Consider the following 56,571-nt stretch of genomic DNA (forward strand, 5'->3'; position numbering starts at 1 on the left):
GGCCATCGAGGCCGAGCTGAAGCCGAAGGTGGTCGAAACCTTCGACAAGATCGCTTCCGAATACAAGAAGCTGCGGCGTCTTCAAGAACAGGACATCGCCAACCAGCTTCAGAGCGAGTCGCTCTCGCCCTCGCAGGAGCGCAAGTACAAGAAGCTCAAGGACGAGATCATCGTCGAGGTGAAGTCGCTGCGCCTGAACCAGGCCCGCATCGACTCGCTCGTCGAGCAGCTCTACGACATCAACAAGAAGCTGGTCTCGTTCGAGGGCCGCCTGCTGCGTCTGGGCGACAGCCACGGCGTCGCGCGCGAGGACTTTTTGCGCAACTACCAGGGCTCGGAGCTCGATCCGCGCTGGCTCAACCGTGTCTCGAAGCTCTCGGCCAAAGGCTGGAAGAATTTCGTCCATCACGAAAAGGACCGCATCAAGGAGCTGCGCCACGAGATCCAGTCGCTGGCGGCGCTCACCGGTCTTGAGATCGGCGAATTCCGCAAGATCGTGCACGGCGTGCAGAAGGGCGAACGCGAGGCGCGCCAGGCCAAGAAGGAAATGGTCGAGGCCAACCTGCGTCTCGTGATTTCGATCGCCAAGAAGTACACCAACCGCGGCCTGCAGTTCCTCGACCTGATCCAGGAAGGCAACATCGGCCTGATGAAGGCGGTCGATAAGTTCGAATACCGCCGCGGCTACAAGTTCTCGACCTACGCCACGTGGTGGATCCGGCAGGCGATCACGCGCAGCATTGCAGATCAGGCGCGCACCATCCGCATCCCCGTGCACATGATCGAGACCATCAACAAGATCGTGCGCACCTCTCGCCAGATGCTCAACGAGATCGGCCGCGAGCCGACCCCGGAAGAGCTCGCCGAAAAGCTCGGCATGCCCCTGGAGAAGGTGCGCAAGGTCCTCAAGATCGCGAAAGAGCCGCTCTCGCTGGAGACGCCCGTCGGTGATGAAGAAGATTCACACCTCGGCGATTTCATCGAGGACAAGAACGCGATCCTCCCCATCGATGCGGCGATCCAGTCCAACCTGCGCGAAACCACCACGCGCGTTTTGGCCTCGCTCACCCCGCGCGAGGAACGCGTGCTCCGCATGCGCTTCGGCATCGGCATGAACACCGACCACACGCTGGAAGAAGTCGGCCAGCAGTTCAGTGTTACACGCGAACGCATCCGCCAGATCGAAGCCAAGGCGCTGCGCAAGCTGAAGCATCCCTCAAGGTCGCGGAAGCTGCGGAGCTTCCTGGATAACTGAGATCGGCATGCCCGGGCTTGACCTGGGCTTCAATCAACGGCGGGCGAAAGCCCGCCGTTTTCATGTTTGCTCCATCTTTGCGATTTGAGAACCGAATTCGATGCCAACTTCTAACCTCGAAGCCAACAAGGCCCTCGTCCTTGCCCACTACGACGCTGTCACCAACAACCACGATCCCGACGCCATCCGCACCCAGGTCACCTCCGACTTCTTCGACCATGCCGCCAATGCGGTCATGTCGGCCGACCAGATAATCGCACACTCGGCCGCGCTGCACGCCACTTTCGGAGAGCTGAAGGCGACGGCCGAGACCATCGTGGCCGAAGGCGACATGGTGGCGGCACGCGTCGTCTGGCGCGGCGTGCACAGGGGTCCCTGGCGCGGCATTGCGCCCACCGGCAAGCGCTTCGAATTCCGCGGCATGACCTTCTGGCGCATCCGCGACGGCAGGATCGCCGAGCGCTGGGCCGAGGTCGACTTTGCCTCGCTGGAGAAGCAGCTCCGCGGCTGAGCCGATCCGCATCGACGCGACGGTGATTGGCGTCTACCATCGCCGGTCATGACCAGTGCAAGTGCACGTCTGACCGTCTGGTACAACACGCGCTGCCCCGTCTGCGACGCCGGCATTGGCTGGCAGCGCAACAAGCTGCTTTCTGCCGTCCGCGCCGGCACCCTTTCATTCAAGGACATCAACGAAGAGCCAGAGGCGCTCGCAGCTTACGGCGCGTCGGTCGACGATGTACGCCGCCGTTTGCATGCAACCGACGAAGCCGGTCGGCTGATCGTGGGCGCGGATGTGGCGGTCGCGATCTGGCAGATGACGCCCGGGCAGAGCTGGTTGGCATCGCTGTTCGGCAATCCGGTGCTGCTGCCGGCCACGCGATTTGCCTATGACCGGTTCGCGGATGTGCTGTTCGCGTGGAATAAGCGACGAGGGCATTGGTAGGCTGACCCGCCCGGATGCGTGGCGTCCTATTTCTTCTTCGCCCCAACCCGGCTGATGCTCTTGATCTTGAGTTGCGGCCGGCCGGATTTCTCGGCGATTTCGCGATCCTGCTCGCTTAAATACGCGCGCGCCGGCTCATCGCCGTCGAGCCCGCCGAGCAGTTCAGCGGGCACGCGGCGGTTGGAGCGCTGGGAATCGTCTTCATAAACGACGTTGAAAAAGGCGAATTCGCCTTTGGGATTGGTTCCGGGTTTTTTCGGCATGCGCGGCTTGTCCCCGATCGGGGCGCCGCTGTCAAAGAAAATAACCCGCGTCGCGCGCCGATCTGCCCTGCGCGATCGGCGGAGAAAGCCCGTGCGAAGCGAGAGCGGTAAATCAAGAGCTGAGCGGTCTCGACACTGTCGGCTGGCGACACTGCCAGGCTAACGCCGCCGGTGACGCGATTTGTTTATGACGGCTTTGGCGGCATACTGTTCGCCTGAAACAAACGGTAGGGGCGGTGGTGATGCCGGCAGCCTCCAACACGAAGAGCGATCTCTCATCGGTGCTCATCGCCTGCTGCCTTGCCATGCTGGCGGTGGGCGACAACAGCACGGCGATCATGGCGGCGCTCCCCGACATGAAAGCCAGCCTGCAGCTTGGTCCGGCGGAAGTCGAATGGGTGGTCAATGCGTATCTCCTGACCGCCGCGATCTTCATCATCGTCGGTGGCGGCGCGGCGGATCAGCTCGGAGCGCGCAGGTCCTCGGTTGCCGGCATCGCCTTGTTCGCCCTCGCTTCGCTGATCATTGCGCTTGCGCCGACAGGCCCCGTCGTGGTCGGCGCACGCGCGCTGCAAGGGCTGGGGGCGGCGTTTGCGGTGGCCGGCACGCTCGCGGCAGTGTCCGAAGCCGCGCCTGATTCAAAACGGGCGGAGGCGATCGGCGCCTGGACCGGCTTTCTGATGCTCGGCTTCAGCATCGGGCCACTTATCGGCGGGGCCGTGACGCATTACGTGGGCTGGCGCTTTATCTTCTGGCTGAACGTCGCCGCCATGGTGCCCGCCGCGCTGATGCTGCAGCGGCATCCCGGCGCGGGCGGCCGACGCGCGATTTCGATGGACTGGGTGGGCCTCGGCATTCTCGCCGTCTTCATGGTGACGCTGATATCGGGATTGCAGGCGCTGGCGCATGTCCGCACCAATCCGCTGGCCGCCATTGTCCCGCTCGCGCTGGCCGTGATGGCGTTCATTGCATTGATCCGGACGGAGACACGGCGTCCGCAGCCGCTGGTCGATTTCGCCCTGTTCGCGAACCGGAATTTCGCGATCGCCGCCGGCCTGTTGTTTCTCGTGATGTTCGACATCATGACGCTGCTGCTCTACTACAATCTTTTTGCGCAATCTGCCGACGGCCTCGATATGTCAGCCATTGCGGCCGGCCTTTCCCTTCTGCCGCTCACGATTGCGCTGTTCGCCTTCGCGCGCGTGGCTCCAATGATTGCAATGCGGATCGGTGTGCGGCGCATGCTGATAGGCGGCTCGCTTCTGCTCGCCGTCGGCTGCGCCATCGTCTGGTTGTCGTTTCAGACGAACGCGAAGTTCGCTGCTCTGATGCCCGGCCTGTTTGTCGCCGGCGCAGGGATAGCGCTCATCTACGCCTCGGCGCCGCGGCTCGGACTTGCGACACTGCCGCAACTGCAGGCGGGGAAGGGCTCCGGCATGCTCAATTCGTGCAGCTTTCTCGGCGGAACGGTCGGGGTGACGTTCGGGGGCATCGTATTCGCGCTCGCCGGATTCGCCGGCGTGCTTGTGCTGCTGGGAATTTCGGCACTGGCGAGCGCTGCGCTCTGCCTTCGGCTAAGGGCGGAATGAAACTGCGCTTTATCTGAGGGAAATCTGCAAATCTCCGCCCAGCTTTGATCGCGGTCATCAGCCACGCTCCGCGGCGTGCATCACGTCCCCAACCCGAGCGCCGCCGCCATCTGGCCACCGCTTCGCCGTTTCATCGCGGGCGAATGTCGCCTCGGCCGCTTCATGGCGCGCCGCCGCGCGACATCAGCGGTTTACGAATTCTTCCGCTTTGGCGTGAAGCAGGCATGGGCCTGCCTGTTCGGCGGCATCGCCGTGTTCCTGATGATCGCCACCTGGCGGTTCTATCCGGCGAGCGCGCCGCTCGCGCGCTACGACTTTCTGTTTCTCTGCATGATCGCCGTTCAGATCGCGCTGCTCGCCGGCCGGCTGGAGACGCTGGAAGAAGCCAAGGTGATCCTGATCTATCACCTCGTCGGCACGGTGATGGAGCTCTTCAAGACCGAGGTCGGCTCCTGGATCTATCCGGAGCCGAATTTTGTCCGGATCGGCGGCGTGCCGCTGTTTTCCGGCTTCATGTATTCCTGCATCGGCAGCTATATCTGCCGCGCCTGGCGTCTGTTCGATTTCGAATTCACCGCGCACCCGCGCCGACTCGCGCTGGCTGTGCTCAGCGTCGCGATCTATGTCAACTTCTTCAGCCATCACTACATGCTCGATCTGCGCTGGCTGCTGTTCACTCTTGCCGGCTGGCTCTTCTTCCACACCCGCGTCTATTTCAGGGTCTGGCACGCGCAACGTTCGATGCCGCTGTTGCTCGGGCTCGTGCTGGTGACGTTGTTCATCTGGTTTTCGGAAAACATCGGCACGTTCACAAAAACCTGGGTCTATCCATCGCAGCGGCACGGCTGGTCGATGGTATCCGTCGACAAGATCGGCTCGTGGTTTCTGCTGCTGATCATCAGCTACACGCTGGTGAGCCTGATCAACAAGCCGAGGCAGAGGCGGGGCGATGATCGTGCGACCAGTGTCCGCGAACAGCTCAATCGCACGCCGGATTTTTCGCACCCCCGATCGTGAGGAAGGTGATCGTGGCAGGCAGCAGCTCAACCGTATCAGGTGACGCTGTCACCGCGGCAAGCTGCGGAAGTTCATCATTCGGGCCAAGCTCCAGGACCGTTCCATTCAGCTTCACGGCTTCGCTTTGCAGATCATCCGCCGACAGCGTGTAGCGTTCGCCGGCCTCGGGCAATCGCAGCGCTGCGGCATCCGTCCTGCTGGTATTGATGGCAAGCAGCATGACGGCCCCACGAATGCCGCGCCGGCAATGCGCGTAGAGATGCATACCCTTGTGCCTGCCGGCGTCGAGAACAATTGTGCCCATCAGGGCGCGCCACAGCAGCGCCGCCCAATAGTTAGGCCGCGGGCGGAACGTCCTCTCGTCAAGCAGGCCGTAATCGCTCGCAGCCAGCGTGTTGTGCGCAACCATTTGGACGCCGGCTCGGGCAAGCCGGCCGAGTTGATCGAGATATCGGAACGTATCGAGGAAAGTGGAAGCCCAGGGATTGCCGCCGCAGGCTGCCTCGGCGGTTTCGGTCAGCCACATCGGTTTTCCCGGTGCAAATTCGTCCCTGAGCGATTGGTAAAACGCGAGCGTCTGGCCCGTGCTCGCCAGCCACGCTTCCGAAAGCGCGGCCTCAGGCGTAGTTTGACCCGGAGCGCATCGTTGCGAGAGGGCGCCGTAGTGATGATAGGAAAAAGCGTTGATGCCGGGTCCGGATGCCGTAAGCAGGTCCCGCGTGATGATGAATTCGGCGCTGGACTGCCTGGATGATTGCGACGTTGTCTCGCCGATCGAGCCGGGGCCCAGAACGATCACATCCGGTTCGCTTGCCTTGATGAACGCAACAAAGGCTTTGAAGTCCCGCCCGTAAGCCGCCGCGTCGTATCCCCTGGGTGCGCCGCCCATCGCGGCCAGTGTCGGCTCGTTCATGAACTCGGCGGCGGCAATTCTGCCACCGGCGGATTTTGTGTAGGCGAAGATGCGACGCGCCTGATCGCTCTGCCATTGACCTGCTGCGTCCCGGACACCGGGCCCTGTTGCCATCGAGGTCACGATATCTGCTCTGACAGCGCCGGCAAAGTCGATGACAGCTTTCCAGCGCTCGCGGCTCAGCACCGCGCGGAAACCGTCGGGCGGCGTCGAGGGCGCCTCGTCGTTCTCGGCGAAGTATGTGGTGTTGGCCCAGGTGCCGCTGACGCGCACGTAAGCTGGCGCCAGCGCCGCAGCCAATGTGCGCAGTCGCCGATTCGATAGGTCGATGGGCTGGCGATATTCGTAGAGGTCGGGATTCCCGCCCCTTGGCATGTTTCCTGCGTTGACGGCGCCGCGATCCGATGGCGCTCGGCTACTTGCCCTGTAAGGCTTCCAGAAGCGTCCCCCGGTTACCTCGACCATTTCCAAATTGTACGATTGAAAGCGCTCGTCGATGGTACCGAGGCGGGGCAATCGTGAAGGGTCTACGAAAAGCGTTGGCGCCTGCGCGGCTGCCTTCTGGCTTCCGGCCAGCGCGGCGACCACAATTCCCATTCCGACTTTGAAACCACTGGACCTGGGCATAGCCATTGTCCTTGGCAGCCAAAGCGGGCCTAGGCCCACGCGTTGATGCTACGGCGCCACCAGCTCCACCCGCCGGTTCAGCGCGCGGCCGGCCTCGGTGGCATTGGAGCCGGCCGGCGCCAGCAGTCCGACGCCCGCGGTGCGCAGCCGCGGCGCGCCGATGCCGTAGTTCTTCACCAGCTCGGCGGCGATCGCCTCGGCGCGGCGTCGCGACAGATCGAGATTGTAGGCGAATGGCCCCTGGTTGTCGGTGTGGCCGACGATGAAGACGCTTAATCCGACCTGAGCGGTCAGCAGCTTCGCGATCTGCTCGAGGGTGGGGCGGCTTTCGGGCTTCACCTCGGCCCTGTCGGTATCGAAATAGATCCCGTCGAGCGCGATGCGGCCGGTCTCGCGGAGGCCCTTGGCCATGACAGCAGCATCCACCATCTTGTTCTCGATCGCTGCTGGCACGGCGATGACGAGCTGCGCATAGATGTCGCGGTTGTTCTCGCTGACGATGAGGCTGACAAAAGTCTCGCGGCCGCCGTCCATCTTGCGTCCCGCAAAATAGCGGTAGTTGAAACCGTCCACCCACATCTGCGGGATCGGCAGCGCGTCGATCTCCTCGGAAAAGGGAATGCCGCCGCAGGCATCGACGTCGCAGGTAAGCAGCGTTTCGAATCCGGCATTCGCCAGCTGGGTTTCAAAATTGCGCGACACCTCCAGGATCGAGGGGCCGGGATTGGTCCGATAGGCGATCCGGGTGATGCGGCCTTCCAGCCGCCGCGCGTCGGTGGGCTGGCCGTCCTTGAACGCGGCCCCTTGCATCCGCGCTGCATCAAAATCCTTCACCTCGTATCCCGTGATGACGCTGCCGCCGAAACGACCGATGCCGGGATAATCCTTTGCGCCGATCACGTCGCGCGTCTGCGCGGCCGCGTTCGTCATCGCGCCGAGCGACATAGCGAGCAGCAGGAGGATCAGCCTCAACAGTCTGTGCGGTCGGGTCATCGGAAATCCATTTGTTCGAAAAAAGATCGATGGAAAGGGAACGCGGCCGGCAGATCAGCCGGTTCAAATGAGCCGCAATCATGGCGGTTTTCGGGGAGATTCTGCCCCCCATGCATCGGCTGCAACCCTCGAAGCGCGGCCAAGGACGTGCTAGAAGCCAATGCTTACTTGCAGTCTCTCTCAGGAATGGCTTTTCCATGCTCCGCATCGCATTTGCTTTCAGCGCCACCCTGGCAATGTTCGCATGCTTCAACTCCCAAGCCCACGCCGCCCAATGCGGCAACTCGTCCGCCGGTTACGAATCCTGGAAACAGCAATTCGCCGGCGAGGCTCGCGCCAAGGGCGTCAGCGCTTCGACTATCCAGGCCCTGATGGCGACCAACTATGCGCAGGCGACCATCAATGCCGATCGCGGCCAGCGCAGTTTCAGTCTCTCGCTCGATCAGTTTCTCGCCAAGCGCGGGGCCACGACCATCGTCGCCAAGGGACGGCAGCTCAAGCGCTCGCAGGGCGCACTGTTCGCCTCGATTCAGGAGCGCTATGGCGTGCCGCCGGGGCCGCTGCTGGCGATCTGGGGCATGGAGACCGGGTTCGGCAGCCAGCGCGGCAACCAGAACATGCTCGCCTCGATCGCGACGCTTGCCTATGACTGCCGGCGCTCGGCCTATTTCACCGAGCATCTTTACGCCGCGCTGCAGTTGATCGACCGCGGCGCGCTGTCGCCCAGCCAGCGCGGCTCGATGCATGGCGAGGTAGGCCAGACCCAGTTCATGCCAAAAGCCATCCTGGCCTACGGCACCGGCAATCTCGAAAACTCGGCCAATGCGCTGATGTCGACCGCGAACTTTTTGAAGGCGCATGGCTGGCGCGCGGGCGCAGGCTACCAGCCGGGCGAGCCGAACTTTGCCGCCATCCAGGCCTGGAATGCCGCAGGCGTCTATCAGAAGGCAATCGCGCTGATGGGCCGGCAGATCGACGGAGGGGAATAGGGGGCTGCGACCGCGCTTTGCGTTCGACAGTTATCATCAAGCCAACAGGTCGTCGTCCCTGCGAAAGCAGGGACCCATAACCCCGGGCGCCAATTGGTCAAGCGAAGGCCGTCAACCACCTCGCCTTTAACAATATCGGCCGCAGCGTATGGGGCCCTGCTTTCGCAGGGCCGACGAGGTTTCGCGGGCGTTTTTCCCATGGCATGATCGGCCCGACAACTAATAAGGGATTCGCATGCGCATCATTCGTTGGGCCGTTTTTGTCGGCGTTGTCATCTGCTCCACCCCCACCTACGCCGCTCGCTGCGGCGGCGATTTCAACGCCTTCGTGGCGGCGATGTCGCAGGAGGCTCAGGCTGCCGGGATTTCGCAAGCAGTGATCAGCCAGGCGCTCGGTGGCGTCACGCAGGATCCGGCGGTGCTCGCCTTCGACCGCCGCCAGCGCGGCACCTTCAACAAGTCGTTCGAGCAATATGTCTCGACCCGCGTCGGTCCCGGGCGGATCAATATCGGCCGGCAGATGCTGCAGCGGCACGGCTCGCTGCTTTCGCGCATCGAGCAGAAGTTCGGCGTGCCGCCGGAGATCGTGGTCGCGATCTGGGGGCTGGAGAGCGATTTCGGCAAGGGCGATGTCGGCAAGATGCCGGTGATCCGCACGCTCGCCACCATGGCCCATGATTGCCGCCGCACCGAGCTGTTCCAGGGCGAACTGATCGCCGCGCTCAAGATCGTGCAGCGCGGCGATCTCCCCTTGCGCGATTTGATCGGCGCCTTCGCCGGCGAGATCGGCCAGACGCAATTCCTGCCGTCGTCCTACATCAAATACGGCGTCGATTTCGACGGCAACGGCCACGTCGATCTGCGCCACAGCGTGCCCGATGTTCTCGCCTCCACGGCAAATTTGCTGCACGTGTCAGGCTTCAAGGGCGGCGCGCCCTACGGCGAGGGCACCGCGAATTTCGAGGCGATGCGCGAGTGGAACAGGGCGACGATCTATCGCAAGACGATCGGCTATTTTGCGGACAGGCTGATGGGGCGATAGCGACAGTCTCTCCGTCATTCCGGCGTCATTGCGAGCGAAGCGAAGCAATCCACGTCTCAGCAAGCCGCGCTATGGATTGCTTCGCTGCGCTCGCAATGACGGCAAGAGAATTTTTGATTTCGAACCACGCCATCGCCCCACGCACGCTGCGCTCCTTCTCGCCTTGTGGGAAAAGGTAGCGCGGACGCAGTCCGCGTCGGATGAGGGGTCTCTATCCGCGGAGACAGACCCCTCATCCGGCTCCCTGCCGCTTCGCGTCAGCGATCCACCTTCTCCCACAAAGGGAGAAGGGGAATGCTGGTCGAAGCTGGTGGCTAACGCCTCACTTCCCCTTCTTGCCCGACATCCGCTCAATCCGTTTCGCCAGCACCTTCCAATACGTCGCCGGCCGAAACCGCTGCAGCAGGTCCATGAACCTCGCGTCGTTGCCGATCAGAATCCGCGGCTGGTTTTTCTCGATGCCGGCGATGATGCGTTGCGCGGCAATCGGCGGCGTGGTTTTGGCGATCGCATCGAAACGGTCGATCGATTCCGCCCGGCGCGCATTGTCGGTGATGCCGCTTCCGGTGCGGGAGTTGCGAACGATGTTGGTCAGCACGCCGCCGGGATGCACCACCGACAATTTCACCGGGCTGTTGGCCATCGAAAGCTCATGCCGCAGGCTTTCCGAAAAACCGCGCACCGCGAATTTCGCGGCCGCATAGGCGGTCTGGCCGGGTGGGGCGATGATGCCGAAGATCGAGGACAGGTTGACGATATGCGCCTCGCGCTGTTTCGACAGATGCGGCAGGAACGCGCGGGTGCCGTGCACGACGCCCCAGAAATTGATGTTGATCAGCCATTCCATCTGCGCCTGGTCGACCTCGTCGAAGCTGCCCATCAGCGCGACGCCGGCATTGTTGATGACGATGTTGAGCGCGGGGTGCGCTGATATCGCCGCGTTGGCAAATTCCTGAATCTGGGCCGGCTCGCCGACATCGACACGATGGGTCGTGATGTTGCGCTTGCCGGCCTGGCCGATCTCGGCGGCGACCTCAAGCAAGCCGGCCTCGTCGCGGTCGGCGAGCGCCAGATCGCAGCCGCGTGCGGCGAGTTCGAATGCGAGTGCGCGGCCGATGCCGCTGGCGGCGCCGGTTATCGCGGCCGCGCTTCCGGATATCGCAGTCATCGGTATCTCACTCCATCAAATGAAAAAAATCGCGGGTTCCCATAATTTTTGCAAATTGGAACCGAACCATAAAGAGGTTTCCGCTCTTAGTGTCGAGTACCTGACAGAGTGATGCTTTCGACCGATGCGACCCCCTTTGCAGGAGGCTGATATGGGACAATCAAAGCCCTTGGGACAGTCAAAACCCTCTCGCGCGACCGCCCTCATCGTCGAAGACGATCCGATGCAGCGGGACATGATTTGCCTGTTGCTGGAGGAAAGCGAGGTCGACGTCATCGAATGCGAAAGTGCGGAGGCTGCGGAACTGGTGCTGGAGCGCGCCGCCGGCAGCCTGGTCTTGATGATGACCGACGTGCAACTCGCCGGCAACATGGACGGTGTCGAGCTCGCGCACATCGCCAGGAAGTACAATCCCGAGATGGGCGTCATCGTCACCTCGGGCAAGCCGCTGCATCAGGAATTGCCCGACGGTGTGGAGTTTTGGGCCAAGCCATGGGCCCCGCTCGATGTGATCCGCACTGCGGAACGCATGATGCATGAACGACGTCACGACCATGAGGCGCGCGCGCGTTAGTGAACAGGCGTCCCGCTTCCACCGCGGACGCCGCCGTGGTAATGGCAGGGCATGACGCTGTCGTTCCTGCTGACCTCCCTGATCGTGGTCGCGTCCCCCGGCACCGGCGTGCTCTACACGCTGGCGGTGGCGCTGACATCGGGCGCGCGGCCGAGCATCGCGGCGGCGTTCGGCTGCACGCTCGGCATCGTGCCGCATATGGTGGCTGCCATGCTCGGGCTCGCCGCGGTGCTGCATACCAGTGCCCTGGCGTTCGCCGTGCTGAAATGGTGCGGCGTTCTCTATCTGCTCTACATGGCCTGGCAGGCGCTGCGCGAGCGAGGGGCGCTTGCGGTCGATACGGGTGCGGCGGCGAAGGCGCGCTCCAGCCGGCGCGTCATCTTCACCGCCGTGCTGGTCAACATCCTCAATCCGAAACTGTCGATCTTCTTCCTCGCCTTCCTGCCGCAGTTCGTCGCCGTCGACGAGCCGCAGCCGCTGGCGCGGATGCTGGAATTGAGCGCGGCCTTCATGGCGATGACGTTTGCGGTGTTCGCAATCTACGGCCTGTTCGCCGCCGCGTTGCGCGACCGCGTCATCACAAGGCCGAAGGTGATGGCCTGGCTGCGCCGCAGCTTTGCCGCCGGCTTCGCTGCGCTCGGCGCCAAGCTCGCGTTCGCGGAGCGGTAGATTTTTCGCGCGGCCGTCGTTGCTCACCGCCGGAATCAAAAAGGCGGACCCTTGGCCCGCCATTCTCCAAAATTCACCCGGAGTTGGGAGCCCGGGCGGAGCTGAGCACTCCACCCGGGCCGAAATTCACTTCTTCTTGGCTTTCTTGGCCTTCTTGGCCTTCTTCGCTTTCGCCTTCTTCGCTTTCTTAGCCATAGTATCCTCTCAAGGTTTTCATGGATTGAAACGCGACACCGAGGCATGCTTGGCGGAGGGCCAGCCTCGCAACATCCTCAATCATGATCCCAGCAGATTCGCAGGCCGCTGCCGCGTGCCGTCATGGCGTTGTCATCACGTTATCCACAGTTGTTATGCATTTTGACGCGATTTTTGGTCGAAATGCGCGCCGTCACCGCCATCCGCATGCGCGCGCATCATGCTTAACGATGTCCCAACGCGCGCGATCTTCATCAATTCAAAACCACGGTTTGGATTGGCCGATGGCGGTCAGGGTCCGTTAAGCGGCGCGGATGCACCTTGTTCCGCAAGACGACGGGGATCGTCGGCGAGGGAAGTCTCGGGCGGATGTCTTGAGCGGTCGTTAGACAAGAGGGGAGACGGGACGCGCGCGTCCTGAGTTCGCGATGCTGAGCGTTCCGACGCTGTGGACGGTATTCGTCATCAATTTTCTGGCGCTGGGCCTGATCTGGGCCTACGTCATGCGCTGCTATCCGTCGTTCGAGGCCGCGCGGTTCTGGACCGGCTCGGCATTCACAGCGGCGGCCGGGGCGGCGATGGCGACGTTGCGCGTGATCTTTCCCGATACGCTGCTGCCGCTGCTGTTCGCCGGCACCGCGCTGATCCTGGCGATCTGCCTTGCCTCGATGGGGGTGCAGAAGTTCTTCGACCGCCCCCTGTCATGGCGCAACACCCTGCTCATCACCGGTCTCGGCACGATCGGTCTGTGGTTCTTCACCTTCGCGCACGACAGCGTGCCCGCGCGCATGACGGTCTTCACCATCGCCCAGACCTTGCCGATGGCGCTGAGCCTGAAGCTGTTGCTGAGCCGGCATGAGAGCCGGGTCAATCCGGGTGCCCGGCTCGCGGGCATCGTCACGATCCTGATCATGGCCGTGCTCGCGGTCAGGCTGGCCGGCGCGGTCACCGGCTTCGGCTTCTCCTACATGCATTTCAGCCCGGTCCAGTCGGTGGTGGTGCTGGTGCTGGTGTTCCTGTCGATGGCGCTGAATTTCGGCTTCCTGCTGATGGCGATGGACCGCCTGCGCAACGAAGTCGCGGACCTGGCGCTGCTCGACGACCTCACCGGCGTCGGCAACCGCCGCTATCTGCTGCAGCGGCTGACGGAAGAATGCGTGCGCTCGGAGCGCAGCGGCCCGCCTTTCGCGCTGCTGGTGATCGATCTCGACGGCTTCAAGGGCATCAACGACACCCATGGCCACGCGGCCGGCGACGCCTGCCTGCAGCACTTCACCCTGATGGCGCAAACCCGGCTGCGGCCCGGCGACATGCTGGCACGGACCGGCGGCGACGAGTTCTGCATCGTGCTGCCGTCCTCGACGCTGCGCGAGGGCGCCATGATCGCGCGCCGCGTCCTGGAGGTCTGCCGCGCGGACGCCGAAAAATGCACCGGCAACGACATTCCGATCGCGGTGTCGATCGGCGTCGCGCAATGGAGCCGCGAGATGGGCGGCTATCCGGACCGCGTGATTGCGGCCGCCGACCATGCGCTCTACGACGCCAAGAAGGCCGGCCGCAACGGCTTTGCCACCTACGACCCGGCGCCGCCGCTGGTGCCCGAACCTGCGAGCCCGCCAATGCCTGATGTGGCCCTGCGCAAGCGGGCATAAAGCGTTTCGAGCGAAGCATGCCCTCGGACTTGATCCGTGGGTGGCTACCGGTTCGCGTGAAGAAAACGCGTCCAACAAGAACCGGGCATGCTATTTGAGGTCCGTCACCGGACCCTCGCGCATGAATCTTCGCCTCGTCGCGGCCGCACTATTCGTTCTCGTATTTCCCGCGTGTGCGGTTGCGCAAACGCCCGACCTCGCCGCAATCGCGCGCGCATCCGGCACGCCGGATATTCCCGGCCTGAAGATGGTGTGGCTGGCGCCGTGGGGCGACCTCGCAAAGGCCCACCCATGGCGCAACATCATCGTGCACCAGACCGAAGGCCCGGCCGGCTCCGCGCGCGGCGGCGCGCAAGCGCAGTCGAAAAACCCGACGCGGCGCGGCGTCATGGTCTGGGTGGAGACCGATGGCACCGTGTACTGGGCGGTCGGCGAACATCTCGTCCCGACCCATGGCGACGGCGCCAACCGCAACGACAACAAATACATCGACAACGGCCCGACCTATCGGCAGGTGGTCGGCAACAATTCGGTCGGCGTCGAATTCGCCGGCAATTATCCCGACGTGACCCGTGGTCCCACCGAGGCGCAGATCGCGGCGTGGAAAATTTTGGTGAAGGTGCTGCGCGCGCGGTACGGCATCCCGCTCGATCGCGTCTATGCGCACAACTGGATCGACTACAAGGACGCCCGCTATTGCGAAGGCTGCGAGCTTGCAAGGATGGCGCGGGAGTGGGGCGAGTAGGGCGGGCGTGCTCGATCCGCCGAGCAGCATCGCGGATTATCTGCGGACGTGTGATTGAGGGGCTCTCTCAACTCGTCGTGCCCGCTTTCGCGGAGGACGACAGCGGAGTTGGTGGCGCGCGCCGTGCCCCAAAAACGAAGGCCGGCGTTGCCGCCAGCTTTCGCGCCTTCAACGATTGGTCAATTGCGCCTTGCAACAGAGGTCCGAAACCGCCGGTGCCGGACGCAATCGAGACCGACCGCTATCGAGCCTTCTCATGCTCAGGAAAATGCCCTGGGCAGGTCGGCCGACGGCTTGGTGACGATCTGGTGCGCATCTCGCCAAATGACCTCGCGCTGGCCCGACACGGTAATTGCCCGTACCGGCAGGCCACCTTCCTCGAGCAGCCAAGCGCAATAGCGCGCGCGGCTGACTGCCTCGCGGGCTTGAGGATCGAACCAGCAGATGCCCCAAATCGTATCGCGCCGCTTGAAGTGCCGCGCGATACGTCCCGGAATCGGCAGATGCTGTCCGAACCAGCTGAACTGGTCGGAGAGTTCCTGCCGGATCCAGTCGGGACAGTTGTTCTGGTAGATATACCAGGACGCACGAAAGAAGCCGCTCTCCACGCGGCTGTGCGGGTGGATGAGCGGTGTGACGAACCGCAAATACATGACGACAGGGCGCGACGCCGCGTTGCGTCACGCACGCTCCTCGCAGATGGATTGAATGGAAGAACTGCCGGGAAGGGCGGCGTTCAGCTCACGACCAATTGCCGATCACCGATGGGCGGCGGCGGTCAGAACGTATCGATCTCAACTTCATGTCGCCTCCCTTGAAAAGCGCTGAACAAAAAGTGCGCGAACTCGCGCCCGGGGCGCAGCACATACACCAGCAAACGTCCTGCGGCAAGGCGGTTGCAGAATCTATTACTGACAACAAAAAGCCGGCGTTGCCGCCGGCTTTCGTCATCACTCACTTCGACCGCAATCAGTGCGCGGCTTCGAGCTCGGCTTCCTGCCGGGCAATCGTGCCCTTGACGGCCGACTGCACCTTCTCGAAAGCACGGACCTCGATCTGCCGCACGCGTTCGCGCGACACGCCGAATTCGGCGGCGAGGTCTTCCAGCGTCATCGGCTCTTCCGCCAGGCGCCGCGCCTCGAAGATGCGGCGTTCGCGCGGGTTGAGCACGCCGATGGCGCCGGTCAACGCCTTGCGGCGGTGATCGAACTCCTCGTGCTCGGCCATCACGGCTTCCTGGTTGGGCGAGTTGTCGACCAGCCAGTCCTGCCATTCGCCGGCTTCACCGTCGTCGCGGATCGGCGCGTTGAGCGACGCGTCGCCGCCGAGGCGGCGGTTCATGTCGACCACGTCCTGATCCGTCACGCCGAGGCGCTTGGCAATCAGCTTCACCTGGTCGGGGTGGAGATCACCCTCGTCCAGCGCGGAGATCTTGCTCTTCGCCTTGCGCAGGTTGAAGAACAGCTTCTTCTGGTTCGCCGTGGTTCCCATTTTCACGAGCGACCAGGAACGCAGGATGTACTCTTGAATAGAGGCCTTGATCCACCACATGGCGTAGGTGGCAAGACGGAAACCCTTCTCGGGCTCGAACCGCTTGACCGCCTGCATCAGGCCGACATTGCCTTCCGAAACGACTTCGGAGATCGGCAAGCCGTAGCCGCGATAGCCCATGGCGATCTTGGCCACGAGCCGGAGATGGCTGGTGACAAGGTGATGTGCCGCGTCGCGATCGTCATGCTCGCGCCAACGCTTGGCGAGCATGTATTCCTGCTGGGGCTCCAGCATTGGGAATTTGCGGATCTCGGCGAGGTATCTAGAAAGACCGGATTCTCCATTGAGAACCGGCAACGTAGCTGTACGGGCCATTGAGCGCCCTCCAGTGGTTCAGGCCCCCGATAGCGGCGGGCCCGGCAGGTGATCGCTGTGTTAAAGCCAATCACGCTGCGATGTTCCGCGCTGGATATTCAGCGCAGGTGCAACATAGCGGAAAACGAACAAATAGGGAAGGAATGCTGACGTCACGTCCCCGTGTGTCAGCTATAACCTATTGTCATAACTAAGGTTTTCTGAAGAGGCTGCGTCATTGGGCCGCTTCCAGCGCCCGCTGCAGAACAAGCAGATCCTCCGGCAAGGCGGCCTCCCAATGCAGGAGTTCCCCGGTCCGGGGGTGCTCCAGGGCCAGCAGATAGGCGTGCAGGGCCTGCCGGCCCAGTGCATCGAGCGCCGTCCGGGCTTCGGTCGGGAGGTGGCCGGCCTTGGTCTTGAAGTGCGGGCCATAGACGGCATCGCCCATCAGGGGGTGGCCGATATGGGCGAGGTGCACTCGGATCTGATGGGTTCGTCCGGTCTCGAGCTGGCAGGCGAGCAGCGAGGCGACCGGCTTGCCGTCGCGCCCCTGATACGCCGCCTGCAATTCCCAATGCGTGACCGCCTCGCGTCCGCCCGGGCGCACCGCCATCTTCTCGCGAGCGTAAGGATGCCGGTCGATCGGCGCGTCGACCGTGCCGCGTTGGCGATTGGGGACGCCCCAGATGAAGGCCATGTAGCCCCGCTGCATCGGACCGGTGCGGCCGTGATCGGCGAATTGCGCGGTCAGAGATTGATGTGCCTGATCGTTCTTGGCGACCACCATCAGGCCGGTGGTGTCCTTGTCCAGCCGGTGCACGATGCCCGGCCGCCGCACGCCGCCGATGCCGGAAAGGCTGGCGCCGCAATGGGCGATCAGGGCGTTCACCAGCGTGCCGGTCTCGTGTCCCGCAGCGGGATGTACGACGAGGCCCTTCGGCTTGTCGATGACGATGATGTCGTCGTCCTCATAGACGATATCGAGCGCGATATCCTCGCCCAAAGGCTCCGGCGGCGCGGCTTCGGGAACGTCGATTGTGATCGTATCCCCGGCCGCGACATGATAAGCGGGGTCGCGGATGGGGGCGCCTTTGGCGGAAACGGAACCGGCCAGGATCAGCGCTTTCAGCCGCGAACGCGACAGTTCCGGGCGGAGCACCGCGAGCACGCGGTCGAGACGGGGCGATCCCTCGTCGCCGCCGACAGTGACCTCCAGCCTTTGACCGCCGTTAGAGCCTTGTTCCAAAGCAGAGTCTTGCATGACCGATACCGTTGCGCCCGAACCGACCCCCGAGCAGGCCGCGCTGATCGCGCGGGTGCGGCGGATGATGCTGATCGCGGGCCTGACCTCGGCGCTCGCGGTGGCCGTGGTCCTGATCGCCGTCGGGTACCGCCTTTACCGCGGCGAGGGAAGCCCCACCCCAGGCGCGACTGATATCATCGAGACCCTGCCGAAGGGGGCCCGCATCGTTTCGACGGCGGTGGCCGGCGAGCGGCTGATGCTGACCCTGGATATCGGCGGGGTGACCGAAATCCGCACGTTTGACGCCAAGACGCTGAAACCGACCGGAAAGCTCAAATTCGTCAACGAGCCCTGAGGCCTGCGGGATCGGCCAAGAATGCCCGGGCCCGGCGCGCGGACACACGGCAACAGATTTACCCAACCGTGCAAAGGTCCGCAGAGTTGCCTTGCCCACCGCACATTTCGCGGTTATTCCCTCTGACACACGCTCCCTTCGTCTAGCGGTTAGGACGCGGCCCTCTCAAGGCTGAAACAGGGGTTCGATTCCCCTAGGGAGCGCCAGCAAACTCAGGCACTTAGGTAGCCATCAGCCGCGTTCGTTGATTAATGGTTGAATAAGGCGCTGGTGAACAGCGGCGAGCGCTTGCGGAATTTACTGCCGACATCAGCAGATTAGCCTCGGCGCGATGCCTCACTGTCGCTGGCGTATTCGCGAAAAATTTCTTCGTCGCCCTTGGTATCCGGAAATATTCAAACCGCCGCTGACGTGCGCTGCTGTACGCGAGCGCCCTCGGATGTTCGCATTGACGATGCTCGTCGCTCAATCAACTCTTGTTCCTGTCGAGCTTTGTACGAATGGGAGGGCCACGTGAGATAAAATCGACGAGAGAAAACTGGCGGCCAACTGTCACAAAGTCAGTCTAGCCACTCCGAATGCCGCAGAACCGAGCACGATGCCATTCGCCCAGCGGCTTACCTGCACGATTGACGATGCGTGCGAAGTGACCGGCTTGGGACGCACGAAGCTGTACGAGTTGATGGGAGCTGGGCATATCGTCACGACAACGATCGGACGTCGGCGAGACGCCAGTGAAAGGGGTTATCCAAGCGAGCGCAATTTCAACGATGGCTCGAGAGGGTGCGTCGGCGGGTCGGAGGCGGCGCCGATCGGCTCATCAAGCAGTTCGAGAAGATTTCGCATGGCGTTTCACCAGATCATTCGAGACCGTGTCGATGATCTCATCGGATAGTGCGGGATCTGGCACCACGCGGGAGAGGACAACCGATCCGATCATCTCGGCGAGCGCCGTTATCGCCGCGCTCCGCTTCGCTTTTGCACTGCTTCCTGGCACGAGATTGGTTAAAAGCCCGATATAGTTGCTGACGATGCTGCCGAAGCACTCCCGCAGCGCCGGATCGTCGTGACGTGCCGCGTCGGCAGCCATTGCTGCAAGGCCGCATCCCTGCCCCGGATCATCGCGGTGGTCGCGCGACACGTAATGACGCATGAGGGTCTCCAGCGGATCATCGCTCGCTGCAGTACGGCCCGCGATATCCTCGCTCATATCCTTGTTGGCCCGCTTGACCGCTTGAACGATGAGGTCGTCCTTTGACTTGAACTGCCGGTAGAAGCCTCCGGGAGTGAGCCCGGCAGCCCTCATCAAGTCGACAAGCCCGATACCGTCGATCCCACGTTCCCGGAACAGCCTTGCGGCGGTCGCGATCACCCGCTCGCGATTCTGCTCGACCGTTTCCTTGCTGACCTTCACGAGCCCTTTCCTTCCGATGGCGGCGGCCGACACACAACGCCGGCGTGACCTCTTTCGACGGGCTCGGACCCGGCGTCCAGAAGGCCCTTGACAATGATTACGTACATAATCATAAATGGACGATGATTACGATCATAATCATTAGCGGCACTGACAAGGGAATTCGAGATGGCACAGGCACAATCACGCACAGCGGAAGAAAAGGTCGCCCTGATCACGGGCGCTTCCGGAGGCATCGGGCTTGCGGCCGGACTTGCCCTGATCCGCGCGGGATATCGGGTGTTCGGCACCAGTCGTCAGGCCGCGCCCGACGAGGTGCGGCAGGGCATTCATATGCTCCGCTGCGATGTCACCGATGATCAGTCGGTCAAGCAACTGATCAAGGATGTCGTCGGGCTTGCAGGCCGGATCGACGTGCTCGTGAACAATGCCGGCCGCAGCTTGATCGGCGCCGCCGAGGAATCATCTCTCGATCAAGCCCGGAGCCTGTTCGACATCAATGTCTTCGGCATCCTTCGCACCACCACTGAAGTGCTGCCCATCATGCGCAAGCAGGGCCGGGGCGGATCATCAACATCAGTTCGGTGGCAGGCTTCCTGCCCGGACCATATACAGCGCTCTAAAACGCCACCAAGCACGCCGTCGAAGGCTATTCCGAATCGCTCGATCACGAACTGCGAACATTCGGCATTCGTGTCTCACTGGTCGAGCCAGTCTTCACCCGCACCGCGCTGGAAGAGAATGGCGCCAAGCCCGACCGGATCCTGAGCGTCTACGACAAGGGACGCGCGGCCATGAACGCGACTTGGCGCAACGGCATCGCGGCCGGCGATCCCGTGGAAGCCGTGGCGGACAAGGTGGTGCAGGCTGCCACCGAAAAACAGCCGAGCATTCGGTACACGCCCGGAAAGGTGGCGGGCCGTCTCCGCCTGATGCGACGCTTTGTTCCTGAAAAGACTTTCGAGAAGAGCTTTCGCAAGCAGATGGGCGTGGCCGATTGATCGCGCTACTCGAGCGATCGCCAAGCAAGCAGACATGTCTCTTTCACCGAGGAGCGACCCATGAGGTACTATTTGTGCAAGTACATTCCGCCGCGCGCTGATTTTCTCGCGACCATGACCGCCGATGAGAAAGCATGGATGAAGCAGCACGGCGCGTTCCTGGATGACCTGCTCGAAAAGGGGCAGGTCGTCGCGCATGGCCCTGTCATGGACCCGAGTGGCGGTTATGGCGTGTCGCTCTATCAGATCGCCGATGACCAGGAGATAAAGGCGATCACCTCGGAAGACCCCATCGTGAAGAACGGCGCCGGTCACTATGAGCATCACCCGATGCTTCATCTGAAGGCGCGTGGCTAACCGTGCCGCTCCGACGACTTGACATCATCGATCCCCGGGCATCCCGATACTCGAAACTCAATTAGGACAGCATCCATGACGACCGCACTCGTTACCGGCGCCTCGAGCGGCATCGGCGCAGTTTACGCACGCCGCTTGGCCGCACGCGGCCACGATCTCGTGCTCGTCGCTCGCGCGACCGACAGGCTCAATACCCTCGCCACCGAACTGCGCAATGCGCATGGCATCGCGGTCGAAGTCATCACGGCCGATCTGATCGACGTCTCTCAACTCGAACCGGTTCTCCGACGCCTCCGCTCCGATCCGTCTATCGACATCCTCGTCAACAATGCAGGCGCGGCGTTGATCGGTGATTTCGCGACCGCCGATCCAGTCAAGATGGACGAGCTGCTACGGCTGAACGTGGTCGCGCCGACGTTGCTCGCGTCCGCCGTCGTCGGCCGCATGGTTGAACGCGGCAACGGCGCGATCATCAATATCGCGTCGGTGCTGGCTCTGCTCCCCGAACATTCCCGGGGCATCTACTCAGCCACCAAGTCCTACCTGATGACGCTGTCGCAAGGCCTTGCCGCCGAAGTCGCGTCGAAGGGCGTCTATGTGCAGGCCGTGCTGCCTGCGGCCACGCGCACCGAGATTTACGAACGAGCTGGTGGCGACGCCAGCAAGGTGCCCAATGTCATGGAGGTTGAAGATCTCGTGGATGCGGCCTTGGTCGGCTTCGATCGCAAGGAATTGGTGACAATTCCGCCGGTGCCCGATGTGGCGGCGTGGGACGCCTTTGAGAAGGCGCGCGGCGTTTTGGCGGCAGGCTTCGGCAACTCCAAGCCCGCCGCGCGTTATCGCGCCTGACGGCGAAGTTGGTCGTCGTCGCTCGCTGATTGGCGCGAGCAAATCGGACATCTGAGCGATCAGAGTGGTCACCATTTCGGAGCGCGCCGCCGGTACTCGAGTGCTTCCCCCGCCACCACGGGCCGATTTTGTACGACAACCAACGATTTTGTACGACTTCTTGTGCTTGATGGTAGCTCCCCTATGTCCGCGTGATCGATCGGCCATCGCTTTCATCAGCCTGGACATGTTATTCGGCGTCGGAGCTATCGATTTTTTTTCATTGCCAACGTCGAAAGATGATGCTGGCGTTGACGCCTCCGAAGCCGAATCCATTCGAAATTGCATGCTCCATCGCCATCCGCCTGGGCTCGCGAGAGACGAGGTCGACGCCTTCGGCTGCCGCGTCGCCGTTTTCGAGATTGAGGGTGGGCGGTGCGACCTGGTCGCGTAATGCGAGGATCGTAAAGATCGCTTCCGCTCCCCCGGCTGCGCCAAGCAGATGACCGGTCGCCGATTTGGTGGCGCTGACGGCAATTTTACCGTCGCGGCCGAATACGGCTTTGATCGCTTCAAGTTCGGAAACGTCGCCAACCTGCGTCGAAGTGGAATGGGCGTTGAGATGCTGGATGTCACCGGGCTTGAGGTCGGCCTGCCTCAAGGCGCCTTCCATCGCGCGCCGCGCGCCGTCTCCGTCCTCCGGTCCTGAGGTGATGCGGTAGGCGTCAGCCGTCGTGCCATAGCCGGCGATTTCCGCGATCGGTTGGGCGCCGCGGCGGAGCGCATGTTCCAACTCTTCGATGACGAGGATACCGGCACCTTCACCCATGACGAAGCCGTCGCGGTCGCGGTCGAAGGGGCGGGACGCGCGCGCTGGCGTTTCGTTGAAGCCCGTTGAAAGGGCCCGGGCAGCGGCGAAGCCGCCGAGGCTAACGAGATCGATGCAGGCTTCCGAGCCACCGCAAATCGCAACATCCGCTTCGCCGCCTCGAATGAGGCGTGCGGCATCGCCGATCGCCTGCACGCTCGCGGCGCAAGCTGTAACGGGCGTACCGATGGGACCCTTGAAGCCGTAGCGGATGGAAATATGACCGGCCGCGAGATTTGCGAGAAAGGACGGCACGGTGAAGGGTGAGAGGCGCCTGACCCCGCGCTGATCGGTGGTGCGAACCGCCTCGACAATTGCCGGAAAGCCTCCGATGCCCGATGCGATCACGGTCGCCGTGCGCTCGAGCGAGTGTGCGTCGGAAGGAGTCCATGCGGCTTGTGCAATGGCCTCGGCCGCGGCGACCAGTGCGAACAGGATGAAGCGATCCATCCTCCGCTGGTCCTTGGGAGCAACGACCAGATCGGGATCGAAGCCGCCATCCGGATCGTCGGCCTTTGTCGGCACGATTCCAGCGACCCGCGCGGGAAGGGCAGCCGCCCATTCGGGAAGGGCAGCCAGCCCTGAACGGGCCTCGAGCAGGCGGGACCATGCCAACTCACTGCCGCAACCCAGCGGTGATACCAGTCCCAACCCTGTAACGACGACACGACGCATAATGAGATTACCTTCCAATCTTGATCCATCGTCGCTGATGGCGGCTAAGCTGCCATTCGCAGCAGATCGATGATCTCGGCTTCGTCTTTGAAGGGCCTCGGATTGGCCTGTACGAAGCGATGATTGATTGCGATCTTGCTAATCGGATCGAATTTGTCTTCGCCTATGCCGACATCAGCGAGGCGGACAGGTAGTCCAAGCGATTTTGTGAATGCTGCAAAGGCATCTGAAGCTTCGGCACCCGGGGCGCCAAGAGCCGTCGCCAAACGCTTCTGCGCATCCTCGGTGAATGGCTTGTTGTAGCGAAGAAGGCTCGGCATGATGACGGGTGTGCAGTAGTAGTGGGGAACCCCGAAGGTGCCTCCAAGCACATGGCCAATGCCGTGGCTTGCTCCCATCGGGACGCGTGCCTGGAGGCCATAAGACGCGAGCCATGAGCCGTATTGAGATAGTCGACGCGCCTCCAGATCGTCAGCTTGCTGCAAGGTCCGGAGCATTCCCTCGCGCAGAATGCGGATGCCCGCCAAGACGACTTCATCAGCTAACGGGGTGCCGGCGGGCGAACACAATGCTTCGATACCGTGATCCATCGAGCGCGTTCCCGATCCCATCCAAAGGTTCGATGGCGTTTGAAGGGTGAGGGCAGGATCGAGAATGATCGCCAGAGGCATCATTTGGGGGTGGAAGAAGATCTGCTTCAACTTATGGCGCTCATCCGTGACGAGCGCTGCTGCATTGTATTCGCCACCATTCAGGGTCGATGGTACCGCGATCTGTCGGACTGTGGGCGAAAGGAACGGAGAGAAGTTTACCCCCGGGCCCATGGGAAATGGATCGAAACCGGCTTCATCGCGGATATCATGTTCCATCGCCATGATGACGATCTTAGCGAGATCGATCGCGGAGCCTCCCCCAATAGCCACGATTAGATCAGCTTCTGCGTCATTAGCTTGGCGGGCCACCTCGGCAGCCTGCTTACGCGTCGTATGCTGCGCAATTCCATCGAAGGTCGCCACATGTTTGTCGCCAAGAGCACGACGAATCTTCTCAATCTCATCCGTCTTGGTGTTCAAGGTTCGACTGACGATGAGGAAGATGCGTTTAGCATCGAGTCGCACCGCCTCATCTTTCAAAGCGTCGGCCGCAGCTCTGCCATAAACGACACGATCGATTGCCGGAAAATTATGGATCCCGGATTTGCGCATTTTTTTGTCCTCCATGAATTTATAAAATAACTAGCCATCAAGCGGCGGCAGCTTCGCGAACCTGTTTGGCCGCCGCCTTCAGAAGGGACTGAGCCAGATCGGGGTCGTTGACGACGCGCGACAGCATCAGCGCACCTACCATCGTCGAGAGAATGGCCATCGCTTTGCCTTTGGGATTCTTGCCGTTGGTTTCGGCAATCAATCGGCTGAGGATTTCGAGATGGTCTTTGATCCCGGCTTCGAATGACGCTTTCACGTCGCTGCCCTGTCTGGCGGCATCTGAGCCGAGCGCCACGATCGGGCAGCCGTCCATCTTTTCATCGCGATGGTCGGCGCTGAGGTAGAACGCGACCACTGCGCCGAGTGGATCCTTAGGTTTCGCCGCGGTCGCGGCCAACCATCGGAGGGTGGCGCTCTCCAATGCCCGCCTGGACGACTGCGCCGCCAAGTCCTGCTTTGACGCGAACTGCTTATAAAAGGCGCCTTGGGTGAGCCCGGCACCCTTCATCAGATCCTTGAGGCCGATGCCATCAAAGCCGCACTCCCGAAACAGGCGACTTGCGACATTGATTACAGTTTCGCGGTTTTCCGCAGCCTGAATGCGGCTCACGCGCATTGTAGGTCTCCCGTGTTTAGATTGCAGTCGAAATCTATATCAGGTATAGAGTTCGAACGCAATCTATCTGGTGAAGCCGCAGCCATAAAAGTGATGCGTCGAAGTTAGTTCGATAACAGAATGGACACGCGCGCTGGACGAGACGGTATCCCCGTGACTTCCCCGGCTGGCGTTCGACGTCCGATTGCGCGTGGTCTCCATGAGGCGATGGCCCAGCAAAACGCAGATTTGCCGGAATGGTTTAACTCTTAAGTTTCAGTCCGCGCCCCCGAGACCGCGCTAGCGGGCCGGGGAGCGATATTCTAAATTGCTTGACGAGTTCGAAAAAAGAACTGTAGGCTGCAGCAGCGACGTACCCCGGAAGGTGCGCGTTTGGGAGGACGAGCAATGTTGATGAAATGGAAGGCCGTGGCGGCTCTGGCTTTACTGTTGAGCGGGCCTGCATTCGCGGCTGAAGAGCCCGGAATTTCAGCGACGGAGATTAAGGTCGGCGGCGTTTTTCCCTTCAGCGGACCGGCGTCATCGATCGGTCTCGTAGGGAAGGGACTTATCGCCTACATTCAGTTGGTGAACGACCGCGGCGGCATTAACGGACGCAAGATCAACTACATCGCATACGACGATGCATACAGCCCTCCCAAGGCGGTTGAGCACGTTCGCAAACTGGTCGAGAGCGACGAAGTGTCGTTCATGTTCGGCCAACTCGGCACCCCGGGCATCTCGGCTACGGCAAAATACCTGCGGTCGAAAGGGGTGCCTAGCATCGCAATTATCAGCGGGTCATCCAAGTTCACGGACGTCGCCAATTACCCGCTGACCACGACAGGTCTTGTCAGTTACGACACCGAAGGCAAAATCTATGCAAAGTATCTGACGAAGGCACTGCCAAACGCCAAGTATGCAATCCTCTATCAGAACGACGACCTCGGCAAAGACTATGTCAACGCCTTCAAGGCGTTTCTCGGAAAGGATTTCGACCGAAAGGTCGTGACTGCTTCCTATGAGGTCACCGAACCGACGGTTGATTCCCAGGTCGTCAACCTGAAGAGTTCTGGTGCCGACGCTCTTGTGATCGCCGGCACGCCGAAGTTCGCAGCCCAGGCCATCCGGCAAGCCGCGGTGATCGGCTGGAAGGCGACCGTCATCATCAATTTCCCATCCAGCTCTGTCGGAGGCACGCTCGCACCCGCCGGTCTCGACAAATCGGTCGGCGTGATCGTCGGCACGACCAACAAGGATATTCTGGATCCGACCTGGAAAGATGACCCGGGCATGCAGACCTACCGGGCATTTCTGGACAAGTATTTGCCGGGCGTCGATATCACCAATGGCAGCTATCTGACCGGCTATCAGCAAGGCTTCCTGCTCGAGCAGATTCTAAAGCAATGCGGCAAGGATCTGTCCCGCAAGAATATTCTCGCGCAGGCCAAGAACCTCAGGGATTTCGTCGTTCCGACTGTGCTGCCCGGCATCAAGGTCAACACGACCGACACCGTGAACATGATCTGGACACAGATGCGATTGCAACGATGGACCGGCACAAGCTGGGAAGGCTTCGGGGAAGTGCTGGACGCCAGGTCCGAGTGACCTCGCATTAGCGAAGCGACGGGCGCGGTAGTTAGCGGGGGCGAACTGCCGACCGGTCCGGCCGGGCACAGCAGCGATGGGCATCAGGGTTGAACCTCGTCTCGCGCGCTCATCGGACCATCACAGCAATTCAGGAGGTCGTTTTCGATGTCGACGAAGGCACTGACGTTTGCGGCGAGGGAGCTTTCCATCGAGCGTCGAACCGACGGAACGCTCGTGTTGAGCTCGCCCCTCGAATTGGGGAAGTGTGACTGGCGCATCACGGATTTTCTTCCGAGCTGGGCAGGTTCCGTTCCGGATAGAATTTTTCTCGCGCAACGCAATGCGAATGGGGGGTGGGACGAGATCACCTATAGCGAAGCATGGTTGCAGGTTCAGGCGGTCGGCCAAAGCCTGATCGATATGGGCGCAAAGCCGGCTGACAAGCTGGCGATACTTTCAGGAAACTCCATCGAGAACGCGGTGATCTCGTTTGCCGCAATGTCGATAGGGGTGATCCTGGCGCCGATATCGCCAAACTACACGCTGATGCCCGGCGGCCTGGCCCGTCTCAAGGATATCGCGGAAACGTTGCGCCCGAATTTCGTTTTCGTTCAGAGCGCGAGCGGCTTTTCCGCCGGGCGCTCCATTCCCGAACTGGCAGCCGCGACCTGGATCAGCGTCGATGGTGGGCCGGACACCGTGCCTTTCGGCGCACTGACATCCCGAACCGGGAGCGAAGGCTTTGCGGATGCTTCAAGGGCAATTTCTTGCGACGCCGTTGCAAAGATTCTCTTCACATCCGGTTCGACCGGTTTCCCCAAAGGCGTGCTCAATACCCACCGCATGATGGCGAGCTCCTTGCAAATGGGAAGTCTGCTGGTATCTCCTCCGGACGCGCCGGTGCAGGTTGAGTGGTTGCCCTGGCACCATACGATGGGCAGCAACGTAATCCTTCACAGCATTCTCAAGAATGGCGGGACGCTCTACATCGACGATGGCCGGCCGCTGCCTCAGCTCTTCCACAAGACGATCGCGAATCTCAAGGAGATTTCGCCGACCGCCATGTTCAACGTACCGGCCGGCTATAATCTCTTATGTGACGCAATCGAGAACGACCTTGATCTTGGCGCCAGCGTGTTCAGGCGGATGGACAGATTGAGCTATGCCGGGGCTGCAATCTCGCAGGGCACGCTTGAAAAACTCTATCGGCTGTCATCGTCGATCACCGGCCGGCGAATTCCGGTCATGTCAGGCTACGGCACCACCGAAACGGCCCCGACAATCAGTACGACCCATTGGGCGACGGACCAGCCGGGAGAGATCGGTCTTCCCGCGCCGGGTCTTAAGTTAAAACTCATCCCTGTTTCCGATACTTACGAGGCAAGGGTCAAGGGACCCAACGTTACGCCAGGTTATCTCGGAAGGCCGGATTTGACCGAAAAGGCCTTCGATGAGGAAGGGTTCTATCGCATCGGCGATACCGTCTCGTTTCTGGATCCTCAGAAGCCGGAGCTCGGGCTGCGTTTTACAGGCAGAATTTCCGAGAATTTCAAACTAACGAACGGCACGTGGGTCTCGATCGGGAATATGCGCGCGGCGATCTTGGCTGCAGCGCGCGGTGTATTGCTGGACATTGTCGTTGCGGGAGAAAATCGTGAATCGTGCGCGCTGCTCTGCTGGTTGAATCCTACCGAGGCAGCGCGGATTTCGAAGACCCCAGCGTCGGATCTGACCTGCGACCCTCTCGTGATTCAATTTCTGAAGGGTCGTTTTCAGGAATACAACGAAACCGTTGGAAGCAGTGAAAGAATCTGTTCATTCTCGCTGCTGAAGGATCCGCCGTCATTGGCGGCGGGAGAAATCACCGACAAGGCCTACGTCAACCAACGTGCTGTGTTGAAGCATCGCTCTGACCAGGTCGAGCGTCTCTACTGCAACGAAGCAAATCGAGATGTGATCCAGGTTTGAGGGCGAGTTCAGCCGTCCGCGACCGTTGCCGGACATCTCGTGTCCGCCAGGTGGCGCCTTCAGATATCGCCCTGCGCTGTGAACTGCTGAGCATGGCCTTCGATGAGGTATTCCCCGGGGTGTGCGGCCACCTCAAGCGGCTTGGCGCCGCGGCTTTGCCCTTGGCTTCTCTGGCCCCTTTGTTGCCGGGGTTGTGCTTCGGGCACCGGGGCCGGGATGGGTATGAACCTCTTTGGCCGAAAGGGGCTCGCCGCATTCGGAGCACACCATGACTGGATCAAAGTTCTTGCCGCATTTGCGGTGCTGGTGCAGCAACGGCCGCCCGCGTTCGTCGACCATGTGGGTGTCGCCCCAATGCACAATCGCCATCATGATCGGATAGAGATCGAGACCCTTCTGCGTCAGGATATACTCGTGGCGTTTAGGCGACTCCTGATATGGAATGCGGCGCAGCACGCCCTGCCGAACCAGCTTTTTCAGCCGCTCTGCGAGCAAATGGCGCGTGATTCCAAGCGCTGACTGAAAACCCTCGAAGCGGCGCGTACGCAGAAAGCATTCGCGAAGGATCAGAAGCGTCCAACGGTCACCGATCACACCGATGGTTCGAGCCATCGAACATGGCTCTTGCTCAAGTTCATCCCATTTCATTCCTGCTCTCCGGTCGGTAGGCGCCTGTTCCGCCCGAATCAATCCAGGGAACCGCGCCGCCTTTACCATTCTAGATAGGTACTAAATGCCAAACAATACCCCGCGATCAGTTGAACGTAGCAGAATTCAGCGTAGATTTGACAGTTCAATTTTAGAACTGTATGAACGAATGGTAGCCAAGGTTCGGTTCGAAGATCAACAAACCCGACCACCCACTTCGCTCTGCGGGAGGAACTGACATGCCCCTGAAAGTTGAATTCCTGTTCGATTTCGGCAGCCCGAACGCTTACCTCGCGGAACTGGTCCTTCCGGGGATCGAGCGGCGCACCGGCGTGAAATTCGAATACGTCCCGGTTCTGCTCGGCGGCATCTACAAGGCGACCGGCAACATGTCGCCGTTCGACTCGCTTCGCGGAATCAAGAACAAGCCGGAATACCAGGCGCTCGAGACCCAGCGTTTCATCCGCCGCCATAACATCACGAAATTTCGGCAGAATCCCTTCTTTCCGGTCAACACGCTGATGCTGATGCGCGGCGCCGTCGCGGCTCAGTTCGAAGGCATGTTTGAACCCTATTTCCGCGCCGCCTATCATCATATGTGGGAAGAGCCCAAGAAGATGGATGACCTCGAAACCTTCCGGAACGCATTCATCTCCTCAGGCATCGAAATCGACCGGTTGATTGCGCGTGCGCAGCAGGATGACGTCAAGAAGGGGTTGATCGATCGAACCACCGACGCAGTTAACCGTGGAGCATTCGGCTCACCGACTTTCTTCGTTGGAAAGGAAATGTTCTTCGGCAAGGACCAGCTCCGTGACGTCGAGGAGTCGATCGTCGAACAGACCAGGCAACCCGTTTCCAAGACGGCCTAGTAGTGGCCACTGTCCCAGGTTAAGTGGCGAAAGACAAAAACCCTCGGACCTAAAGCAGAAGTAAAATCAGGGAGAATGCCCATGCCTGGCCCGCTTAGCGGTGTTCGTGTCCTCGACCTGACCGGCGTTGTGTCGGGCCCATTCGCGACCATGTTTCTGGCGGATCAGGGCGCCGACGTCCTGAAGATCGAGCCGATCGGCGGCGACATCACCCGCCGCAGCCGTGCCACGATCGATAAGGACGGCGAGTTCTCGGCGCTGTTCATCTCTTCGAACCGCGGCAAGCGTTCGCTGTCGATTGACGTCAAGAGCGCGGCTGGCTGCGAGGTGCTCGCCAGGCTGGTCACGCAGGCTGACGTGCTGGTGCAGAACTTCCGGCCCGGCACCATGGAGCGCCTCGGACTCGGGGTGGACGAGTTGCGCAAGCGGCATCCGCGCCTGATCTACGTCTCGATCAGCGGCGTTGGCGATACCGGCCCGTACGTGAAGAAGCGCGTCTACGATCCGATCATTCAGGGCCTGTCGGGCTTCGCCGATATCCAGTCCCAGCCGGTCACAAATCGTCCGCAGATGATCCGCACGATCGTATGCGACAAGACCACCGCGGTGTTCGCCGCACAGGCGGTGGCGGCGGCGCTCTACGCCCGCGAGAAAACCGGGCAGGGCGATCATATTCAGATCGCTATGCTCGACGCGATGATTTCCTACCTGTGGCCGGAAGGCATGATGCAGTATACGGTCGTCGGCGCCGAGGCCGCCGCCGCCGACCCCAACGACCGGCCCGATCTGGTGTTCAAGACCAGCGATGGCTACATCACCGCCGGTACTATTTCGGATTCCGAGTGGCAGGGCTTTTGCCGCGCCTCCGGCGATCCCGAACTTGCCAACGATCCTCGGTTTGCGACACCATCGGCGCGTTCGGTCAACGCCACGGCGCGCATCAACAAGATGGCGGAATACATTGCTCAACACACCACCGCCGAATGGCTGGAGCGCCTCGACGCTGCCGACGTGCCGTGCGCGCCGATCCTGCGCCGGGGCGAAATCATCCACAATGAACAGGTGATCGCGCGTCAAATCATCGCGGAGTTCGATCAGCCGAAGGTCGGGCGGGTAAGGCAGCCGAAGCCGGCGGCCCGCTTTGAGATCAATGAGGCCGCGATCGGCGGGCCTGCTCCCCGGATCGGCGAGCACTCGCGCGTCGTGTTGCGGGAACTGGGTTACGACGACAGCGCCATCGACAAGATGGTCGCCGGACGCAGCGTTCGCGTGGCCGTCTGAACCGAAGCCCTGTTCGCGACCGGCGAACCTCTGTTAGCCTTTCGCCGCGGCCGGGGTAATCGGTGACACCGGGACATTCGCGGCCACAGCCCGCCGATAAGCCTCCCGCCCCTGGATACGTTCGAGATAGGGTTGCGCGTTGTCGCAAATACCAACGCCGTAAGCGATGGCCCAATCCAGGCAAGTCGTCAGCAGGATGTCAGCGCTGGTAAATTGGTCACCCATCAAGAACGTCCGCCCATCTGCCAGCGCCACCTCAACGTGTCGTAACTGTTGCCGAAAATACTCGCCGGCTTGTGCGACGACTTCGGGCGCAACTCCATAGATGTGGCCCAATGCGTCTGCGCGATGGCGGCGCATGACGTAGAGGCTGGTGGAGTCGAGTTCGGCCACGATGAAGAAGCACCATTCCAGCCAAGCGGCGAACTCGCGCTGGGTTATGGGAATCAGTGAACGGTCGGGCGTCGAATAGGTTCGCGACAGATAGGCGACGATCGCGGCGCTTTCGCCGATGCAGAAATCGCCGTCCTGCAGCAAGGGGATCTTCTGGCGGGGATTGAGCCTGGTGTATTCAGCGGTTTTGGTCTCGCCTGTCCGCGGCCCGATTGGCTTGGATTTGTAGGACAAACCAAGTTCGTGCATGGCCCAGTGCGCACGAATGGTGCGGCTTGTGCCAACGCCCCACAGGGTCAGGTCTGGCGTCGCGCTCATGTTACCACTTCTCCACGGATGGACGGAGATCGAGCTCGTGGGTCCAGCCATCCCTGCTTTGCTGGTGGGTGAACCAATAGGCGTCTGCAATGGAAGACGTCTTGGTCAGGCTATCCGGGGGAATTTCGCCTGGCTCGATCCCCTTCGCCGCTTTCATGCGCTGGTGAATCGCCTCGCTGTCGACGCCGGCGTCGATCAGGAGATGAACGACGTGAATATTCTTCGGTCCGAGCTCGCGCGCCATCGCCTGAGCTACTGCCCGAAGTCCGAATTTGGCTGATGAAAATGCCGCAAACCCTGGACCGCCACGCACGCTGGCGGTGGCACCTGTAAAGAAGATGGTGCCGCGTTGGCGCGGAACCATGACGCGGGCCGCCTCACGTCCGACCAGGAAGCCGCCGTAGCAGGCCAACTCCCAAGCCTTGAAGAACAGCTTCTCGGTTGTATCCAGCAATGGCTTGTTGACGTTCGATCCCGCGTTGAAGAGGCAGACCTCGATGGGCCCCAACTCCTTCTCGATTCGCGCAAATATGCCTTGGACCTCTGCTTCCTGGCGGGTATCGACGCTGAAAGCGTGAATGTTATGCCCCGCAGCCCTCAGCTCGCCCACAAGCCCCTGCGACTTGGATGCATCGCGCCTGCAGATGCAAACCGTATAGCCGCCCTTCGCAAAACGCCGGGCGACCGCCGCTCCGATGGCGTCGCCTGCGCCTACCAGTATCGCAACGCCGTGCCTCTCTGCCATTCCGTTTCCTACATAAGTTCTGATTTGATACTGTAATAGTAGCGGCGGCAGGATACGTTGTAAATTAGGCTTTTCGCTCTCCCCGAACGAATAATTGGGCAGCCACGTTGTCCCTTAGGAACCTCGCGATCTGAATTAGGGATTGACGAGTTCTAAAAAAGAACGTTAGATAATTGGCGAACGGCCGCGCTGCAAAGCGGCACGGTTTGGTCGGGAGGTCGGTCGTGGCGGAGCTTTCAAAGGCGATCAATCTCGACGAGATTGCTGTCGGCTCGCCGCGCCGCGTCCATGACGTGACGGCAAGGCAGGTTGCCGAAGCCCCCGACCGGATCGCACTGGTCGAGAACGGGGCGTCCAGGAGCTACCGAGATCTGGAGCTGCGCGTTGGAGAGATCGCTACCGTCCTCTCCTCGTTTGGAATCAGAACGGGCGACTTCGATGTGCTGCGTTCTCACCACGTGGTTGGCACGTTGCTGCCGGGAGTGGAAGGGCGCCTCAGAACGATCGACGGCATACCACTCTCAAAGGAACAAGTCGGAGAACTCCACGTGCGCGGGCGCAACGTGGTGCGCGGCTATTGCCGTGCTCCTGACCTTTCAGGCAAAGTGATCGACGGCGAAGGCTGGTTCAATACCGGTTATGTTGCCCGCTTTGACGGCGATTGCCTGTACATTCTCGGCCGTACCAAGGAAATGATTGGCGCCCTCTCGGCCAAGATCGAGGCAATTCTCAATTCACGCAAGGACGTGCAATCCGCCGTCATCGGACGAGGCCTTAATGGCGACGGGGAGCTTGTCGCATTCGTGCAACCGTCGCCAGGATCGCGCGTCAAGGCGGCGCATCTGATACATTCCATCGAGCCTTGGCTCACTGCCTATATTCCGCTGCCGAAAATCGTCGTCGTCGATGTCTTACCGGGAAGCTCAACCGGCAAGATGCGCGAGCATGAACTCGCGGCCTGTTTCCATCGCGACCGAGCTGCTGCCAGGCAGGCGGCGAGATTCCAGCGACGAACTCACTTAACCTGACCGGGAGAACGCCTTTGCAAAAGAGAAACGCAACCGTGGCCGTGATCGGCGCCGGGGACTTTATCGGCGGCGAGATCGCAAAGAAGTTCGCCTCAGAGGGCTTCACGGTTTTTGCCGGGCGCCGTAACGGCGCCAAGCTCGAGCCCCTCGTCAAGGAGATCGAGAAAGCCGGCGGCGAAATTCACGCGCGCTCCCTCGACGCGCGCAAAGAGGAGGAGATCATTTCCTTCCTCGGTGATGCCGATAAGCACGCGCCGCTCGAGGTTTGCATCTTCAACATCGGCGCTAACGTCAATTTTCCAATTCTGGATACCACCGAGCGCGTGTTCCGCAAGGTATGGGAGATGGCTTGCTACTCCGGCTTTCTCGCCGGCCGGGAAGCCGCGCGGCTGATGCTGCCGCGCGGCAAGGGCAATATCTTCTTCACCGGCGCGACCGCGAGTCTGCGCGGCGGGGCGGGTTATGCGGCGTTCGCCAGCGCCAAGTTTGGCCTGCGCGCCGTGGCACAGGCGACCGCACGCGAGTTGGGTCCCAAGAATATTCACGTGGCGCATCTCATCATTGATTCCGGCGTCGACACCGAATGGGTGCGCCAGCGGCGGATCGAGGCGCTCGGTCCGAATGCCCTCGACGATCCCGATGCTTTGATGCCGCCGTCCTCGGTCGCAGAATCCTATTGGCTGCTTTATCAGCAGCCCAGAAGCGCCTGGACCTTTGAACTGGAGATTCGTCCCTTCGGCGAGAAGTGGTAGCGGGAGCCTTCTCACGATGGAACTCAATCTTTCCAGTGAAGACGCTGCGTTTCGTGACGAGGTGCGCGCTTTTATTGCGGAGAACTATCCGCAGGAAATGCGCGTTCCAAACCCCGAGACCGATTTGACCAAGGAGCAGTCGCTGCTCTGGCACCGCATTCTCCACAAGAAGGGTTGGATTGCTCCGCTCTGGCCCAAGGAATACGGCGGCCCGGGCTGGTCGGTCACGCAACGCTTCATTTTTGAACAGGAGACCTCACGCGCCGGAACGCTGCCGCCGCTGGCGTTCAGCGTCACCATGGTCGGCCCGGTCATCTACACCTTCGGCAATGATGCGCAGAAGAAGAAGTTTCTGCCGCGGATTCTCTCCGGGGACGACTGGTGGTGCCAGGGCTATTCGGAACCGGGCTCCGGCTCCGACCTGGCTTCCGTTCGCACCAAGGCGGTGCGCGACGGCGACCACTACATCGTCAACGGCCACAAGACTTGGACGACGCTGGCCCAGCATGCCGACTGGATCTTCTGCCTGGTGCGGACCGATCCTTCGGCAAAGCCCCAGGCCGGCATCTCCTTCCTGTTGATCGACATGAAATCGCCCGGCGTCACGGTGCGGCCCATCATCACCATCGATGGATCGCATGAGGTGAACGACGTCTTCCTCGAGGATGTGAGCGTCCCCGCCGGGAATTTGATCGGCGAGGAAAACAAGGGCTGGACCTACGCAAAGTTTCTGCTCGGCAACGAGCGCACCAGCATGGCCGGGATCGGCCGGTCGACACGTTATCTGGAGCGTCTCAAACAGATCGTGAGAGCCGAAGTCGGGGAGGACGATCCGGCGTTCGGGGAGTTCATCAGGGAGATCGCGCGCGTCGAGCTCGATGTGCTGGCCTTGGAGGCGACTGAATTGCGCATCATTGCGCAGATGTCGCGCGGCATCGATCCGGGACCGGCGGCGTCACTGTTCAAGATCAGGGGCACCGAGATATTCCAACGCATCACCGATCTGACGCACCAGGCGATCGGCAATTACGGTCTGGCCATCCGTGAGCACCCGGTAAGCGCCAACCGCTTCATGCCGGGGCCGGACTATGGACACACCGCGGCCGAAAAGTATCTGAACTCCCGCAAACTCAGTATTTACGGGGGATCGAACGAGATACAGCGCAACATCATCGCGAAAGCGGTTTTGGGTCTCTGATTACTTCGCACGAGGCATATCGATGGATATTCAGTTGACCGAAGAACAGGAATTGCTCCGTTCCAGCATTCAACGGTTTCTGCGCGAGCAATATGATTTTGACGAACGCCGCAAGATCGTTGCGACCGACGAAGGCTGGAGCCGCAGGCACTGGAAATCCTTTGCCGAACTCGGGCTCTGCGCCGCGCCGTTCCAGGAAAGCTCCGGGGGCCTTGGTGGCGGCTCGCTCGCGACGATGATTGTGATGCAGGAGTTCGGCCGTAACCTCGTCGTCGAGCCTTATTTCGAGACGGTTGTTCTCGCAGGCGGTCTGATCGAGGATGTCGGCTCGGCCGAGCAGCGCGAAACATTCCTGCCGAAGATCATGGAGGGCGATGCAATATGGGCCCTAGCTTGGGCGGAGGGACGATCACGTTATGATTTCAACAACGTAACCACCACGGCACGCCGCCAAGGGAACAAATTTGTACTGAGCGGAACCAAAGCTGCGGTGGTCGGTGCGCCGTGGGCCGACAAGCTGATCGTCTCGGCGCGCACGTCGGGCGGACCACGCGATCGTCAGGGCGTGAGTCTGTTTGTCGTCGATCGCCATGCAGCCAATCTGCATCTGCAGAGCTTCAAGACGATCGACGGCCGGCGCGCTGCTGAACTCACGCTGATGAAAGTCGAGGTGCCGGCCAGCCAGATGCTGGGGAGCGAAGGCGAGGGCGTCGCTGCCCTGGAGGCGTGCCGCAATCGCGCCATCGCTGCGCTTTGCGCGGAAGCGGTCGGCGCCATGGCGGAGCTGAACTCGGCGACGCTCGAGTACAGCAAGACGCGCAAGCAGTTTGGTGTTGCGCTGGGAACGTTTCAGGTGCTGCAGCACCGCATGGTGGACATGTTCATCGCGCTTGAGGAGTCGATTTCGCTCACCCAGCATTTGAATTTAACGCTGGCATCGAAGGAAGCGGACGGATCGAAACTGGCATCCGGCGCCAAGACGAAGGTAGGCTATGCCGCGCGCTTCGTCGCGGAGCAGGCCGTGCAACTGCACGGCGGCATGGGCATGAGCGACGAGTTGAACGTCGGCCACTACTTCAAGCGAATAAGCTCCATCAACGTCCAGTTCGGCGATCCCGCCTATCATCTGATGCGGTACGCGCAGCAGAGCTAAATGTCCTTCCAACGCAGCAATCGACTACCGTACCCCGACCAGAGGTAAACAATGACCGAAGCCGTAATCGTCTCGACTGCTCGCACCCCCATTGGCAAGGCCTACAAGGGCGCCCTCAATAATACCGAAGGCGCGACGTTGCTGGGTCATGCCATCTCCGCTGCATTGTCACGCGCCAACGTGGAGGGCGCCGAAGTCGAGGATGTTGTGATGGGTTGCGCCATGCAACAGGGCACGACAGGTACCAACATTGCACGCAAGGCGCTGCTGCGCGCCGGACTCCCAGTCAGCGCGGCCGGAACCACCATTGACCGGCAATGCGCATCTGGTCTACAGGCGATTGCCTTGGCTGCGCGCTCGGTCATTTTTGATGGCGTGGAGGTTGCCATCGGCGGCGGCGGCGAATCCATCAGCCTGGTTCAGAACAACCAGTTCAACGGCTTTCATGCCGTCGATCCCGAACTGCTCGCGATGAAAGGGGACGCCTACATCGCGATGCTGGATACTGCCGAAGTCGTCGCGAAACGCTACAATATCTCGCGCGAACGTCAGGACGAATACAGCCTCGAGAGTCAGCGGCGGACGGCGGCAGCGCAGCAGGGCGGTCGCTTCAACGACGAACTCGCGCCGATCAAGACCACGATGGCGGTCACGGACAAGGCGACCGGCGCTGTGTCGTATCAGCAAGTGACACTGTCGGCCGACGAGGGGCCGCGTCCCGATACCACGGCCGAGGGTCTTGCTGGCGTCAAGCCGGCAAAGGGGCCCGGCTTCACTGTTACCGGTGGCAATGCGAGCCAGCTCTCGGACGGCGCCAGTGCCGCCGTCATCATGAGCGACAAGCTGGCCGCACAGAAAGGATTAAAGCCACTCGGTATCTTCCGCGGCTTTGTCGCAGCAGGCTGCGAGCCCGACGAGATGGGAGTGGGGCCGGTCTACGCCGTGCCCCGGTTACTCAAGCGTCACGGGCTTAAGATCGATGATATCGATCTCTGGGAGCTGAACGAGGCATTTGCGGTGCAGGTGATCTATTGCCGCGACAAGCTCGGGATCGACCCGGAAAAGCTTAATGTCAATGGCGGATCGATTGCAGTCGGCCATCCCTACGGCATGACCGGGGCGCGGCTGGCCGGCCATGCCCTGATCGAGGGCCGCCGGCGCCAGGCCAAGTATGCAGTTGTTACCATGTGTATTGGCGGCGGCATGGGTGCCGCGGGCCTCCTCGAAATTGTCCACTGACGAACAACGAGCCAATAAGGCCGTAATTTCTAACCTATCGGAGGTACACGTGAAGACAGCAATCACCGAGATGTTCGGCATCGAACATCCGATCATTCAGGGCGGAATGCACTATGTGGGATTCGCCGAACTCGCCGCCGCGGTGTCGAATGCCGGCGGGCTTGGAATCATCACCGGCCTGACGCAACGGACGCCTGAACTGTTGGCCAAGGAGATCGCGCGCTGCCGCGACATGACGGACCAGCCGTTCGGTGTGAACCTTACTTTCCTGCCGAGCTTCACCGCGCCGCCATATCCGGAATATATCGCCGCTATCAAGGAAGGTGGTGTCAAGGCGGTGGAGACCGCCGGGCGCAGCCCCGAGCAGTATATGCCGGCGCTGAAAGCCGCCGGGATCAAGGTGATCCACAAGTGCACCTCGGTGCGGCACTCGCTCAAGGCGGAGAAAATCGGCTGCGACGCTGTCAGCGTCGACGGCTTCGAATGCGGCGGCCATCCCGGCGAGGACGACATCCCGAACATGATCCTGCTGCCCCGTGCGGCGGACGAGCTGAAGATTCCGTTCGTGGCGTCGGGCGGCATGGCGGACGCGCGGAGCCTCGTCGCGGCGCTGTCGATGGGGGCTGCCGGCATGAACATGGGTACCCGCTTCATCGCCACCAAGGAAGCGCCCGTCCACGACAATGTAAAGCAGGCACTAGTCAAGGCGACCGAACTCGACACCGTGCTGGTCATGCGCGCGCTGCGCAATACCGAGCGCGTCTTGAAGAACAAGGGCGTCGACGATCTGCTCGAGATCGAGCGCGACAAGGGCGCAAGCCTGAAGATTGGCGACATCCACGAGCAGGTCGCTGGCGTCTATCCGAAGGTGATGATCGACGGCGACATGGACGCAGGCGCGTGGAGCTGCGGCATGGTCGTAGGGCTCATTCGCGACATTCCGACGGTGAAGGAACTGATCGACCGCATCATGGCGGATGCCGAGCGAATCATCCGTCAACGCCTGACTGGTTTCCTCGATGGCGCCGAGCAAAGGCCGGCTGCCGCCCGGGCGATCGCGTAGCGGGATGTTCTAACGAGGCGATACCCACGCACGGTTGTGCGTGGGGTGATTGTTATGGTGAAGCTCGATTGACCAGCAATGGCTGGCCTTCGGCAGTCTCGGCGGAGGGGAGTTTATGGATCTGGCCGACTTCCACTACTACGAGCCTTCGAAGGGCCACGGGCTCCGACATAATCCATTCAACGCGATTGTCGCGCCGCGTCCGATTGGTTGGATTTCGTCACGCAATGCGGCTGGTCAACTGAACCTCGCTCCATACAGCTTCTTCAACGCGTTCCTCTACGACCCTCCGATAATCGGGTTCTCCTCAATTTCGTGGAAGGACACCGTCAAGAACGTCAGCGAGACCCGCGAATTTGTTTGGAATCTAGTTACGATGGATCTTGGCGAGCGCATGAACGTGACGGCGACGCCGCTCGATCACGGCGTGAGCGAGTTCGAAACAGCAGGGCTGACGCCAATCCCCGGGCGCCACGTAGCGGTGCCGCGGGTAGGCGAGAGCAGGGCCGCGATGGAATGCAAGGTCGTCGAGGTCTCTCAGTTGGCGAATGCGCGCGGTGAGAAGGTCGAAGGATGGTTCGTACTCGGCGAGGTCGTCGCAGTATACATCGACAAGTCCTTGATCGAGGACGGCGTCTACAACACTGCACTTGCGCGCCCCATACTGCGCGCCGGCCGTGGTGGAGATTACCTCGAAGTCAGGTCGGAAAACATGTTCGAGATGAAGCGCCCGCCTGGCAGCAGCAAGCCGGAATTCCACGGCACCTAATGGGGAGCAGGTGACCTCAGGCCCCACGCGTACAGGCCAAGTGCGAGCAGTGAAAACGCGCTCAACACGACGCCGAGCGCGAACATTGCTTCATGCGACACCGTGGCTGCAAGCCATACGCCGATTGCAGCGTTCATCATCTGCCAGAAACCCAGCAGCGCCGAGGCGGCGCCGGCCTTCTCCCCGAATGGAGAGAGAGCCCGCGCGGTAGCCAGTGGACTGACAACGCCCATGCCGAGGAGAAATACGCACATCGCGCACAGAAACGGCAAGAAAGTCGGGCTGATCATTGAGATGAGCAGTATCGCAACGCTACTGGCGGCCGTCGCCCACAGTCCTGCCCGGATCGGGCGATCGAGCCCGTAGCGTGGCGCCAGTTTCGTCGCCAGCATACCCGCGGCGAATACGATGAAGACAGTGCCGGCGAAGAAGAGGCCGAGCTCGATCGGCGTGAAGTGCATCGCTTCAATGAACAGGCGCGGTGCAGCTGAAAACATAGAGAATAGCCCACCGATGATCAGGCTCGCGGTTGCAGCTGGGATAACGAAACGACGATCGCCAATCAGGCCAACATAGGTTCTGGCGATGGCGACCGGATTGAGCGGCGTGCGGATCGAATGGTGGGTTTCGCCGAGGACGATGCCGTAGGCAATGGCGCCAGCTGCGGCAAACGCCGCGACAAGAGCGAATTCGGAGCGCCAGCCAAAACTGTGATCCAGTGCGCCGCCAAGCAGAGGCGAGAATCCGGGCGCTGCGGACATCACGATCATGATTAGCGCCATCGCACGCGCCAGTGCTGGCCCGCTGAACATGTCGCGGGCGATCGCGCGAGACAACACTGACGTCGCGCAAGCGCCAGCAGCCTGGACGATGCGGCCGACCAGAAGATTAGGTAGATCATTTGCCAGACCGCACCAGACGCTGCCGCCGATGAACACGGCAAATCCGATCAGGACTGGCCAGCGTCTCCCGTAGCGATCCGAAAGCGGTCCGACCAGGAGTTGGCCTATCCCGAACACCGCAAGAAAGACGGTGATGGCGGATGTGACCGCCGCGCTGGTGACATTCAATGAGATCGCAATTTGTGGCAGCGACGGCAGCAAGATGTTGGTCGCGAGCGTTCCCATGGCGGCCAGGACGGAAAGAACTGCGATCGCCAGGCCGCTGGAGACGGGAACGTCCCTCGGCACGCTTTTGGTCGTTTGGCACTGGCCAGCCATGGGAACTTTCGCGCTGATAGGGATAGGCAGGTCACAAGGCGGCGAGTGACGCGGTTCGCGCCGCTCGCCGAGCCCTTTCTGGTCGGATCGGCCGTGCTACCTGCGGACGACGCGCTCGATCGCGATGGCGGTGGCTTCACCGCCACCGATGCAAAGGGCTGCAACGCCGCGTTTGAGGTTCTGCGCCTCCAGCGCATGCAGCAGCGTCACGATCAGGCGCGCGCCGGTGGCACCGATCGGATGACCGAGCGCGCAGGCGCCGCCATTGACGTTCAGCTTCTCCCGGGGGATGCCGAGATCCTTCTGTGCGGCCATCGCCACCACGGCAAAGGCTTCGTTGATCTCGAACAGATCGACATCGCCGACGCTCCAGCCGACCTTGTCCAGCAGCTTGCGAATGGCCGGGATCGGCGCGGTGGTGAACCATTGCGGTTCCTGGCTGTGGGTGGCGTGGCCCTTGATCTCGGCCAGTACGGGGAGGCCGTCGCGATCCGCGAGCGAGCGCTTTGCAAGAATGAGCGCCGCAGCGCCATCGGCATTGGCGGAGGAGGCGGCCGGCGTGATGGTGCCGTTGGCGCGGAACGCGGCTTTCAGCCCGGGGATCTTGGCGGGATCGACCTTGAGCGGGTGCTCGTCATTGGCGATGATCCGCGGCCCGGTCTTTTCGGTCAGTGTGATCGGCGCGATCTCGGCTTTGAATGCGCCACCCTCGACCGCCTTGCGGGCGCGGGTCAAAGTCTCCATCGCGTAGGCGTCCTGGTCCTTCCGGGTGAATTGATAGGCTTCCGCGGTGGCCTCGCCGAAATCGCCCATCGAGCGCCCGGTCTCGTAGGCGTCCTCGAGCCCGTCCATCATCATGTGATCGATGATCCGGTCATGGCCGGCGCGGTAACCGCCGCGCGCCTTGGCCAGCAGATAGGGCGCATTGCTCATGCTCTCCATGCCGCCGGACAGCACGATTTCGGCGGAGCCTGCATTGATGATGTCGTGGGCCAGCATGGTCGCCTTCATGCCGGAACCGCAGACCTTGTTGATGGTGGTGGCGCCGGTGGCATCCGGCAGTTTGGCGCCGCGGGCGGCCTGGCGTGCCGGCGCCTGGCCTTGTCCGGCCGGCAAGACGTTGCCCATGAAAACCTCATCGATCCGCTCGGGCGCCAGCTTGGCCCGTTCCAGCGCCGCGCCGATCACGTGGGAGCCGAGCTTGTGGGCGCTGAGAGGCGACAACTCGCCCATGAAGCGGCCGAGCGGCGTGCGGGCGGCAGAAAGGATGACGACGGGGTCGGAAGCGGCGGCCATGGCGAACTCTCCTGTTGATAGATGTTGTTATATGACGATAGTCATATAAGATAGCCCGCATTGCAATGAAATGTTGCCGTGAACTTTCAAGGAAGCGCGGTTCCAGAATTGCTTCGAGGGGATGGGGACGGGTTGTGCAGCCGATCGCCTTAGGACCTTGCACGGAGTGGCAATGCGATACGTAGAAGACCACAGGCGTCAAACCCACGATCGGATCGTTGAAAATGCCTCCTACGGTTTGCGCCAAAAGGGCGCGGAAGGGCTCAGTGTTGTCGACTTGATGAAGCTCGCGGGTCTGACCCACGGCGGCTTCTATAACCATTTCGAGTCGCGTGCCGCGCTTGTCAGGGAGGCGATCGCCTTTGCGATGGACCAAACGACTGGGCGATGGAAAAAACTGGCGAACGGGAAGGCCGACGGGGAACGCTTCGAGGCGTTGGTCGCCGATTATCTTAGTCCCCGGCATCGCGACAATCCTAAACACGGTTGCGCGCTTCCAACCCTGGCCGTCGATGTCGCGCGATCGAGCCCGAGCGAGCAGCAGGCCCTGGCTTCCAAACTGGAGAAGATGATCGATGCCCTTGTCGAGTTGCTTCCCGGTGAGCCACCTCGACAGGCCCGCCAAATCGCGACAGGCGCTATCGCAACCATGGTGGGATCGATCGTGCTGTCGCGTGCCGTCGGCGCGGGGAAACTTTCCGACCGCATCCTCGATGCCGGACGCAGGACCGCAGGCGGCCGGACTCGGAAGCCGCAACGAAGAACAACAAAGGCGACGCGCTGCGAAGAATCATAACAAGGGAGGTCAAAATGACGGCCGGCAAATGGCTCAAGACGGCCTGCAACCTGTGTTACATCAATTGCGGGGTCGAAGTCTTGGTGAACGAGGGGCGCCTCGAGAAAGTACGGGGCGACCGTTCGAGCCCGAAATCACAGGGCTACCTGTGCAACAAGGCGACCCGGATTCCATATTATGCGCATCACCGGGATCGGCTCACGACGCCGCTGCGTCGTCGCGCCGACGGCGGCTTCGATGAAATCGAGTGGGACGTGGCGATCGCAGAAATCGCGGAGCGGCTGCGAGACATCGTCGACAGATATGGCGGCAAGAGTATTTCCCTTTACGGCGGCGGCGGGCAGGGCAACCATGCCGGCGGTGCCTACGCCAGTGGATTGTTGCGCGCGCTGGGTTCTCGCAGCGTCTTCAACGCCCTTTCGCAGGAGAAAACCGGTGACTTCTGGGTCAATGGCCACATGTTCGGCAGCCAGACGTGCCACACCGCCGAGGACGTCCATCATTGCGATCTCTTGCTGGTCATCGGTGCAAATCCCTGGATCGCGCACGGCTTCCCCAATGCGCGCGATCATCTCAATCAGATCCGCAAGGATCCCGCGCGCAAGCTGATCGTCATTGATCCCAGGCGAACGGAAACCGCCGAAATGGCGGATCTGCATCTCGCGGTTCGTCCCGGTGCCGACGCGTTTCTCCTTGGCGCGCTGCTGGCCACGCTTGTCCGGTCCGACCGGATCGATCACGCGTTCATTCAGGAGCACACGATCGGCTTCGATGAAGTGAGGCAGGCGCTGTTAAACATCCCCGTTGAAGAATGGGCTGCCGCTGCCGATATCTCGATCGCTGACCTGGAGCGTTGCGCCGCGATGATCGTTGCGGCGAAGGCCATGGTGGTGCGGGTCGAGCTTGGTATTCAGCAAGGCATCAACTCGACACTCAACTCCTACCTCGAAAAGCTTCTGATCATGCTTTCCGGCAATTTCGGCCGTAAAGGCACCAACCAATTGCATAGCTGGCTTCAACCGCTATGGGGTAACTCTCCGAACCAGACATTCGCGCCGACCGGCGACGCGATTATTGGGGGCCTGTTGCCGCCCAACATTTTCCCCGAAGCGGTGCTCAAGGACCATCCCGACCGGTTGCGCTGTGCCTGGATCGACAGTTCCAATCCCGCCAACACGGCCGCAAACACCGAGGCCGTGGAACGCGCGCTGCGCTCGCTCGACCTATGCGTTGTGGTCGACGTTGCGATGACCGAAACCGCACGGCTCGCGCATTACGTTCTCCCGGCGTCCTCACAATTTGAGAAAACCGAATTCACCCTGTTCAACTTCGAATTTCCGACGAACTATTTTCACGTTCGTGCCGGTGTATTGCCGCCGCTCGCCGGCACCTTGCCGGAGCCCGAGATCTACACGCGGCTTGCCATCGCCCTGGGGCTTCTACCAGGTGACAATGTGCTCGCGCCCCTGCGGGAGGCGGCGCGGCGTTCCCGAGCCGAGTTCGCTATCGCCTTTCGTGCTTTCATCGCGGAAAACCCCGGCGCAGTCGCTGCCCTGGTGCTCTACCATACGCTGGGGCAGACGCTTCCGGACGGCACCGCGGCCGCGGCACCCTTGTGGGGGGCGGCGCTGGCTTGCGCGAAGCGATCGCCGCAAGCGGTGCGACGGGCGATCGGCGCATCGGACGAGGTGGCGGATCACCAGCTCGGCGATCTCCTGTTCGACACTATCGTAGCCACCCGGCAGGGCACGCCGGTTACCCGGCACGACTATGACGAGGTCTGGTCATTGATCAGCCATTCGGATCGCAAGGTTCGGCTGGTGGTCCCGCGGATGCTGGAATGGCTCGCGCGTCTCGATCCACGAGCAGCGGGCGCGCCAAAGGAGTTTCCGTTCATGTTGGCAGCCGGTGGCCGCCGCATGTTCAATGCCAACCAGATCTTTCGCGATCCCGCGTGGCGTCGCGAGGATCCGGACGGCGCCATGTTGATCAATTCGAGCGATCTGAACGAGTTGGGCGCGAAGGATGGTGACTGGATCGCCGTCGAATCGGTGGTCGGGCGGCTCGTCGTCCGTTGCAAGGTCGATGACGCCATGCGGAATGGCCAGCTGGCGCTGCCGCACGGCTACGGTCAGGCATACCCCACATTGGACGGCGAGCGCCTTGTCAACGGGCCGCGTATCAATCTGCTCACCGAGAGCGGCAACCGCGATCCCATTGCGGGCACGCCCTACCACAAGAACGTCGCGGTTCGTCTGGCTCTGGTACCCGTGCACGAGGCTGCCGCCTATCAGTCGCAGTCCGAGCGAATTCATATGAAAGCAGCCGGACAATAGCTCGAAGGGAGCGATAAATGACCGAGAAACCAATCGCGATCGTGACCGGGGTAGGGCCGGGCACGGGAGCTGCCATCGTCAGGCGGTTCTCTGCAGGCGGATTCCGTATCATAGCGCTTGCCCGCTCAGCGGAGCTCATCAATCGCCTTGCGCAAGAGCTTCCCGACGTGCACGCGGTGACCTGCGACGTCTCCGACGAGAGCCAGGTGCGGACCGTGGTTACTGACGTAAAACGCCGTTTCGGCGCGGCCGAAGTTCTCATCCACAACGCGGTCGGAGGAGGCTGGGGAAGCTTTCGCGAAATCGATCCGAAGATGCTGAAGGGCAATTTCGAGGTCAACGTGATGGGCTTGTTGTACCTGGCCCGCGAAGTGGCTCCTGACATGATCGAGAGAGGCAAGGGCGCAATCCTGGTGACCGGCAACACGTCTTCGATCCGGGGGAAGGCCAATTTCGCCGGCTTTGCTCCGACAAAGGCGGCGCAGCGTATATTGGCCGAGTCGATCGCGCGTGACATGGGGCCTCTCGGCGTCCACGTCGCCTATGTCCTCATCGACGCTGTGATCGACACGCCCCGGATGCGTGCGCGGATGAGCGACAGACCGGATGAATTCTTCATCAAGCCTACTGCCATCGCCGACGAACTGTACCATCTCTACGGTCAGGACCGATCGGCATGGTCATTCTTCACGGAACTGCGGCCATTCCGCGAAAATTGGTGACCCTGGCCAGCAAAAGTTAATGCGCCTACGCGTGGCGAAGAGCTCTCCAGACACAAGACTTGAAAGGTCAAAACCATGACTGATGGGTCAATCTCGATTGATACAGGGACGGACGAACTACTGTGTGCAATCCGGGATCGCGTCGCAGTGATCACCTTGAACCGACCGGAAGCACGAAATTCGCTTTCCGACCATCTCACGCCAGCGCTGCGCCGAATGATCAAGCGCAACGGTGATGATCCGGACGTGGGTGCACTGCTGATCACCGGTGCAGGCAGCGCTTTCTGTTCGGGCGGCGACGTCAAGGGGATGGGCGGCAACTCTGCCGCATCGGCCATGTCATTCAGTGACAAGGTTGCGCGATTGCAGGAACGTCAACGAACCCTGACCGGCGTACTCGTCTCGGTGCGTAAACCAACCATCGCGGCCTTGCCGGGACCGGCTGCTGGCGCTGGGCTTGCGATCGCGCTCGCCTGCGACGTTCGTATCGCAGCCGAATCCACCATCATGACGACTGGTTATGCCAGAATTGCGCTCACGGGCGATTACGGCATTTCGTGGCTGTTGACCCGGCTGGCCGGGACGGCGCGTGCCCGCGAACTGATGTTCCTGTCCGAACGGATCGATGCACGCCGCTGCGAAGCACTGGGGCTGGTGAATCGCGTGGTGCCTGATGTTGACCTGCAGGATGAAGCGTTTGCATTGGCGAGGACGTTGGCGAACGGTCCGGGGAGTGCGTTTGCTTCCATCAAGGATAATCTCGATCTTGCGCTGTCGGCTGACTTCTTGACATCATTGGATCATGAGGCCGAGAAGATGGTCCTCGCAGCGAGCACCGCGCAGCATACCGAAGCCGTGCGGGCCTTCATCGAGAAACGCGCTCCTAATTTCAGGTGAGACTAGGCGGCTGAAGTCACTCCTCGGCCGATTTGTTTTCCGGGGATAGTCCGGCAATATCCGCCACCACGGCCGCAATCAGCGATTCCGCCAGAGGGTCGTCCGCAATCACCCGAGACAATATGACAGCGCCAACCATCTCCGAGAGGATAGCCGCGGGATGTCTGCTGCCAGCGGCCCCTGGGTTCGCGGACGGCAGCTTCGCAATCTGGTCGAGATAGCCTTGAATCGCCGTGATGAAGACGGCGCGGAGAGCGCGATCGTCGCTCCGCGCGGCGTCTACGGCCAATGCTGGCAGAATGCACCCGGACCCTGGATCGTCACGGTGAGCCGATGACACATAGCCTTCGATAAGCGCGCGAAGCGGATCTTTGGGCTTTTGGGCCAGTCCATTCTTTAGCAACGCTGTCGTGTTGGCGATCGCACGTTCGCTGGCCTTGACCGCCAGATCATCCTTTGAAGCGAAGTTGCGATAGAAGCCGCCATGAGTCAGCCCGGCTGCTTTCATGATATCGGCAACGCCGATCCCATCGAAACCATGCTCGCGCAGCAGGCGCGCCGCAGTCTCGAGGATCTGCTCGCGGTTCTCCAGCGCCTTTTTGCGCGACACCCTCATGGTTTGCTCACTCCGCTTGTCGCAGGACCGGACCTTCGTACGATGGTCCTCGCCACGGGCCGAGCATTCTCAGATTCGCAAAAACTCCGCTTGACATGTTGCATGACGACCATCATCTATCCGATAAGATGACGGTCGTCATCAAAAAAGTGAAGCGAAATGACCGCCGCAGCCGACGAAGCGGACCGTTTCATAGTTGAGAGGTAAAATAATGCCGGGCTTGAGGGCGCCGGAGTGCAAGACAGCATTCCTCGCCGGCGCGTCGAGTGGCTAGGCGGCGCGGCAGGTCGCATTCGCCCGGCGTCCTCGCACGCTGTTCGACAAGATTCTGCGATCGCAATCCGGGCTGGCGTAATCAGCACGTGTACTGCCGCGCAAATGGAGAGCCGTGCCGTCCGGCCGATTATCCGTCCCATCTTGGAGTTTTCGGTCCGAGCCGGACTATGGAGAAGACCATGTCAAGTACTGTTACTAACCTCGGGCGAGGGGTGCGCTACATAGATGCACCCACGCTCTCGATAAATGTCGGGGGGACCAGTTTCGTCTACCGCGACATCGGTCCTCGCACCGGCGTGCCGCTAATTCTTCTCAACCATTGGGGCGCGGTTCTCGACAATTTTGATCCGCGGATTGTCGATGGTCTCGCCAGCAAGCATCGCGTGATCGCGACCAATTACAGGGGTATCGGTGCATCGGGCGGAACAGCGCCCGTGACCGTCGATGAAATGGCGCGGGATGCGATTGCCCTGATCCGCGCGCTGGGCTTCGAGAAGGTCGATCTGCTCGGCTTTTCCCTCGGGGGATTTGTGGCGCAGGACGTCACATTGAAAGCACCGGACCTGGTGCGAAAGCTCATTTTGACTGGCACGGGGCCGGCGGGTGGCGAAGGTATCGACAAGGTGTGGCCGGTATCCTGGCCTTTGATGATCAAGGGCTTTCTGACGCTGCGGGACCCAAAATTCTACCTGTTTTTCACGTCCACGGCCAATGGCCGCCAAGCGGCGGCAGCCTTCCTGAAACGGCTGAAAGAGCGCAAGGCAGGCCGGGACAAGGGGCCTACGCCCAGCGCTTTCTTGCGGCAAGTCAAGGCGATCACTGCTTGGGGCCGACAGGCGCCTCAAGATCTCGGCAGCATCCGCATCCCGGTGCTGATCGCGAATGGCGACAGCGATATCATGGTGCCGACCTCAAACAGCATCGATATGGCGCGCCGTATCCCGGGCGCAGAACTGATTATCTACGAAGATGCCGGTCATGGCGGGATTTTTCAGAACCACGCCGTTTTCGTGCCGAAGGCCTTGTCCTTCCTCGGCGCCTGACGCCGCGACAGTATTTCAGATTGGAGAAGACACCATGAAGGCATTCGTTGTCGACAAATACAAAAAGAAGGGCGCTCTGCGCTTGACCAAAGTACCGGAGCCGGAGGTGCGAGACGATGATGTCATGGTTCGAGTTCACGCAACCGGTGTGAACCTTCTGGACTCCAAGGTGCGGAACGGAGAGTTCAAACTCTTCCTGCCGTATCGTCCGCCTTTCGTTCTGGGCCACGACGTTGCCGGGATCGTCACCCGGGTTGGCCCGAAGGTCAGGCGGTTCAAGGCGGGCGACGAGGTCTATGCACGGCCGCGCGATCATCGGATAGGAACATTCGCGGAATTCATTGCCGTGAATGAAACCGACGTGGCGCTAAAGCCCAAAAACATCAGCATGGAAGAAGCCGCCTCCATTCCGCTGGTGGGGCTGACCGCCTGGCAGGCGCTGGTGGAGGTAGGCAAGCTGAAGCCCGGGCAGAAGGTCTTCATTCAGGCCGGCTCCGGTGGTGTGGGGACTTTTGCCATCCAGCTTGCCAAGCATCTCGGCGCGACCGTTGCGACGACGACGAGCACGAAAAATGTCGAGCTGGTCAAGAGCCTCGGCGCGGATGTGGTCGTCGACTACAAGTCGCAGGATTTCGAGAAGGTTTTGTCGGGCTACGACGTGGTCTTGCACAGCCAGGACGCCAAGACGCTTGAAAAATCCCTGCGCGTGTTGAAGCCGGCTGGTCTGCTCATCTCGATCTCGGGGCCGCCGGATCCCGAATTCGCTAGGGAATTAGGGTTGAACCTGTTCCTGAAGCTGGTGATACGCCTCCTGAGCCGTGGTGCGCGGAAGCAAGCCAAAAGCCTGGGTGTGCGCTTCTCATTCCTGTTCATGCGTGCGCAGGGGCAGCAGCTGAGCGAAATCACGTCCCTCATCGAGTCTGGCGTGATCCGTCCGGTCGTGGATAAGGTCTTTCCGTTTGAGAAGACCGGAGATGCTTTGGCCTACGTCGAGACCGGACGCGCAAGAGGTAAGGTCGTCATTGCAGTGAAGCAATAGGTCCCGAAATGACGCTGCCTGAGTTGCGACGCCACGACGCCGGCCGGCCACCAAACACATCCGAGGAAACAACATGACTCAATCCAAGAGCGACAGCCAACCTTCCGTACAGGGCGTTGCACTCATTGTTGGCGGCGGCCCGGGCATCAGCTCGAGTTGCGCCCGGCTGTTCGCAGAAAGCGGCATGCGTGTCTGCGTCGCAGCCCGGAATCCCGAAAAAGCGGTCCTTGAGACCCTCGAAAAGACGCACGGCGTACGTCGATACGCCTGCGATGCCAGCGAACCGGCGGCCGTGGCGCAGTTGTTCGGAAATGTCGTTCAAGACATCGGGACGCCGAGGCTTGTCGTGCATAACATCGATGGCCGGGTTCCCGGCATTTTCCGCAAGAGCGTTATCGAAGCCGATCCCGTGATGGCGCTCGAGACGCTTCGAAACTCAGCGTTCTCTGCGTTTCTGGTTGGTCAACAGGCCGCCCGGCTCATGCTCGGAAACGAACCCGACACCAATGGCGCGAGAGGAACGATCATCTTCACGAACGCCAGCGCGGCGCTCAAGGGCTTCCCGTCAAGTGGCGCTTTTGCAATGGCGTGTCATGCCAAGTCCGGACTCGCGCAAAGCATGGCAAGAGAACTGATGCCGCAGGGGATCCACGTTGCGAATGTGCCGATCGACGCCGCGATCGGCTGGACTCAAGCGGACGGGACCCGCGCGCACCGGCTGGCGGGAACGACCGTCGACGACAACATGGCCGACCCCGTCCATATCGCGAAAACCTATCTTCAGCTTCATCAGCAGCATCGGTCGACCTGGGCGTTCGAAGTCGTGCTCCGACCGTGGGCCGAGAAATGGTGACTCGCACTTGCTTTGGTCCGTACCTACGAAGCGCGATTGACCATTGCCTTTCGAGTTGACGTGCCTCTCGCCGACATCGGCCGCAAAGTTGGCATATAATGGTCTCCAAGAGGATTTTGCTGCCTTGTTGCCGCGCGTCCGGTTCTCATCGAGGCGTCGCCAAGCAAGTCCGGTCGCAACATAGCTAGGCATTGACGTCGACTACCGTGCGGCCCTGGACCTTCCCGGCGAACATTTGGCGCACCACATCGGGGACCTCCGCGAGGCCGACCACCTGCATCGTTCGGGCGAGCTTGTTCAGGTCCAGGTCGCGAGCCAAACGCGACCATGCCTCGATTCGCGCCTCCTGCGGGGCATTCACCGAGTCGATTCCAGCAAGTGTGACGTTGCGCAGGATGAACGGCAGAACCGTTCCGGGAAGATCGACACCCTGAGCCAGGCCGCAGGCCGTCACCACGCCGCGGTACTGCGTCTGCGCCAATACGTTCACCAGCGTATGACTGCCGACGGAGTCGACTGTTCCCGCCCAACGCTCGCGCGCGATAGGAGCTCCGGGTTCCGAAAGCGTCCGCCGATCGATGACGTCGGCCGCACCGAGGCTCCGCAGATAATCGGCTTCCTCAAGACGTCCAGTTGATGCGACGACGCGATAACCGAGATCGGCGAGGAGAGCAATCGCAATCGAGCCGACGCCGCCATTGGCGCCGGTTACGAGGATGTCGCCACGCTGCGGTGTAATGCCGCCATGTTCGAGGGCGAGTACCGACAGCATCGCGGTGTAACCGGCCGTGCCGATTGCCATGGCATCCTTCGTGGATAAGGGAGCGGGGATCTTCACGAGCCACTCGCCTTTGATCCGCGCTTTCTGTGCGTAACCGCCGTGGTGGGTCTGGCTCAGTCCCCAGCTGTTGGCGACAACGCGGTCTCCTACGGCGATGCCGGGATAGGAGGATGCCTCCACCGTTCCAGCAAGGTCGATACCGGGAATGAGGGGAAACTGGCGAATGATCTCTGCGCGCCCGCTAATGGCCAGCGCATCCTTGTAGTTCACGGTCGAATAATCCACGGCGACGGTAACGTCGCCGGACATGAGATCCTGGTCGTTCATTTCGACCACGCTGGTCGAAATCTTTCCGTCTGTCTTTGCTGCCAGCAGTGCCTTGAACGTCATCGCCATACCCTAGGTCAGTGTTGCGTTGCCACGGACCTAGGGTCGCGCCTCTTTTTCGCAAGAAGGCACAATTAAAGCGGCTACTATCATTTATGGACGTACCCGACGCGCGCCAAAGCGCGAAGCCAAGGCCTTGGTCGATATGACAGCGAGCCTGACATGGCGACGTAGTGCGGGCTGTCGACGAGTTCTCTTACCCAGGTCATGCCCTTTTTGGAGAAGGCATCCATTGTATTAGGATCGTCATGTGATAGCGTATCCGGGTCCAGGCATCGACAGCAACTACAGAGCCTTCAAAGTGGACGAGTGTGACCGAAGCGTTCGGTGCCATCGAACAGGCTTCAGGTTGCGGGCCCACTATGCCGTTAGAACGTACGATCATTTATGGAGGTCTCCATGCGTCCAAGACGGTTTGACGCGAAAAGCGGATGCGCGGTCGGGGTGACACTGTCCGTCATTGGCGGCATGTGGAAGCCACTGATCCTGTTCCACCTCTTCGCTGGCAAGAAGCGGTTCATGGAACTGTCACGAGCCATCCCTAACGCCACGCAGAGGATATTGACCCTACAATTGCGCGAGCTGGAGGCCGATGGCGTGATCGTGCGCCGTGCCTATCCGCAGATTCCTCCGAAGGTGGAATATGAAATCTCGGCCTTCGGCCAGAGCCTCGAGCCCGTACTGCTTTCGCTTCGGAGTTGGGGCAAGCAATATGGAGGTTCAATTGAAGGCGTCTCTCAGCCACACCACGCGCCTGAAGATCGTCAGCTAAACGCATGCGCCCTGTAAGGGTTGAATGAGTGATCGCGGACCCTGTCCTGCATACACATCGCTTGCGTCGGCCGACGTGAGACGTCTCACGCTCGCGCCACTTCCATCGCCGGCTCGGTTTCTTCCCGTCGAACGCTGACGCGCTTTATCATGAGCGGAAAGCTGTCGCTTCAGGGTGGTACGGCTCTGCCGTTTTCGCAGGCGTGTGCCACAAGCGAGCCTTATCCCACGGATTTATCCGAACGACTTACTCGTGACGTCGAATTCCAAATAGGAATTATGGACGTACGACTGACGTAGGCGTGTCTTTTCAAAACGATAGGCGGTCATCCGGCTTGACAGTTCTATTTTAGAACTGCTTAATCGAAGGAGCGGACCTGACCGTTTGTTGGCGGCTGCGCAGCGCTCCGGAAAGAGGGCGCGAGGGAGGATGGCATGAGGAGCGTGGACGAACTCACTGCGGCCGAATTGCTCGATGGCCTGCCTTCAAGAGTGCACGAGGTCTACGCGCCGTTCGTGCGGGACATCCCGGATCATCCGGCCTTCGTTGAAGGGGGGCGTTCGTGGAGCTACCGGCAATTCTCGGAGGCTGTCGACGCCGTAGCCAAGGATCTTTCCGATTTGGGGATCAGGCCGGGCGATCGCGTGATGATTGCGAGCGAGAACAGCGTGGCCCTGGGGGCGATGCTATTCGCGGCGAGCAAGCTCGCTGCTTGGGGCATTGCGGTTAATCCTCGCCTCTCGGCCAGAGAGATCGACCTGATCGGGACACACAGCGGCGCACGACGCGTACTGTTCAACTCGGCGCTTTCGAAGGAAGCAGCCGATCACGCCAGCCGCGTCGGCGCCAAAATAGACGCTGTTGGACCGTTCGGTGGAATCGGTATTGGTCCACTCAATGCGGATGCGCAAGCGGAGCCCGTCGAGAAGGATGGCGCCCGCCAGGTCGCGGGCCTCCTGTACACCTCGGGCACGACCGGTGCTCCGAAGGGAGTCATGCTGAGCCACCGCAATCTGCTCTTTACCGCAAGGACTTCGGGAATTCTTCGCCAAAGCGGTCCAGCCGACCGCATCTACGGCGTGCTGCCGATGTCCCACATCGTCGGGTATTCGATCCTGCTGATCGCCACGCTGATGCACGGCGGCACATTGTATGTTGTGGCCAAGGCCGATCCCGCCGCGCTGGCCCATGCCATAGCCGAGGAGGGGATTACGAGCCTGTTCGGTGTTCCCGCCACATATCAGCGTCTGCTCGAACACAAGGCGGTCAAGGGCATCCAACGACTCGAGCGAGGCAAGCTGCGGATCATGGCCGTCGCTGGCGCTCCGCTCGACCTCGATCTGAAGAAGCGGATCGAGGACGAATTCGGAATCCCGCTATTGAACAATTACGGCATAACCGAATGTTCGCCGGGCCTATCGGGTGTCCGTTCAGAACACCCTGTCTCGGACGAGTCGGTCGGCCCCTTTCTTCCCGGTATCGAGCATCGGATCGTGGACAGGCAGGGCAAGAACGTTGCGACGGGTGAGGTCGGCGAACTGCGCGTCCGAGGCCCCAACGTGATGCTCGGCTACTATCGCGCTCCCGACCTGACGGCGGCGGCGATCGATGACCAGGGATGGTTCAACACAGGGGATCTCGCTCGGGTGAACGGCGAGGGCCATCTCTACATCGCTGGCCGAACCAAAGAACTTATCATCCGCTCCGGCTTCAACGTTTACCCCGCCGAGGTGGAGGCGGTGCTGAACGCACACGACCAGGTCGTCCAATCAGCTGTGGTAGGACGACCGATTGATGGCAACGAGGAGGTCGTCGCGTTCGTGCAGCTTCTCCCCGGCGCCAGCGTCAACGCCGAAGAGCTGAAGTCATACACGGCCCAACAGCTCACTTCGTACAAGCGGCCGACTGAATTGATCCTGCTCGATGCTCTGCCCTCAGCCTCCACCGGCAAGATACTCAAACACAAGCTGCGAGAGATGGCGATCGAACGGGCGGCCGGGAAGGTGTCCGATGCCGCAGCCGCGGGCTGAGTGATGCACTGCAAGGGATGGGCGAAGCCGCACCAGGGGTCGGTGCCGAGGCCGTACGGAAATTCAACGATTGATGAGCGGCGCAACCCGTCGCCGCACAAGGGAGAAGTCGATGTTCAGGAAGTCCATACTAGCGGCCGCGATCGGCGTGACGATTGTCGGCGCGCACGCGCGTGCGGACATGCCCGGCGTCACGAGCGCCGAAGTGAAGGTGGGGGCTACGTTCCCGTTTAGCGGTCCCGCGTCGCCGCTCAGCAATACCGGGAAGGGTCTGATTGCCTACATCAATTCGATCAACGAGCGCGGTGGCATCAACGGCCGCAAGATCAATCTCATCACCTACGACGATGCTTACAGCCCGCCCAAGACGGTGGAGCAGACCAGGAAGCTTGTCGAGAGCGATGAAGTGGCCTTCCTGTTCGGCCCGCTCGGTACTCCCGGTATCGGCGCCACCATCAAGTACGTCAACGCGAAGAAAGTGCCTCATCTATTCGTGGTAAGCGGCGTCACCAAATTCACGAATTTCGCTGAATTTCCGATGACCACCACTGGGTTGCCTAGCTATGATACGGAAGGGCGGATCTACGCGAAATACATCACCCAGGCCCGGCCAGACGCAAAGATAGCGATCCTGTATCAGAACGACGATTTGGGTAAGGACTTCCTCAATGCATTCAAAGGTTATCTGAAAGAGGACTTCGACAAGAAAGTTGTATCGTCCTCCTATGAAGTGACCGAGCCGACGATCGATTCCCACGTGGTGAAGTTGAAATCGTCTGGTGCGGAGGCGTTCCTGGTTGCCGGCACACCGAAGTTCGCGGCTCAGGCCATCAAGAAGGCCGATGAGGTCGGTTGGAAGCCGCTGTTCCTGATCAACTTCGTTTCGAGCTCGGTCTCTTCGACCATCGTTCCCGCGGGACCGGAAAAGGCGGTGGGCATCGTTGCGGCAACGATCACCAAGGATCCGAACGACAAGAAGTGGGCCGACGACCGCGGCATCAAATGGTACCGTGAGCATTTCGCGAAATACCTGCCGGGTGCGGACATTGGTGATGCCAATTATCTGTTCGGTACGCAGCAGGGACAGATCCTTGAGCAGGTGCTCAAGCAGTGCGGTGACGATCTCTCGCGCGAGAACATCGTCAAGCAATCGCGGAGCATACGCGGGCTGTCGCTTCCCACTCTCATACCGGGTGTTACGATCAACACAGGCCCGGAAAGCAGTATGGCGTACACGCAGTTGCAGCTGCAGCGCTGGAACGGTACGACGTGGGAGCAATTCGGTAACGTACTCAGCGCCGATGGAAAGTGAAGTGTGCTTTCTGAAGATGCAATGCGGGTGATCTGAGCCCGCAACGCCACTAACTGAATCATGGAGCATGAATGTCCAGCGACGTACTTTTCCGGCCTTTCAAGCTGAAAGGGCTGAACTTGCCGAACCGGGTGGTGATGGCGCCGATGACGCGC

Annotated in this window: 54 protein-coding genes, 1 tRNA gene and 1 pseudogene (2 of these 56 cut by a window edge); 38 read left to right on the forward strand and 18 right to left on the reverse strand. The window is 61.2% G+C overall.

The genetic code is table 11. The features are described 5' to 3' along the window. The 3 genes from rpoD to ACH79_RS16415 form a co-directional block, all read left to right on the forward strand. Positions 1-1,255 carry the 3' portion of an RNA polymerase sigma factor RpoD gene (gene rpoD / locus ACH79_RS16405; RefSeq protein WP_161851909.1) on the forward strand. The gene continues 854 nt to the left of window position 1, outside the view, so the window shows 1,255 of its 2,109 coding nt (coding positions 855-2,109); its start codon lies beyond the left edge, outside the window; it ends in the stop codon at positions 1,253-1,255. 100 nt (positions 1,256-1,355) lie between these two features. Further along, entirely contained in the window at positions 1,356-1,766 is a 411-nt protein-coding gene (locus tag ACH79_RS16410; RefSeq protein ID WP_161851910.1) for an ester cyclase, read from the forward strand. Positions 1,767-1,814: 48 nt separating this feature from the next. Continuing rightward, positions 1,815-2,201, forward strand: coding sequence for a thiol-disulfide oxidoreductase DCC family protein (locus tag ACH79_RS16415; protein WP_161851911.1), 387 nt, complete (start codon positions 1,815-1,817; stop codon positions 2,199-2,201). 26 nt (positions 2,202-2,227) lie between these two features. Here the strand turns inward: ACH79_RS16415 and ACH79_RS16420 are convergent, their stop codons facing one another. Beyond that, entirely contained in the window at positions 2,228-2,464 is a 237-nt protein-coding gene (locus ACH79_RS16420) for a hypothetical protein (protein WP_161851912.1), read from the reverse strand. 242 nt (positions 2,465-2,706) lie between these two features. On the opposite strand from ACH79_RS16420, the gene ACH79_RS16425 reads away from it, so the two are divergent. Together ACH79_RS16425 and ACH79_RS16430 are read left to right on the forward strand one after the other, a co-directional pair. Beyond that, a complete protein-coding gene (locus ACH79_RS16425; protein WP_161851913.1) occupies positions 2,707-4,053 on the forward strand; it encodes an MFS transporter in 1,347 nt (448 codons plus the stop codon). A 75-nt stretch (positions 4,054-4,128) separates the two neighbouring features. Further along, positions 4,129-5,070, forward strand: coding sequence for a DUF817 domain-containing protein (locus ACH79_RS16430; RefSeq protein ID WP_246738564.1), 942 nt, complete (start codon positions 4,129-4,131; stop codon positions 5,068-5,070). Here ACH79_RS16430 and ACH79_RS16435 read toward each other — a convergent pair. Continuing rightward, positions 5,033-6,358, reverse strand: a complete 1,326-nt coding sequence (locus ACH79_RS16435) for a hypothetical protein (protein ID WP_246738565.1) — start codon at positions 6,356-6,358, stop codon at positions 5,033-5,035. The genes ACH79_RS16430 and ACH79_RS16435 overlap by 38 nt on opposite strands. A 300-nt stretch (positions 6,359-6,658) precedes the next feature. Further along, positions 6,659-7,555 carry an OmpA family protein gene (locus ACH79_RS16440; protein ID WP_371419460.1) on the reverse strand — a complete coding sequence of 299 codons (897 nt, stop codon included), beginning with the start codon at positions 7,553-7,555 and terminating at the stop codon, positions 6,659-6,661. A 284-nt stretch (positions 7,556-7,839) separates the two neighbouring features. Between ACH79_RS16440 and ACH79_RS16445 the strand changes: the two genes are divergently transcribed. Both ACH79_RS16445 and ACH79_RS16450 read left to right on the forward strand, forming a co-directional pair. Next, entirely contained in the window at positions 7,840-8,592 is a 753-nt protein-coding gene (locus ACH79_RS16445; RefSeq protein ID WP_246738681.1) for a lytic transglycosylase domain-containing protein, read from the forward strand. A gap of 235 nt (positions 8,593-8,827) precedes the next feature. After that, positions 8,828-9,634, forward strand: coding sequence for a lytic transglycosylase domain-containing protein (locus ACH79_RS16450; RefSeq protein WP_161851917.1), 807 nt, complete (start codon positions 8,828-8,830; stop codon positions 9,632-9,634). A gap of 322 nt (positions 9,635-9,956) precedes the next feature. On the opposite strand, the gene ACH79_RS16455 is transcribed toward ACH79_RS16450, so the two are convergent. Further along, complete coding sequence (locus tag ACH79_RS16455) at positions 9,957-10,802, reverse strand: SDR family oxidoreductase (RefSeq protein ID WP_161851918.1); 846 nt, start codon at positions 10,800-10,802, stop codon at positions 9,957-9,959. 169 nt (positions 10,803-10,971) lie between these two features. Between ACH79_RS16455 and ACH79_RS16460 the strand changes: the two genes are divergently transcribed. From ACH79_RS16460 to ACH79_RS16475, 4 genes are all read left to right on the forward strand, one after another. Next, positions 10,972-11,376 (forward strand): response regulator, encoded by a 405-nt coding sequence (locus ACH79_RS16460; RefSeq protein WP_161856398.1) that lies wholly within the window; start codon positions 10,972-10,974, stop codon positions 11,374-11,376. A 51-nt stretch (positions 11,377-11,427) separates the two neighbouring features. After that, the gene (locus ACH79_RS16465; RefSeq protein WP_161851919.1) at positions 11,428-12,045 is read left to right on the forward strand and encodes a LysE family translocator; all 618 of its coding nucleotides are present in this window, start codon (positions 11,428-11,430) and stop codon (positions 12,043-12,045) included. A 623-nt stretch (positions 12,046-12,668) separates the two neighbouring features. After that, positions 12,669-13,892, forward strand: coding sequence for a GGDEF domain-containing protein (locus ACH79_RS16470; protein WP_161851920.1), 1,224 nt, complete (start codon positions 12,669-12,671; stop codon positions 13,890-13,892). 121 nt (positions 13,893-14,013) lie between these two features. After that, a complete protein-coding gene (locus ACH79_RS16475; protein ID WP_161851921.1) occupies positions 14,014-14,637 on the forward strand; it encodes an N-acetylmuramoyl-L-alanine amidase in 624 nt (207 codons plus the stop codon). 260 nt (positions 14,638-14,897) lie between these two features. Here ACH79_RS16475 and ACH79_RS16480 read toward each other — a convergent pair whose 3' ends face one another. The 3 genes from ACH79_RS16480 to ACH79_RS16490 form a co-directional block, all read right to left on the reverse strand. Then, positions 14,898-15,290: a hypothetical protein gene (locus ACH79_RS16480; protein WP_161851922.1), complete on the reverse strand. Its 393-nt coding sequence runs from the start codon at positions 15,288-15,290 to the stop codon at positions 14,898-14,900. A 316-nt stretch (positions 15,291-15,606) separates the two neighbouring features. Further along, the gene (rpoH, locus tag ACH79_RS16485) at positions 15,607-16,503 is read right to left on the reverse strand and encodes an RNA polymerase sigma factor RpoH (protein WP_065750914.1); all 897 of its coding nucleotides are present in this window, start codon (positions 16,501-16,503) and stop codon (positions 15,607-15,609) included. Positions 16,504-16,717: 214 nt separating this feature from the next. Then, positions 16,718-17,743 (reverse strand): RluA family pseudouridine synthase, encoded by a 1,026-nt coding sequence (locus tag ACH79_RS16490; RefSeq protein ID WP_161851923.1) that lies wholly within the window; start codon positions 17,741-17,743, stop codon positions 16,718-16,720. On the opposite strand from ACH79_RS16490, the gene ACH79_RS16495 reads away from it, so the two are divergent. Beyond that, entirely contained in the window at positions 17,742-18,080 is a 339-nt protein-coding gene (locus ACH79_RS16495; RefSeq protein ID WP_161851924.1) for a hypothetical protein, read from the forward strand. The genes ACH79_RS16490 and ACH79_RS16495 overlap by 2 nt on opposite strands. A 131-nt stretch (positions 18,081-18,211) precedes the next feature. Then, positions 18,212-18,286: transfer RNA gene (locus ACH79_RS16500), tRNA-Glu, on the forward strand. Positions 18,287-18,900: 614 nt separating this feature from the next. Here ACH79_RS16500 and ACH79_RS16505 read toward each other — a convergent pair. Further along, positions 18,901-19,494 carry a TetR/AcrR family transcriptional regulator gene (locus tag ACH79_RS16505; RefSeq protein WP_161851925.1) on the reverse strand — a complete coding sequence of 198 codons (594 nt, stop codon included), beginning with the start codon at positions 19,492-19,494 and terminating at the stop codon, positions 18,901-18,903. Between the two features lie 168 nt (positions 19,495-19,662). Here ACH79_RS16505 and ACH79_RS16510 point away from each other — a divergent pair. The 3 genes and pseudogenes from ACH79_RS16510 to ACH79_RS16520 all read left to right on the forward strand — a co-directional run bounded on the left by ACH79_RS16510 (position 19,663) and on the right by ACH79_RS16520 (position 21,701). Beyond that, positions 19,663-20,495: pseudogene (locus ACH79_RS16510) on the forward strand (oxidoreductase). 60 nt (positions 20,496-20,555) lie between these two features. After that, on the forward strand, positions 20,556-20,852 hold the full coding sequence (locus ACH79_RS16515) for a YciI family protein (RefSeq protein WP_161851926.1): 297 nt from the start codon (positions 20,556-20,558) through the stop codon (positions 20,850-20,852). A 75-nt stretch (positions 20,853-20,927) separates the two neighbouring features. Beyond that, positions 20,928-21,701 (forward strand): SDR family oxidoreductase, encoded by a 774-nt coding sequence (locus ACH79_RS16520; protein ID WP_161851927.1) that lies wholly within the window; start codon positions 20,928-20,930, stop codon positions 21,699-21,701. Between the two features lie 259 nt (positions 21,702-21,960). On the opposite strand, the gene fabF is transcribed toward ACH79_RS16520, so the two are convergent. From fabF to ACH79_RS16535, 3 genes are read right to left on the reverse strand one after another with little or no spacing between them, the layout of a single operon-like run. Then, positions 21,961-23,223 carry a beta-ketoacyl-ACP synthase II gene (fabF, locus tag ACH79_RS16525; protein ID WP_161851928.1) on the reverse strand — a complete coding sequence of 421 codons (1,263 nt, stop codon included), beginning with the start codon at positions 23,221-23,223 and terminating at the stop codon, positions 21,961-21,963. A 44-nt stretch (positions 23,224-23,267) separates the two neighbouring features. Next, complete coding sequence (locus ACH79_RS16530; protein WP_161851929.1) at positions 23,268-24,428, reverse strand: iron-containing alcohol dehydrogenase; 1,161 nt, start codon at positions 24,426-24,428, stop codon at positions 23,268-23,270. A 37-nt stretch (positions 24,429-24,465) separates the two neighbouring features. Beyond that, positions 24,466-25,044 carry a TetR/AcrR family transcriptional regulator gene (locus ACH79_RS16535; protein WP_161851930.1) on the reverse strand — a complete coding sequence of 193 codons (579 nt, stop codon included), beginning with the start codon at positions 25,042-25,044 and terminating at the stop codon, positions 24,466-24,468. Between the two features lie 387 nt (positions 25,045-25,431). Here ACH79_RS16535 and ACH79_RS16540 point away from each other — a divergent pair, with 387 nt between their 5' ends. Both ACH79_RS16540 and ACH79_RS16545 read left to right on the forward strand, forming a co-directional pair. Then, positions 25,432-26,631: an ABC transporter substrate-binding protein gene (locus ACH79_RS16540; RefSeq protein ID WP_161851931.1), complete on the forward strand. Its 1,200-nt coding sequence runs from the start codon at positions 25,432-25,434 to the stop codon at positions 26,629-26,631. Positions 26,632-26,778: 147 nt separating this feature from the next. Next, positions 26,779-28,581, forward strand: coding sequence for an AMP-binding protein (locus ACH79_RS16545; protein ID WP_161851932.1), 1,803 nt, complete (start codon positions 26,779-26,781; stop codon positions 28,579-28,581). Between the two features lie 132 nt (positions 28,582-28,713). Here the strand turns inward: ACH79_RS16545 and ACH79_RS16550 are convergent, their stop codons facing one another. Then, positions 28,714-29,229: a helix-turn-helix domain-containing protein gene (locus ACH79_RS16550; RefSeq protein ID WP_161856399.1), complete on the reverse strand. Its 516-nt coding sequence runs from the start codon at positions 29,227-29,229 to the stop codon at positions 28,714-28,716. Positions 29,230-29,468: 239 nt separating this feature from the next. On the opposite strand from ACH79_RS16550, the gene ACH79_RS16555 reads away from it, so the two are divergent. Together ACH79_RS16555 and ACH79_RS16560 are read left to right on the forward strand one after the other, a co-directional pair. Continuing rightward, positions 29,469-30,101: a 2-hydroxychromene-2-carboxylate isomerase gene (locus ACH79_RS16555; RefSeq protein ID WP_161851933.1), complete on the forward strand. Its 633-nt coding sequence runs from the start codon at positions 29,469-29,471 to the stop codon at positions 30,099-30,101. An 81-nt stretch (positions 30,102-30,182) separates the two neighbouring features. Beyond that, a complete protein-coding gene (locus ACH79_RS16560; protein WP_161851934.1) occupies positions 30,183-31,382 on the forward strand; it encodes a CaiB/BaiF CoA-transferase family protein in 1,200 nt (399 codons plus the stop codon). Positions 31,383-31,415: 33 nt separating this feature from the next. On the opposite strand, the gene ACH79_RS16565 is transcribed toward ACH79_RS16560, so the two are convergent. Beyond that, complete coding sequence (locus tag ACH79_RS16565) at positions 31,416-32,093, reverse strand: glutathione S-transferase family protein (protein WP_161851935.1); 678 nt, start codon at positions 32,091-32,093, stop codon at positions 31,416-31,418. Between the two features lies 1 nt (position 32,094). Further along, positions 32,095-32,838: an SDR family NAD(P)-dependent oxidoreductase gene (locus ACH79_RS16570; protein WP_161851936.1), complete on the reverse strand. Its 744-nt coding sequence runs from the start codon at positions 32,836-32,838 to the stop codon at positions 32,095-32,097. A gap of 224 nt (positions 32,839-33,062) precedes the next feature. On the opposite strand from ACH79_RS16570, the gene ACH79_RS16575 reads away from it, so the two are divergent. From ACH79_RS16575 to ACH79_RS16605, 7 genes are all read left to right on the forward strand, one after another. Next, entirely contained in the window at positions 33,063-33,866 is an 804-nt protein-coding gene (locus ACH79_RS16575; RefSeq protein WP_246738566.1) for an AMP-binding protein, read from the forward strand. 14 nt (positions 33,867-33,880) lie between these two features. Beyond that, positions 33,881-34,618, forward strand: coding sequence for an SDR family oxidoreductase (locus ACH79_RS16580; protein ID WP_161851938.1), 738 nt, complete (start codon positions 33,881-33,883; stop codon positions 34,616-34,618). Positions 34,619-34,634: 16 nt separating this feature from the next. After that, entirely contained in the window at positions 34,635-35,816 is a 1,182-nt protein-coding gene (locus tag ACH79_RS16585; protein ID WP_161851939.1) for an acyl-CoA dehydrogenase family protein, read from the forward strand. A 22-nt stretch (positions 35,817-35,838) separates the two neighbouring features. Then, entirely contained in the window at positions 35,839-36,969 is a 1,131-nt protein-coding gene (locus ACH79_RS16590) for an acyl-CoA dehydrogenase family protein (RefSeq protein ID WP_161851940.1), read from the forward strand. 51 nt (positions 36,970-37,020) lie between these two features. Continuing rightward, positions 37,021-38,208, forward strand: a complete 1,188-nt coding sequence (locus ACH79_RS16595) for an acetyl-CoA C-acyltransferase (protein ID WP_161851941.1) — start codon at positions 37,021-37,023, stop codon at positions 38,206-38,208. Positions 38,209-38,257: 49 nt separating this feature from the next. Next, on the forward strand, positions 38,258-39,271 hold the full coding sequence (locus ACH79_RS16600) for a nitronate monooxygenase family protein (RefSeq protein ID WP_161851942.1): 1,014 nt from the start codon (positions 38,258-38,260) through the stop codon (positions 39,269-39,271). Positions 39,272-39,386: 115 nt separating this feature from the next. Continuing rightward, positions 39,387-40,040: a flavin reductase family protein gene (locus tag ACH79_RS16605; RefSeq protein ID WP_161851943.1), complete on the forward strand. Its 654-nt coding sequence runs from the start codon at positions 39,387-39,389 to the stop codon at positions 40,038-40,040. Here the strand turns inward: ACH79_RS16605 and ACH79_RS16610 are convergent. Further along, on the reverse strand, positions 40,037-41,143 hold the full coding sequence (locus tag ACH79_RS16610) for a multidrug effflux MFS transporter (protein WP_246738567.1): 1,107 nt from the start codon (positions 41,141-41,143) through the stop codon (positions 40,037-40,039). The two genes, ACH79_RS16605 and ACH79_RS16610, sit on opposite strands and share 4 nt — an antisense overlap. Before the next feature lie 213 nt (positions 41,144-41,356). Then, positions 41,357-42,556: an acetyl-CoA C-acyltransferase gene (locus ACH79_RS16615; RefSeq protein WP_161851945.1), complete on the reverse strand. Its 1,200-nt coding sequence runs from the start codon at positions 42,554-42,556 to the stop codon at positions 41,357-41,359. Between the two features lie 172 nt (positions 42,557-42,728). Here ACH79_RS16615 and ACH79_RS16620 point away from each other — a divergent pair, with 172 nt between their 5' ends. The 4 genes from ACH79_RS16620 to ACH79_RS16635 all read left to right on the forward strand — a co-directional run bounded on the left by ACH79_RS16620 (position 42,729) and on the right by ACH79_RS16635 (position 47,307). Further along, positions 42,729-43,352 (forward strand): TetR/AcrR family transcriptional regulator, encoded by a 624-nt coding sequence (locus ACH79_RS16620; RefSeq protein WP_161851946.1) that lies wholly within the window; start codon positions 42,729-42,731, stop codon positions 43,350-43,352. Positions 43,353-43,366: 14 nt separating this feature from the next. Continuing rightward, complete coding sequence (locus ACH79_RS16625) at positions 43,367-45,688, forward strand: molybdopterin-dependent oxidoreductase (protein ID WP_161851947.1); 2,322 nt, start codon at positions 43,367-43,369, stop codon at positions 45,686-45,688. Positions 45,689-45,705: 17 nt separating this feature from the next. Further along, positions 45,706-46,410, forward strand: a complete 705-nt coding sequence (locus ACH79_RS16630; protein ID WP_161851948.1) for an SDR family NAD(P)-dependent oxidoreductase — start codon at positions 45,706-45,708, stop codon at positions 46,408-46,410. A gap of 75 nt (positions 46,411-46,485) precedes the next feature. Next, positions 46,486-47,307: an enoyl-CoA hydratase-related protein gene (locus ACH79_RS16635; protein ID WP_161851949.1), complete on the forward strand. Its 822-nt coding sequence runs from the start codon at positions 46,486-46,488 to the stop codon at positions 47,305-47,307. Between the two features lie 16 nt (positions 47,308-47,323). Here ACH79_RS16635 and ACH79_RS16640 read toward each other — a convergent pair whose 3' ends face one another. Beyond that, a complete protein-coding gene (locus tag ACH79_RS16640; RefSeq protein WP_161851950.1) occupies positions 47,324-47,917 on the reverse strand; it encodes a TetR/AcrR family transcriptional regulator in 594 nt (197 codons plus the stop codon). 461 nt (positions 47,918-48,378) lie between these two features. Here ACH79_RS16640 and ACH79_RS16645 point away from each other — a divergent pair, with 461 nt between their 5' ends. The 3 genes from ACH79_RS16645 (at position 48,379) to ACH79_RS16655 (ending at position 51,134) form a co-directional block, all read left to right on the forward strand. Beyond that, the gene (locus ACH79_RS16645) at positions 48,379-49,242 is read left to right on the forward strand and encodes an alpha/beta fold hydrolase (RefSeq protein WP_161851951.1); all 864 of its coding nucleotides are present in this window, start codon (positions 48,379-48,381) and stop codon (positions 49,240-49,242) included. Positions 49,243-49,276: 34 nt separating this feature from the next. Then, entirely contained in the window at positions 49,277-50,281 is a 1,005-nt protein-coding gene (locus tag ACH79_RS16650) for an NADP-dependent oxidoreductase (RefSeq protein WP_161851952.1), read from the forward strand. 73 nt (positions 50,282-50,354) lie between these two features. Then, positions 50,355-51,134, forward strand: coding sequence for an SDR family oxidoreductase (locus ACH79_RS16655; RefSeq protein ID WP_161851953.1), 780 nt, complete (start codon positions 50,355-50,357; stop codon positions 51,132-51,134). 184 nt (positions 51,135-51,318) lie between these two features. Here the strand turns inward: ACH79_RS16655 and ACH79_RS16660 are convergent, their stop codons facing one another. Then, the gene (locus ACH79_RS16660; protein ID WP_161856400.1) at positions 51,319-52,305 is read right to left on the reverse strand and encodes an MDR family oxidoreductase; all 987 of its coding nucleotides are present in this window, start codon (positions 52,303-52,305) and stop codon (positions 51,319-51,321) included. 396 nt (positions 52,306-52,701) lie between these two features. On the opposite strand from ACH79_RS16660, the gene ACH79_RS16665 reads away from it, so the two are divergent. From ACH79_RS16665 to ACH79_RS16680, 4 genes are all read left to right on the forward strand, one after another. Then, on the forward strand, positions 52,702-53,091 hold the full coding sequence (locus ACH79_RS16665) for a helix-turn-helix domain-containing protein (protein WP_161851954.1): 390 nt from the start codon (positions 52,702-52,704) through the stop codon (positions 53,089-53,091). A 417-nt stretch (positions 53,092-53,508) separates the two neighbouring features. Next, positions 53,509-55,104, forward strand: a complete 1,596-nt coding sequence (locus ACH79_RS16670; protein WP_161851955.1) for a class I adenylate-forming enzyme family protein — start codon at positions 53,509-53,511, stop codon at positions 55,102-55,104. Between the two features lie 112 nt (positions 55,105-55,216). Further along, a complete protein-coding gene (locus ACH79_RS16675) occupies positions 55,217-56,416 on the forward strand; it encodes an ABC transporter substrate-binding protein (RefSeq protein ID WP_161851956.1) in 1,200 nt (399 codons plus the stop codon). 71 nt (positions 56,417-56,487) lie between these two features. Next, positions 56,488-56,571, forward strand: the start of a protein-coding gene (locus tag ACH79_RS16680; RefSeq protein ID WP_161851957.1) for an NADH:flavin oxidoreductase. Its footprint extends 1,017 nt past the window's final position; only the first 84 of its 1,101 coding nucleotides appear in the window; its start codon is at positions 56,488-56,490; the stop codon falls past the right edge of the window.

The sequence above is a fragment of the Bradyrhizobium sp. CCBAU 051011 genome (assembly GCF_009930815.1).
Lineage (GTDB): Bacteria > Pseudomonadota > Alphaproteobacteria > Rhizobiales > Xanthobacteraceae > Bradyrhizobium.

Bases quoted from the DNA above. Each gene is read 5' to 3' on its own strand.
- ACH79_RS16410 (WP_161851910.1), top strand. From the start codon at position 1,356: ATGCCAACTTCTAACCTCGAAGCCAACAAGGCCCTCGTCCTTGCCCAC.
- ACH79_RS16415 (WP_161851911.1), top strand. From the start codon at position 1,815: ATGACCAGTGCAAGTGCACGTCTGACCGTCTGGTACAACACGCGCTGC.
- ACH79_RS16420 (WP_161851912.1), bottom strand. From the start codon at position 2,464: ATGCCGAAAAAACCCGGAACCAATCCCAAAGGCGAATTCGCCTTTTTC.
- ACH79_RS16425 (WP_161851913.1), top strand. From the start codon at position 2,707: ATGCCGGCAGCCTCCAACACGAAGAGCGATCTCTCATCGGTGCTCATC.
- ACH79_RS16435 (WP_246738565.1), bottom strand. From the start codon at position 6,358: ATGCCAAGGGGCGGGAATCCCGACCTCTACGAATATCGCCAGCCCATC.
- ACH79_RS16440 (WP_371419460.1), bottom strand. From the start codon at position 7,555: ATGTCGCTCGGCGCGATGACGAACGCGGCCGCGCAGACGCGCGACGTG.
- ACH79_RS16445 (WP_246738681.1), top strand. From the start codon at position 7,840: ATGTTCGCATGCTTCAACTCCCAAGCCCACGCCGCCCAATGCGGCAAC.
- ACH79_RS16450 (WP_161851917.1), top strand. From the start codon at position 8,828: ATGCGCATCATTCGTTGGGCCGTTTTTGTCGGCGTTGTCATCTGCTCC.
- ACH79_RS16455 (WP_161851918.1), bottom strand. From the start codon at position 10,802: ATGACTGCGATATCCGGAAGCGCGGCCGCGATAACCGGCGCCGCCAGC.
- ACH79_RS16465 (WP_161851919.1), top strand. From the start codon at position 11,428: ATGACGCTGTCGTTCCTGCTGACCTCCCTGATCGTGGTCGCGTCCCCC.
- ACH79_RS16470 (WP_161851920.1), top strand. From the start codon at position 12,669: ATGCTGAGCGTTCCGACGCTGTGGACGGTATTCGTCATCAATTTTCTG.
- ACH79_RS16475 (WP_161851921.1), top strand. From the start codon at position 14,014: ATGAATCTTCGCCTCGTCGCGGCCGCACTATTCGTTCTCGTATTTCCC.
- ACH79_RS16480 (WP_161851922.1), bottom strand. From the start codon at position 15,290: ATGTATTTGCGGTTCGTCACACCGCTCATCCACCCGCACAGCCGCGTG.
- rpoH (WP_065750914.1), bottom strand. From the start codon at position 16,503: ATGGCCCGTACAGCTACGTTGCCGGTTCTCAATGGAGAATCCGGTCTT.
- ACH79_RS16495 (WP_161851924.1), top strand. From the start codon at position 17,742: ATGACCGATACCGTTGCGCCCGAACCGACCCCCGAGCAGGCCGCGCTG.
- ACH79_RS16490 (WP_161851923.1), bottom strand. From the start codon at position 17,743: ATGCAAGACTCTGCTTTGGAACAAGGCTCTAACGGCGGTCAAAGGCTG.
- ACH79_RS16515 (WP_161851926.1), top strand. From the start codon at position 20,556: ATGAGGTACTATTTGTGCAAGTACATTCCGCCGCGCGCTGATTTTCTC.
- ACH79_RS16520 (WP_161851927.1), top strand. From the start codon at position 20,928: ATGACGACCGCACTCGTTACCGGCGCCTCGAGCGGCATCGGCGCAGTT.
- fabF (WP_161851928.1), bottom strand. From the start codon at position 23,223: ATGCGTCGTGTCGTCGTTACAGGGTTGGGACTGGTATCACCGCTGGGT.
- ACH79_RS16530 (WP_161851929.1), bottom strand. From the start codon at position 24,428: ATGCGCAAATCCGGGATCCATAATTTTCCGGCAATCGATCGTGTCGTT.
- ACH79_RS16535 (WP_161851930.1), bottom strand. From the start codon at position 25,044: ATGCGCGTGAGCCGCATTCAGGCTGCGGAAAACCGCGAAACTGTAATC.
- ACH79_RS16540 (WP_161851931.1), top strand. From the start codon at position 25,432: ATGTTGATGAAATGGAAGGCCGTGGCGGCTCTGGCTTTACTGTTGAGC.
- ACH79_RS16545 (WP_161851932.1), top strand. From the start codon at position 26,779: ATGTCGACGAAGGCACTGACGTTTGCGGCGAGGGAGCTTTCCATCGAG.
- ACH79_RS16550 (WP_161856399.1), bottom strand. From the start codon at position 29,229: ATGAAATGGGATGAACTTGAGCAAGAGCCATGTTCGATGGCTCGAACC.
- ACH79_RS16555 (WP_161851933.1), top strand. From the start codon at position 29,469: ATGCCCCTGAAAGTTGAATTCCTGTTCGATTTCGGCAGCCCGAACGCT.
- ACH79_RS16560 (WP_161851934.1), top strand. From the start codon at position 30,183: ATGCCTGGCCCGCTTAGCGGTGTTCGTGTCCTCGACCTGACCGGCGTT.
- ACH79_RS16565 (WP_161851935.1), bottom strand. From the start codon at position 32,093: ATGAGCGCGACGCCAGACCTGACCCTGTGGGGCGTTGGCACAAGCCGC.
- ACH79_RS16570 (WP_161851936.1), bottom strand. From the start codon at position 32,838: ATGGCAGAGAGGCACGGCGTTGCGATACTGGTAGGCGCAGGCGACGCC.
- ACH79_RS16585 (WP_161851939.1), top strand. From the start codon at position 34,635: ATGGAACTCAATCTTTCCAGTGAAGACGCTGCGTTTCGTGACGAGGTG.
- ACH79_RS16590 (WP_161851940.1), top strand. From the start codon at position 35,839: ATGGATATTCAGTTGACCGAAGAACAGGAATTGCTCCGTTCCAGCATT.
- ACH79_RS16595 (WP_161851941.1), top strand. From the start codon at position 37,021: ATGACCGAAGCCGTAATCGTCTCGACTGCTCGCACCCCCATTGGCAAG.
- ACH79_RS16605 (WP_161851943.1), top strand. From the start codon at position 39,387: ATGGATCTGGCCGACTTCCACTACTACGAGCCTTCGAAGGGCCACGGG.
- ACH79_RS16615 (WP_161851945.1), bottom strand. From the start codon at position 42,556: ATGGCCGCCGCTTCCGACCCCGTCGTCATCCTTTCTGCCGCCCGCACG.
- ACH79_RS16620 (WP_161851946.1), top strand. From the start codon at position 42,729: ATGCGATACGTAGAAGACCACAGGCGTCAAACCCACGATCGGATCGTT.
- ACH79_RS16625 (WP_161851947.1), top strand. From the start codon at position 43,367: ATGACGGCCGGCAAATGGCTCAAGACGGCCTGCAACCTGTGTTACATC.
- ACH79_RS16630 (WP_161851948.1), top strand. From the start codon at position 45,706: ATGACCGAGAAACCAATCGCGATCGTGACCGGGGTAGGGCCGGGCACG.
- ACH79_RS16635 (WP_161851949.1), top strand. From the start codon at position 46,486: ATGACTGATGGGTCAATCTCGATTGATACAGGGACGGACGAACTACTG.
- ACH79_RS16645 (WP_161851951.1), top strand. From the start codon at position 48,379: ATGTCAAGTACTGTTACTAACCTCGGGCGAGGGGTGCGCTACATAGAT.
- ACH79_RS16650 (WP_161851952.1), top strand. From the start codon at position 49,277: ATGAAGGCATTCGTTGTCGACAAATACAAAAAGAAGGGCGCTCTGCGC.
- ACH79_RS16655 (WP_161851953.1), top strand. From the start codon at position 50,355: ATGACTCAATCCAAGAGCGACAGCCAACCTTCCGTACAGGGCGTTGCA.
- ACH79_RS16660 (WP_161856400.1), bottom strand. From the start codon at position 52,305: ATGACGTTCAAGGCACTGCTGGCAGCAAAGACAGACGGAAAGATTTCG.
- ACH79_RS16665 (WP_161851954.1), top strand. From the start codon at position 52,702: ATGCGTCCAAGACGGTTTGACGCGAAAAGCGGATGCGCGGTCGGGGTG.
- ACH79_RS16670 (WP_161851955.1), top strand. From the start codon at position 53,509: ATGAGGAGCGTGGACGAACTCACTGCGGCCGAATTGCTCGATGGCCTG.
- ACH79_RS16675 (WP_161851956.1), top strand. From the start codon at position 55,217: ATGTTCAGGAAGTCCATACTAGCGGCCGCGATCGGCGTGACGATTGTC.